Consider the following 57,671-nt stretch of genomic DNA (forward strand, 5'->3'; position numbering starts at 1 on the left):
ATATCGACGGCAAGAATCCTCGCCAAGAGAGCCGCATGAGTGCTAGCTTGAAAGGGCTCGGCTCACGCCCCAGGCTACATGCTGCCGTGCCTCCGGCACTTCGAAATGGCGCAACTTTGAAATTAATGCGTCGGGTTACGATTGAAATTGCGACGCCGCCGTCCCACTGCTAGATAAAACCTATCCGAAAGCATGAACCGAGCTCTCTCGATCGTCGCGATATTGATGTTGTTGCTGCTGGGCGGTTGTTCCGCTGGTTTGCGCAAAATCGATACCGCACGTGACGCGTTCGCTCGCGGCGACTTGGTCGAATCTCACGACACACTTGCCAAACTCGCTAAGCCACGTCGCCGCTTTGGCGACGCTGCGGCACTGGATTTGGCGATGATCGAATTGGCTCGCGGCGATGCCGCCGCCGCGGAAGCTCGACTTCGCAAATTACGCGACCGTTTTGACGCCATGCCCAAGCTGGCACCGCTTCAAGAAACCGCATCGATCATCACCGACGATACCGCTCGCCCGTTCCGCCCCGCCGGCTACGAACAGGTCATGATCCGGGCAATGTTAGCAGTTTGCTCGTTGGCGACCGACGGTCAGGACGCCGAAAGCTACGCGATGCAAGCGGCGATGCGTCAGTCGGAATTGGCTGCCGAGGCGAATGAGCGAGGCCTGGAATCGGCTTCGGAAACCTATCAACCGATCGCGCTGGCACCTTATCTGCGTGGCGTGTTACGCGAAGCGACGCATCACGATTACGACGATGCCGCTCGCGCGTACCAGCTTGTTACCTCGGTCGAACCCAATTTCGCTCCAGCCCACGCCGACGTTGTTCGCGCAACCGGTGGTGCCCACAGCACTGCGGGTAACGGGGTGCTGTATGTGATCGCCTGTGTTGGTCGCGGACCGGTGCTGGAACAAGTCGACGCGCCCACGACCACCGCGGCGATGCAGATTGCGTCGACGGTGATGAATGTGCAAAACAATCGTGGTGGCGATTCGAAACCGTTTGTGCTGCCGAATATTGCATCGGTAAAAGTCCCCAAGGTCAAAATTCCTCCGTCCAATGTTGTCGCGCTCGGCGCGCGTGCGAATGGCGTCGCGATCGGTGTGACTCAGACGTTGACGGATGTAGGCGAATTGGCAAGGCGACAAGTCGAAGCCGAGATGCCGTGGACGATAGCCCGAGCGGTGATGCGGCGGGCGACCAAAGAGATCACTGTGGCGGTGACGGGAAACCAGCTTGGGTTGGACGGTGCCGCAGGATCCCTCTTCCAATTCGCCGTCGCTTCGGCGTGGGGCAGTGTCGAGCATGCCGATACACGATGTTGGGGCCTGCTGCCTCGCGAGATCCAGGTGTTGCGGGTGGAACTGCCCGCCGGCGAACATGAGATTTCGCTTCATTCGCTGGGGATCAACGGGAACCCAATGGGGGTGGGCGTAAGAACGCCGGTAACGATGGTGGATGGTCAAAACGAGTATTTGATCGTGATCGCGCCCGATCAAACGATCTATCCCGTCAACGCGAAATGATTTACCGCGGTATCACGGTACGGTAAAGTAGCACCGTTCCTCGTTCGTCTGGAGCACGCCAATCGGCTGCGGTCCAGGCGGGGGAACTGCGTCTATCGTTTCCTGATGTTGCCGCCGTTGTCAAAGTTGTCCGCATGAAAGCCATCGAGCTTAACCATATCGCCATCCATGTCCTCGATATCCAGAAGAGTGTCGCTTTTTATCGTGACACGATGAATTTGCCCCAATTGGAGCGGCCCGCATTCGATTTTCCGGGAGCGTGGTTTCAGCTAGGGGAACGACAGGAATTGCATTTGATTGGCGATCGTACACTGCCGGTCCATTCGCATCACCGCGGCGGCCATTTTGCGTTGGAAGTCGACTCGCTTGACGAGTGGGAAGCCCATTTGGACAAGCATCATGCGACGCGGTTATCCCGCAAAATACGGCCTGACGGCGCCCTGCAAACGTTCGTGCAGGATCCCGACGGCCATTGGATCGAACTCTGCATGCCTCCGAAATAAAACTCGGAGATCGCGATCACCGGGGCTAAAGCCGCTTGCGGTTTTGAGGTAATCTACGGGGACCGTCGCGCTTCGCGGCTCGTTATCCTTTCCCCCTATCTCCCCCCTCAGCTTCCCGTGACATCAAAAACGATTGATCATTCGATTGGTCCCAAAAGTCTTGCTGCCTTCGATCGTGCTCGTGCGTTGATCCCGGGTGGGGTGAACAGCCCCGCGCGTGCATTTGGCGCCGTTGGCGGATCGCCGTTGTTCATCGATCATGCCGAAGGAGCGTACATCTTTGATATCGATGGACGCCGGTTTCTCGATTACATCGGATCATGGGGGCCCATGATTCTGGGGCACGCGTGCCCCGAAGTTGTCGATGCGGTGGTCCGCGCGGTGGGACGCGGAAGCAGTTATGGAGCACCGACCGAAGCGGAATCCGAATTGGCCGAACAGATCATCGATGCGGTGCCATCGATCGAACGAGTTCGCTTGGTCAACAGTGGAACCGAAGCGACGATGAGTGCGATTCGCGTGGCTCGCGGTGCGACCGGGCGTGACAAAGTGATCAAGTTTGCGGGCAACTATCACGGTCATGTCGACAGCTTGTTGGTGGCGGCCGGCAGTGCCGCAGCGACGCTGGGGGTTCCCGATTCGCCAGGCGTCACCGCAGGGGCCGGCGGTGACACCATTGTGCTGCCCTATAACGATGTCGCCGCCTTGACCCAAGCGTTCAGCGAACACGGATCGAAAATTGCCGCGGTCATTCTCGAGCCGGTGGTGGGCAATATGGGATTAGTGATCCCCACGTCCGACTTTCTAAACTCACTTCGTTCGATCACCGAGAAAGCGGGCACGATCCTGATCTTTGACGAAGTCATGACCGGATTTCGGCTTGCTTATGGCGGGGCACAAGAGCGATTCGGGATCACTCCGGACATGACCACGTTGGGCAAGATCGTCGGCGGTGGCATGCCGTTGGCCGCCTACGGAGGACGCGCGGATATCATGGATCAAGTGCTGCCAGCGGGCAAAGTTTTCCAAGCAGGCACGTTGAGCGGAAATCCCGTTGCGGTGGCCGCGGGCAGTACAACGCTGCGGATTTTGAAAGAAGAATCGCCGTATGAGTCATTGGACAAAATGGGCGACCGGCTCGCCGAAGGACTTGCCGCTGCGGCGACCGAAGCCGGAGTGCCTCATCAAGTTCAGCATGTTGGCAGCATGGTAACGTTGTTCTTCAACCCCGATCCCGTGATGAACTGGGACGACGCCGACCGCAGTGATCGCGACGCCTATGCACGCTATTTCTGGGGCATGATTGGCGAAGGTATCTATATGCCATGTAGCCAATTCGAGTCGCTGTTCTTCAGTCGTCTGCACACCGAAGCGATGATCGATCAAACAATCGATGCAGCCAAGAAAGTATTGGCTTCATTTTAAGATCGCCTGTCGGCCGGAGCGAAAATCCGGCGTTGGCGGTAGCAACGAATTGGCGATCACACACGATGCACGCTAACGGCTTGGAAAGCCGTGCGACAATGGTAGTCCGGAACGGTAGCGGAGCGAAAATCCGGCGTTGGCGGTAGCAACGAATTGACGATCACACGCGATGCACGCTAACGGCTTGGAAAGCCGTGCGACAATGGTAAGCCGGAACGGTAGCGGAGCGAAGTTCCGGCATGGCGACACTCACCCAATACATCACGATTGACCCTAAATGGAATGGCTCTGGTACCTGCTGCTGATGGTGGCGGGCTTTTTGGCAGGCATCATTAACACGATCGCCGGTGGCGGTTCGTTTTTGACGCTGCCCGCGCTGATGTTGTTTGGACTGGACCCAAAACTGGCCAATGGAACCAACCGGGTCGCCATTCTGTTGTCCAGTGCGGCGGCCGTCGCGACGTTCCGCCGCCATGGGCAATTCAACCAGCGGCTCGCCTTTCGCTTGGCCGTTCCCACGTTGATGGGAGTGCCGGTCGGCGCGATGATGGCGATCTATCTGCCTACCGACACCTTCAAGTCGCTGTTTGGCGTGATGTTTTTGGCGATGGCGGTGCTGTTGTGTTTGAACCCCAAGCGATTGACCCAGGTCAACGCCCAGCCCGAAAATGTGAGCTGGAAGATGTTGCCGATCTTCTTCGCGATCGGGATCTACGTCGGCTTCATCCAAGCAGGACTGGGGATTTTGTTGATGCTGGCGATGAGTCTGCTGAACACGGGCGACTTGGTGGCATCGAGTGCGATCAAAAACTGGATCGCCTTTATCGTCACGCTGACGGCCACGATCGTGTTCGTCAGCTACGGGTTAGTCCAATGGGCACCAGGATTGGTGATGGCGATTGGCAATGTGGCCGGTGGGGTGACGGGGGCAAAGTTGGCGATCCGCAAAGGAAACCGATTCGTCTTTGTCTTCCTGGTCATCGTGATGGTGGCCACCGGGGTGAAGTTGACCTTCTTTTGATGCGAGCTCGGATTGCGATCGCTACGCCGAAGCTATGAGGCGCAGCATTAAAGGCAACCAATTGCTCAGCGATCATCACTCCGCCTTTGGGGGGACGTCACCCGCGTTGGCTTTTGCGTCGCGGTCGCGGGCTTGTTGACGGATCACTTGCTTGGCATGGGTCAGCCGTGCGGGCCACTTGAACGTCGGCGCCTGTTCGGGGTCATAGCCCTCGAGATGTCCCTCTAATCGCGTTGCCGGTTTGGAATAGCTGAATTTCGAATCGCCGAAAACTTCACGGCACATCGCTGCCAATCCCGGATCGTACTCAATCAGTTCCACGCGTGTATTGACGTGATTGTGATCGTGGTCGTTGACGCGATTGTCGTCGAACCAAGATTGGGCGCCTTCGGCAAAATACTCGAAACGATTGACGCTGGCGTATTTTCCTTTCCAAAGCCCACGCTTCATCGCATCTTTATAGGTTTGTTCGAGGCGGTCATCAAAAGTCGGGTCGACATTAAGCATTCCTCGTAGATGGATGCAATGGGCAAGCTCGTGGATCAAAATACTTTCCGCAGCATACGGGTCGCCCGGGTAGGCCAACAAATTCTCTTCGCCGACCGAACAAAAGGGATCGGTTTCGCTTCCACCGGTGCCCCGTGCGCGAGCGTCCCAGTAGTCCTTGCCATTAAGTTGCGAAAAATCGGCGGGAGCCTTGCGAGCAAAATGAGCGAACTCAGGTAGATCGGTGGTGAATTCATTATGAGCCATGATGCATAACCGAGCACCGCTGCGGGCCATCGCCTGCAACACCTCCTCACGCTCGCCAAGCATTTTTTCAATCAGATACTTGGCTTCCTGTAACGCAAGCGGATTCACGGTTGCGGAGGCCACGATCGGGAACCCGTTCACCGATACTGATTGTGAGTAAAACGCCGGCATCCCCTGTTGGCCATTCGGATCGAAACGAATCCCTTGCACCCGAGTTTGGCTGGTGACCGTTTGCTCGCTGCGATCCTTGCGACCGACGATCGCAAACCGGTGACCGAGCGTGGTGGTGATCACGGTGTCTTCACCCGGTTCCAAAGATCCATTGGGAACGCGTTTGCCTTCGGGTTCAAGCCAAAAGATATCGACCGTTTGTTCGCTGGCGTTAATGATTTGAAGCTTCGGTCGCTGGCGTTCCGTAGCGGCTTGATTCTTCGCTTCCGCCGAGAGGGGTGTCAGAGTGGCCAGCATCGAGATGACCAGTAGAGATGGCAAGCGTAGGCAATGACCAATGTTGTGATACATGGATTCCGATCCGAGAGGGGGCCGCAAGCAGCCAAGGGCAATGGTTTTTCGACTGCATGATTATAGTCAGCAGATCGTGATCCATTGCAGACCATGCGAACGAATCAATGCCTATCGGTCATTCGAAGCGCATTCAATCGGGATAGCGTTATTTACTTTGCCCACTTCATTCTTCCTGCGGCAATTTTTCAAGGAATCCGCGACTGCGATCGGCAGAGGTTGCTGTCAGGTGAATTCAATTTCACGACGGATTACGCCGCCGGATAAATGTCTGCGAAATGCAGGGATACATCGATGGCGGGAATTGGGATCGATGAATTAAATTGCACGTACAGCGATTCGTTGAACTCGCTATCCCCCACCGCAAGTGTAAACGCGTGTCGCTCGCCTACTCGGGTTCTTCTTCGGGCGGGATGCGTTTGGATTCGAGGATCGATTCGATGCGGACCGCTTTTTTGCCTTTGAATGCACCGGCGCGGGCGTTGAATTTAGGAACGTCCTGGATCGACAGTTCCAGCGGCGAGTTGACTTCCTTCTCGGTCGTGATCACGTCGCCGACTGACAGTTCCAATAGATCACCGGTGCGGATTTTGGACCTTGCCAAGGTGACGACAACGTCGACCGGTGCCGTTTCGATGCTGGTGCAGATCCGTTCGCGTGATTTTTCTGTTGGTTTCCCTTTGCCGTAACCGACCCAGCCGTTTCGCGACAGCTGGGAATTAAAACCTTCGATCGTGTTGAACGGAATACATAGATTCATCATGCCGCGGTTCTTGCCGAGCATGACTTCGAACCCGACCAAGATGATGACTTCATTCGGTGGAACGATTTGCACCAGCTGCGGATTGCTCTCCATCCGATCGACCTCGAATTCGAGCTCGACGATGTTTTCCCAGGTGACTTTCAGTTGCGTCAGAAACAGATCAACAATTCGGCGAATCAGTCGAGTTTCGATTTCGGTCAGTGGTCGACGAATGGCTTCGCCGGGTTTGGGGTCGCCGCCCAGCATGCGGTCGATCACGGCGTACGAAAGCGTCGGCGCGACGTCAAGAATCCAGTGGCCTTCGAGCGGGCTTGGTTTCAATACGCTGAAGCAACTGGGGTTATCCAGACTGAATACGAACTCGCTGTAGGTCAATTGATCGACGCTGAGCAATTTGACTTCGGTCATTGTTCGCAACAAACCGGACATCGACGCACCGTAATTACGTGCTAACGTCTCGTGCAGCGAATGCATCGCCCGCATCTGGTCTTTGCCAACGCGTTCGGGGCGTTTGAAGTCGTATGAAGTGACTCGTGTACCCTCAGGCAATAGCCCCGACACTTTTTGATGGGACGTTTTGCCACGCGGCGGTGCGGCCGAAGCTTCGCTCGGTTTTGCTGCGGCGGCTTCCGAATCGGTCGCGTCCCGCGCCGGTCCATCGACCGTTTCCATCGCCTTAAGCAAGCTTTCGACTTGGTTCTGGCTGAGCGATTCGTCTGACATATCCCTTGTCCTTGTAGTTTGCGAACTTGTTGATGGCGAGCTTCGCTTCGATTGCGAGCTCGATTCGTCGCACTAAGTTCGCACGTGGCCGTCGCCACGGACGATGTATTTGTAAGTGGTCAATTCGCGAAGACCGCAGGGGCCACGTGCGTGAAATTTGTCGGTCGAGATGCCAATCTCGGCTCCCAGCCCAAACACGCTGCCGTCGTTGAATCGGGTGCTGGCGTTGACCATCACCGCTGCACTGTCGACCAGCGTCGTAAAGGTTTCAGCGGCACGCAGATCGCCGGTCACGATCGCGTCGGTATGATGCGACCCATAGCGATTGATATGCGCGGCGGCGTCTTCGATCGATCCGACCACGGCGACACTAATCGTGGGGCCTAAGTATTCGGTCGACCAATCTTCGTCGGTTGCCGGCAATGCGTTATCAATCCAAGTGATCGCGCGTTCGTCGGCGCGAATTTCGACGCCTCGCTCGGTCAATCGTTTGGCGATTTCGGGAATCGCGTCGGCCGCGATTTTCTCATGTACCAACAACGATTCGCATGCGTTGCAGACGCCCATTCGCTGGCATTTCGCATTCTCGATGATGTTGACTGCCATCGCGATGTCGGCATGTTGGTCGACATAGACGTGACAATTGCCGTCAAAGTGTTTGATCACCGGCATCGTCGCTTCCGCGGCAACCCGACGGATCAGCCCTTCGCCACCACGAGGAATCGTCACATCAATCAGTTCGCCGAGCGACAGAAATTCGCCGACGGCTTGTCGATCGGTGGTCGAAACCAATTGGACCGCGTCTTTGGGAACACCACACTCTTGAGCTGATTCCCCCAACACCTCGACGATTGCTTTGCTGCTGTGGATCGCTTCTTTGCCGCCACGCAGGATGACTGCATTGCCGCTCTTGACGCAAATGCCTGCCGCGTCGGCGGTCACATTAGGGCGACTTTCGTAGATAAAGAAGACGACGCCGAGGGGGACGCGGCGTTTCAGGATTTGCAGCCCCCCAGGCCGCGTGTGTCCCTCGATCACTTCGCCGACGGGATCGGGAAGCATCGCGATTTCTTCGAGCCCGGTAGCAATCGATTGGATACGAGTCTCGTCCAAACGCAATCGATCGATCGCCGCTTCGCTCAATCCATAATCAGGAGCAGCGGCGAGATCTTTTTGATTTTCTTCGATAATCCTGCTGCTGGCGGCTACCAACGCGGCAGCGGCATGACGCAGCCAGCGGTTTTTGACTTCCGCGTCCAGCGCGGCGAGTTGGTAGGAGGCCGCACGCGCCGCTTTGGCGGTTTGCAGGCAATATTGAGCGATTTCAGGGTTAGCAGCAGTCGTCGACATGTTGACCGGAAGGGTTTCAAGCGGCATCAAATTAGGCAATTTCGAGGCTTTAGCAGCCTTCGAGAGATTGTCGACGATGCAGTGCGAGGGGTCAACGGCGAATTGATCGCTAAGCCAACGCGGCTCGCGATTTCCAGAGGTAATAAATCGCACGAAAGGTCGCATAGGCGGCAATCGCAGTCAGTATGCCAGCGGTGTCCGCCACAAAATCCATCGGATCGGGCGATCGACCGCGGACGAAGCCTTGTGTGTACTCGTCGATCGCGGCGTAGCTCATACCAATGATCGCAATCATGCTAAAACGTCGAACCAGTCGATCCGAAGTGGTTACATAACACATCAGCATCCCGAGCCCCCCGAAGGCGGTGAAGTGCATCAGCTTGTCGCTGATCTTGGGCGGCTTGATCATCGCGCTCGGGATGTGAGTGAGCACGAAGATGAGCAACCAATAGCCCGCCAACGCAAAGATGGCTAGCCGGAAGCCAAGGATCGTTTTTTTCGTGATAGACTGCATCGATGTCCCCATGTTGGGATAAGCTGGAGCAGATGACATTAGAAACTCCGTTTTGTTCATGACAAGGTGTTTCGACAAGGACCGGCGTCGGGCTGAGCGGCTAATGCCGAACTTGCCCCTCTGCCGGGTGCGTTGGTGGTGTCTGATCCTCCATCTGCTTCCCCTCTCCATTTTTTCGATAAGGAATCGACGGTGCTAAACCAGCTGCTTTGCAAGCGTTTTGCGATCACAACCCCTGCCAATTTCCACGTTTTCACGCTGGCGATCGTCGCATCGACGGTTTTTGTGCTTGCTTCATCGAAGCTGGCTCAGGCCCAATCTGCTGAATCCAACCAGACCCCTGCAGCGGTTCCATCGGAATCCGCGAGGAAGGTTGATGAGGAAACTGGCAGCGAAAAGGCAAACGCAGCGAAGAACTGGAAACCGCTGGAAGGTTCCTGGGTTGCTTGTCAATTTGGGGGTGATGGAGAAGTCGAGATCAAAGGCAATTCGGCCAAAATCGCTTACGGCGACCCGCTGTCGGGGATCCGCTGGGAAGGTGACGTGCTGCGAGAAAACTATGAAATCGCGTTGGAGGCACGTCGGACCGAAGGCTATGACTTCTTTTGCGGTTTGACGTTTCCGGTCGGTGAGTCGAAGGTCAGTTTGATCATGGGCGGGTGGGGCGGCGGTATCCTCGGGATCAGCAACGTCGACGATAATGACGCCAGCCAGAATGCAACGACTCAATTTCGCAATTTTGACAATGACAAGTGGTACAAGGTGCGTGCTCGTGTGACCGACAAGGCCATCGAGTGCTGGATTGATGGCAAAAAACTGATCGATCAACCGCGTGAGGGACACGTCTTTGATATTCGTGCCGAGATGGAGCAATGCGAGCCGTTGGGGGTTGCCGCGTTTCAATGTGATTCGGAGATTCGCAACATGCGGGTTCGCCAATTGACGGCAGACGATTTGAAGCCGCAGAATCAGGCCAAATCAGACAAGGCAGTTTCCGAAACGGACGCCGCCACCAAAAACGAAACGAAGCAAACCGAAACGAAGCAAACCGAAACGAAGCAAAAGGAATCGAAGTGAGTGATCGAGAAACGGATTTGAGTGCGTTTGACCCACAGGACGTGGAATTGCAAGCCAAGTTGATGTTCGAGTCCGACTCGTATTGGATGGGCCGTGCGCTCGAATTGGCTTTTCAGGCCGTCGACGCGGACGAAGTTCCGGTCGGCGCGATCATCGTTCGCGATCACTCCATTATCGGGGCGGCATCGAATCAACGTGAAAGCCTGAAAGATCCGACGGCTCACGCCGAAATGATTGCGATCACGCAAGCGGCGGCGGCGGTAGAGGATTGGCGTCTTGAGCAGACCACGCTCTATGTCACCCTGGAACCTTGCATTATGTGTGCGGGAGCCATTCTGCAGTCTCGGATTCCTCGCGTCGTTTTTGGCGCGACCGACCCGAAGGCAGGTGCTGTGGCCAGCATGTACCACTTGCTCGAAGACACCCGCTTGAATCATCGCTGTTTAGTCACGTCCGGTGTGATGGCGGATCGCTGTGGCAAAGTATTGACCGATTTCTTTGCCAGCAAACGTGCCATGGGCAAGAAGTGATAAGGTAGCCAGGAGCCGTTCGGCATCTTAGCCGTTTTGGCGCTAGTCACGGTTCCCAGCGCTCACCGGCGCTAACGCCCAACCGCACGCTGTGAAGCATTTTTTCCTATAGGATTCGCGCATTTTTTAGCGTAGCGGAAGTCGTCAAGACTTTCGATCCACGGCCAGTGCTCCCCGAAACTCACGCACGAGTTCCGCTACGAAATGCTTCACAGCGTTGCCGAAACCGCGAACGTTCGTTCACGCAATGATTCCTTTCTGCCAGATTGTTCCTTTCTGCCAGTTTTGCTGCGGGCCATCGACAGAGACGAAAATCGAGTCGCGGCAGCGTGAATGGGACGATTCTTAGGTCAAGAAAGGGGGCGCGGAGCCGTCGGGAGTCCTTTTTTTGGCGTCATCACATTGGCAAAACGCCCCGAAATAGCGGGAAAGCAATGGCAAAGTGTTCCGGTTTTGCAGATTCTCGGACTTTTGCTGTTTCTAATGCCAAACAAACTAAGCCTTTGCGATCGAGCCAGCCGATACTACCGGTACAACCCGAATTGCTCTCTCGCAAACCGCTGCCACCCTGCTTGTTCATCTTGCTTGGGGAGCTTGGCGAGGAGTGAGAGAAGATTTCGGTGCGAACCCGCCAAAGCTTTGCGTTGACGTTGTCAATCAGAGAGGGCGGTCAATAGGCATAGAGTGACGGATGTGTCACTTGACAAACCAAACTTCATGAAGACGGTGGAACACGCGATGTCGGTACGGAAGCTGACGGCAAGCCTGCTCACAACATTAGCGATGCTAGGCGCCATTGCCACAGGAAATGCACAAGACCATGTGCCACCAGCGGACCCGCTTGCGTTCGATCCTGACTTTCAATGGTTCCGGCCTGTCTATGATATGGACTTGGCCGATATGAAGCCAAAGAAGCGGGCCAACACAGGTTGGTTTGCGACGTATGATCGACTGGCTCTGTACGCATCGCGGCCTGAGTTAGAGATTGCTCAAGACGCTGAAACGAAACTCGACCAGGGTTGGGGACATCGCTACGAGATCGGGTACATGTTGCCGGATGTCGAACACGGTTGGATGTTCACCTTCACTCAACTGAACGGTCCTGGCAAACGAGATGTCGTGGCGACCGAACGTTTGATTCGCTTTGGGGTTGTCCCCGACGATGATGGCGAAAATGGACCGATCATTCAGGGCGATGGCAACACACTGGGCTACGACCAACGGTTGTATTTCGTTGGCGATTCGGTCAACGTCATGGACTTTAACAGCTACGAGCTGAACAAGACTTGGCGGATGGAGCCTTATCACTACGGCGGCATCCTCGAACCGTTCCTCGGTTTTCGTTGGGCACGGTTGAACGATTACAACAGCCAGCAGAACTACATTACGACGGCGAATGGTTCGGCACTTCCGGATCCCAATTTCGGCGACGACTACGAACAATTGACCACCAACTCGGTGATCACCGAAAACGAGATCCTGGCGGGGCAGTTTGGTTTCCGCTATGTCAAGTTCCGTGAACGCTTCACCTACTCCGCTGACTTCCGCGGTATGGTCGGTGGCAGTCTGCAAACGGCAAGGTCGCAACGCAACGTTGATACGACCACAGGCATCGGCGATACCCCCGACAACAACTTTTCATCGCAAACACGTGCTCTGTATGACCGCAACGAAGAATTTGTGATCGGGTTTGATATTCGCGGCGAGTTGGCTTACCAATTGACCAAAGCAATCAAGATTCGTACCGGTGTCCAAGTGATTGACTTGGCAACCGGAATTTGGCGAGGCGGTCCCGTGGACCCAACCGGCACCAATCAAGAGCAAGGCGGTTCGCAAGACCAAGATGTTGTGATGGTCGGAGCGACGTTCGGTATCGAACTGAATCGCTAAACCTAAGAAGCACACCACGCTATTTATTTAACCGGGACATGTTTATTGCATGTCTCGGTTTTTTTATGCGCCGAATGCAACACTTCGTACGAGAGCGTCCGGCTCGTAAAAATCACAACCCGACGCGTAAGTTTTGAAATTGCGCTTTTGGGATTTAGGGGCAAAGCCCCGGACGTTTACCTAGCCCAGCCCAACGGGCTGGGACCAAGAAGACCAATGAATTGTAGGGCCAACCGCCCGGCCGTTTGCTGGGACTTAATGAGGGCGGCTAGCAAATGGCCGGGCCTTTGGTCCGAAGAACGTCTAATTGCGCAACTTCAAAACTGACGCTTCGGGTTGTGATGGTGATTGCTCAGCGACCCAGGACTATCGAAGTTTCCTAACCCGGCCGGTGTGACGGTCGGAAACAAAGAATTGACGGACTCTCGGTAGCGAGCTAATATTGCTTCTATGTCCCACCGAGCCCTTCCTGCCGCTGGTCCCCTCCACCGCGCTGCTGTGAAATCAGTTGCCGCCCGTGGTTTGCGGCTCGCCGTGTTGGTCTGGCTGGTGCTTTCGCAATTCCCGATGCCAGTGGTGCATTCGCACGAAACCTTGCGCGACAGTTCGCTCACTTCACATCTGGCTCGGCATCACCAAATCTGTGCCCCGATGTCCTCCCCGGACTCTCCTTCGCTGATCAGTTGTGTCACCCAGGATTTGCATTGGCATCTGTTTTTACCATGTGATTTTTTGGCGCGTTGTGCAGACGAAATGAATGGTCCCCATTCAGCTTCGTTTTCTCCACTGGGGCTTTGGGGAGACGATGGCGATTCCGTGGTGGATCTCGATTCGGCAAGTGTGTGGAGTTCGCTGCATGCCGATGCAATGCGGTATTGGATAGCGGTTAGCAATCCTGAGGTTGCCGTACCGCCACCGAGTGAAACACTGCCATGTCATTCTTTTACGCAAACCTATCTTAACGTGCCTCTATGCACACTTGTTTGCGTCATGCGGACCTAGTTCGTTCCGCACTCTCTCGGTAAGCGTCTCCTAACTTGGGCACTGGCGTGCGCATGATTCGGGTTCGCGTGTCCATGGTTGACACCCAAGAGCAATCGGCCCCCGGCACCTCACTTTCTTTCCCGCACACCGTCTTTGGATCGTTTCAAGGACACTTTGGCGAATACGAACTATGCATAAGAAATTGCTTTACGCGCTCGGAATTAGCGCTCTCATTGTCTGTGTCGCATTTTTTCTCTGGCCGCGGCCCGAACATCCGAGTGTAGAGTCGGTCGATCTTGCTTCGGCCGAGGTGGATGCGGAGAACATTGCCGCTGCGGAAATTCGCACGGTCAAATTGTCACCTCCCAAAATCGCCTCAGCCGCGATCAAAGTCGAAGCGGTCAAACGCAGACCGTTGCAACCGACGTGCACGCTGCCCGGTCGGCTGGACTATGACCAAAATCGTCACGTCTCGATCCATTCCGCCTGTGAGGGAATTCTCACCGATATCCTGGTGCAACCCGGCAACGAAGTCACTCGGGGCCAAGTCGTTGCTCGCATCAGCAGCCCCGAAGTCGGCCAAGCCCGTAGCGAAGTTCAATCACGATTGGCGAGTTTGCAGCTAGCCGTGAACGAACAAAAACGCAATTCCGAAATTTGCAGTGGCGTCGAAGAGTTGGTGGCTTTGATTCGCGCCGGAGAATCCCCCGAGAGCCTCGTAACCGGATTGGCGACGGAGACGTTGGGAGATTATGGCCGCACGTTGATCGAAGCGTATGCGCGAAAACGTTCGGCGATCGCGATTGCCAACGGATCTCGCGAAGCCGCAGACGTCGGTGCGATTGCGGGACGGATCCAGACCGAACGTGAGCGAGAAAGGCAAACCGCCGATGCGGCCCTTACGTCGCTGATGGAGCAGGCGTTGTTTGATGTAGGGCAACAATGCAAACAGTCGACCGCCGCTGCGGAAGCCGCCCAACGAGAGGTCGATATTGCGCTGCAGCGGCTCAATGCCCTGCTTGGACCCGCGGCTCCTGTGGTGACGCAAGCGTCGTTTAGCAAAGTGAAAAAGGATACGCTTTCGAACGTTGATCTTGTCTCGCCGATCGACGGTACGGTCGAAGAACGGTTACTAACCGCGACCGAGCGTGTCTCGATCGGCGTGCCGATTTTTACGATCGCGGACACTTCTCACTTATGGGCCGAAGCCGACATTCGGCAAAGTGATTGGAATGCAATCACCGTCGGACTAGGGCAAATCGTGACGATCACGGCGCCCGCGATTGCGAACACTTCATTCGAAGGCAAAGTGATTGTGGTGGGGCGCCGTGTGAATTTGGCGACCGGGGCAGCGCCGCTGGTCGCTCAAATCACATCATCGGATACTCGGTTGCGTCCAGGGATGTTCATCCGTATGACGGTGCCGACGGCCGAGTCACGCGATGTGATCGCGGTGCCGACCAAGGCGGTGGTGGTGCACGAAAATCAAACGTTTGTGTTTGTCGCAGACAGTGATGCCGAATTTCGACGCGTGGATGTCGCGACGGGCGAACAGCAAAACGAGATGACCGAAATCACTTCGGGGTTACAAGTCGGCGATCAGGTCGTGGTCGAAGGCGTTTTCAAACTGAAGAGCGAAATTCTTCTCGCCGGTGAGGAGGAATAAGCTGATGTTACAAAAACTGATTGAATTTTGTCTCGAGAATCGTTTCATCGTGCTCGCCGTCACCTTTCTGATGGCTGCCGCGGGCGTGAAAAGTGCAATCGAATTGCCGATCGATGCGGTTCCCGACATGACCAATGTCCAAGTCGCGGTGATCACGGATGCCGGTTCGCTATCACCGGTCGAAGTGGAACAATACATCACCTATCCGGTTGAATCGACAATGGGCGGATTGCCCAACGTCGAAGAGGTCCGCAGCGTATCGAAGTTCGGCATCTCCGTCGTCACGATTGTTTTTGACGAGGGCACCGATATCTATTTCGCTCGCCAAGTCGTCACCGAGCGTCTGCCAACGGCCGCCGCGGCAATCCCTCCAGGCTACGGGACTCCCGAATTGGGGCCGCTGACGACGGCACTGGGCGAGATCTTGCAGTTCGAGGTGCGAGGTGATGACTACACGCCGATGCAACTGCGGACAATGTTAGAGTGGGAGATCGCGCCAAAACTACGTGAAGTGCGTGGTGTGACCGAGATTAATACGCACGGCGGTTTCTACAAAACATTCGAGATCCGCCCCAATCCGGATGCTCTTGTGAGTAACAATGTCACGCTCAGTGATCTGTTCAGCCGTGTCGAAGAGAACAATGGATCGACCGGCGGCGGTTATGTCGTTTATCACGACGAACAGCGGTTCATCCGAGGCGAGGCGTTGCTAAAAGATGTCGATGAAATTCGCAGCATTGTGGTTCGCCGCAATGAGGATGGGGTGCCGATCCTGTTGGCGGATATTGCGGAGGTCGAGATCGCTCCGATGACGCGGCAAGGTGCCGTCACACGTGATGGACGCGGCGAAGCGGTCACGGGATTGGTGATGATGTTGATCGGCGAAAATTCGCGTGAAGTCGTCGAGCGAGTCAAGACCCGAATCGATGAGATTATGCCAACGTTGGCCCCCGGCGTTAGGCTCGAAATCACCTACGATCGATCCGCGTTGATTGGCCGCACGTTGAAAACCGTGATGAAGAATCTGATCGAAGGCGGCTTGTTGGTCATTTTAGTGCTGCTAGTGATGTTGGGCAGCTTTCGAGCTGGGTTTATCGTCGCACTGGCGATTCCGTTGTCGATGTTGTTCGCGGCGAACTTGATGTACGCCACCGCAATCTCGGCAAGTTTGATGAGTTTGGGAGCCATCGACTTTGGGTTGATCGTCGATTCATCGGTGATCATGATCGAAAATTGTATGCACAAACTTTCGCACAACGTGGGGAATGCTCGTAAGCGTGTCGAAGTGATTCGTGATGCCTGTATCGAAGTGCGTAAACCGACAATGTTTGGTGAACTGATTATCGCGGTGGTGTACGTCCCGGTGCTGTTACTCGAGGGGACCGAAGGAAAATTGTTTCGGCCGATGGCGATGACGGTTTTGTTTGCGTTATTTGGATCGCTGATTCTATCGATGACGTTGATGCCAACGCTTGCAGCGATCGCGTTGCCTCGGAATCTGACCGACAAAGATGTCTTTTTTGTTCGCTGGGTTAAATGGATTTATCGGCCGTTGGTCCATCGTGCCATCGCGGCTCCGACATTGACTGCGCTGATCGCGTTGGGCGTGTTTGGCGTCAGCGTGCCGGTGGCGATGCGGCTGGGGGCCGAGTTCATGCCACGGCTCGAAGAAGGCGACTTGCTGGTCGAAGCAGTGCGTTTGCCCAGCGCGACGATCGAAGGTGCCACGGAAATGAGCACCGAGATCGAATTGATTTTGATGGAGTTTCCCGAAGTCAAAACGGTCTTTTGCAAAACCGGACGTCCGGAAATTGCAAACGATGTGATGGGAGTGCACCAGACCGATGTGTGGGTGATTTTGAAACCGCATGACCAATGGCGAGAAGGCATCACACGCGATGATTTGATTACCGAGATGGACGAACAGCTCAACGGCCGAGTCGCCGGAGTTGCATTTGGGTTTACTCAACCGATTGAAATGCGAGTCGACGAGTTGGTGGCGGGGGTCAAATCCGATGTCGCGGTGTTGCTGTACGGAAACGACTTGGATGTGTTGGCGAAGAAGTCCAAAGAAATCGAAAGCGTCTTGAAGATGATTCCAGGCTCCGCAGATGTGCGTGCCGATTATCAAGCCAATTTGCAAACGTGGTCGATTCGTCCCAACCGCGAGGCGCTGGCGCGTTATGGAATCAACGCCTCGAAAGTTTTAGGGGCGATCGAATCGTTGGGAGGACGTAATGTTGGCACGATCATCGACGGTCGAGCACGCTATCCAATCTTGGTACGGATCCCCGAAGCATGGCGAAAAGACGAAGCATTGCTGCGGCAATTGCCCGTCGATTCGGTTGGTGGACGAATTGTGCCACTGGGCGAATTGGCCGATTTGAAACTCGAGGAGACACCTCCGTCGGTCGAACATGACAACGTGCGACGACGAACCTTTGTCGCCGCCAACGTTCGCGGCCGAGACGTCGCCAGTTTTGTGGGGGATGCAAAACGGGCCGTGGCCGAGCAAATCGAATTGCCCGTGGGGTATGAGATCCGTTGGGGAGGTGACTTTGAAAACCTGCAATCCGCCAGTCGTCGCTTGCTGGTGATCACTCCGATTGTGCTGCTGCTGATCTTCCTGCTGTTGCACACCTCGTTCCATAGTGTGTCGTTGGCAATGTTGATCTTTATGGCCGTGCCGATGGCGGCCAGCGGCGGGATCTTTGCACTGGCGCTGCGTGAGATGCCGTTTAGTATTTCAGCCGGTGTCGGGTTTATCGCACTGTTCGGAGTCGCTGTGCTGAACGGTTTGGTCTGGGTGAGTGCGGCGGAAAATGCCCGCTTGGCGGGTTTGCCGATGGATCAAGTCACCGAGCAAACCGCACTGAATCGTTTGCGGCCAGTGTTGATGACCGCGTTGGTTGCTAGTTTCGGGTTTATCCCGATGGCGTTTTCGACCAGCGACGGTGCCGAGATGCAGCGACCGCTGGCCACCGTGGTGATCGGCGGTTTGATCACCAGCACATTACTAACCGGTTTCGTGATCCCCGCGATTTACCCCTGGTTCGCCAAGGGAGTTAAGGCTGGCGAGGTCGAGCGTACGGACGAAACCAACGTTCCTGCATAGAATGCAATTTAACACGTGGATTGTCGCAGCGCTACGCCCGGGAGGTGGGCGCTAACGTCGCTGGTGTACAACCATTGGACGGCTCTTTTCGTGGGGTGACCTAGCCGGCTAAAGCCGGTACACCAGCGCTGGTGTATAGCCTTTAGGCGATTCTTTTTTCGAAGCCCAAAGACGGCGGCTAAAGCCTGGACACCAGCGCTGGTGTATAGCCGTTGGGGGACTCTTTTTATGGGGTGACCTAGCCGGCTAAAGCCGGTACACCAGCGCTGGTGTATAGCCTTTAGGCGATTCTTTTTCGAAGTCCAAAGACGGCGGCTAAAGCCTGGACACCAGCGCTGGTGTATAGCCGTTGGGGGACTCTTTTTATGGGGTGACCTAGCCGGCTAAAGCCGGGACACCAGCGCTGGTGTATAGCCTTTAGGCGATTCTTTTTCGAGGTCCAAAGACGGCGGCTAAAGCCTGGGTATTAGCCCTGGCTTACAAAGTCGCGGGATCCCAGTCTTTTCCGTAATCGTGAAGCGGATAGGATTGCCAAAATCGAAATGCTTGCTCACGTCCAACGCTCTCTAAATATTCAGTCGCGTTGCTAAACGGCCAATCGGTCCTTTTTGCACAGTACCCATGATGCACGGGGTTGTTGAGAACATAGTTTCGTGACGCATAAAAATGCCCTTCCGATTTCATGGCGGTCTCGGCTGCTTTGCACCAAGTTTGTCGTCCTCGCATGCCGTCCTCGCCATTCCATTGAAATGATGTGCGGCCGTGCAATTTTCCAAGCTGCTCAAACATGAAGTGGAGCTCAACTACATCGCACAATACATGATAGTGATTGGGAAGCACGACCCAGGCGAAAAGGGTTCGGGAATGTGTTTGCATAAATTCATAGAGTTGCAACGAGAAATCGGCGAGTCGTTTGTCAGACCTTCCTATGATCGGAGCGTGTTCGAAGCAGGCTGCGGTGATGAGATAGATGGAAGTGTGGTCGCTTTGAATGTGGGCCGGCGAGTGAGCAGGGTGATTGCGTTGACGGCGTTCGGTGAGGATTTTGGATCGCTGCTCTGGCGTCCATTGCCGCCACCGATACATGGCATTGGGATCTTTGGGCATTGGGATGCCTATTGAATGCAAGTAGGGCGACGTGAGTTCTATTACAAGTATTCTATCAGAAGACCGCGAATGGCTGTTTACCAGCGCTGGTGTATAGCCTTTAGGCGATTCATTTATTGGGTCCGAAGAGATGGCCACAGCTTGGCCACCAATACATCGGCGGACAGACGCACGTCCTTCGATAAATTGCTGCTTGCTCTTGCTTCGCTCATTCATTGGCAGTGGCAGTCGTTGAGGTCTATCGTCAATAACTTTGGTAGCAACCGCGAATGCGACAAATTTTTAACGGTCGACTCCGTTACTCTTCGGCACACATTTCTACCGGCATCTCGCGCTCGAGTTTGGCGATCTTGCGACGTATCACTTTCGCTTCCTTCTCAAGCTCATCGAGCTGGGCGTTTAACTTCACGAGTGAACGTTCGGGCGACGGCCGCAGGATCCGTTCGAGCATGTCCAACAGCACCAATGCTCGAACTGCTTTTAGCGCCGTTCCCCTCAAACGATACATCCGTGCGACCTGGTTGATCTGAGACAACCGCACCATCTTGGTGATTCCGGTAGCTCGTAAAAACTGCAGCGAACGCAGGAACGAAACCAACGGCAATAAAATGATCGCGAGATCCAACCAGTGTGTTTTGCAGTACGCGATTTTCTTTTCTGCTACCGAAACCATCAAGATAAACTCGGCGGCAAAACAAAACCAAATCGCGCCGGTGCTGAAGTGCAACGCAAACCGCAGCCAACCGTATTGGGCGACTTGGTTTTTTAGCAATAATTCGATCAGCAGCACTGGCATGATCAGCAAAGCGATCCAGATCATCGGCAAACTGAAGTACCGCTCCAATCGCCGACGCAGCCGCGCATCCGCCTTGCGCCAGCCCATGGTGGGTAGCCAAATACGGTTACCCATCTCGACACTGCGTGCACACATTCGCAGTGAAGGGCAAATGCAAAACACGAAGGAGTAGAAATGCGTCCAGCGGGTCTCGGCGTTCCAAGGGCGGGTGTACCAGTGGTAGATCGATTCGGCGATCACAATAGGCCAGATCAGCAGCATTAGAGCAATGGCCGCGATTTCGGTCCGGCTGATCGGCGGCAATGTATACGCGATCACCGTCTCGTCGGTAACCGGATCGTGAATCAGAGTTTCCTCTAAATTAGGCACGTCGACCCACAGCACCACCAAAACCGATTGGCAGACCAAAAAAGCAAGCGAAATCCAAAACATCGCAGGCGCAGAATGAGCTGCGATCCGGTGAGCGAGGTTGTGGTGTCGGTTGGGCATGATGCGATTAACGTGAATTGAGTGTTTTTTGCTCCACCATAGTAAGGCATCAGCGAACGGATTTCAGGGCGCTAAGGAAATTGGATGTCAGCGGTACGCTTGGTCTTCTGTTGCGTCGGCAATTCTGTCACCTCTCCCAGACGCAGTTTGGGAGAGGTCGAGCAGAGCCTCTAGCGATGCTCGGGTGAGGGCCGACCGAGCAAGCTAAGGCCACTGGACGCTAAGTTGCGCGGTCGGCCCTCACCCGAACGAGGCCTGAACGGCCCGTCCGGCCTCTCCCCGCTTCGCCGGGAGAGGTGACAGAAAATTTGCATGACCAATATCCACCCGCCTAATAGCAAACCGGATGACATTCGCCTTGCGCCACACCGTTAAGGAATATCACTCCACTGGATTCCGAATTTTGCAAGATATTTTCGCAGCCGATCGGCATCATTCGCTTTATGTTTGGATTGCCGCGAGACTTGAAATAGCTCGCGACCGGCTGCGGAGAGCGAAGGCGATTGCGAGCAAACCTTGATCACTTCGGCAAGTGCGGCTTGATCAAATCGATCAAGCTGAGCAATTTGGTTCTCGTTCAGCACGGTTCGCAATGTCGCAGCATGGCTATCGGGTTTTTCCGAGCCTCGCCAACTAGCCCTTAGCCGCGAGATTTCTTCGTCGACCATGTCGGTCGTAATGCGTCCGCCCGGCGACAGCGTTGCCATTCGTGTAATCGCCGCATTTAGATCGCGAAAATTGGCCTTCCAAAGCGTCGATGGATTATGAGCAAACTCGATGAACTTTTTGCGAGCTTCCTTGTTAAAGGTCACCTTGCGTCCATGAGTCGTGGTGAACTTCTGTAATTCAAATTCGATGTTGGGGTCGATGTCGTCACGACGCTGCGTCAGTCCTGGCAACGCGAACGACCACAGATTGATCCGGGCAAGAAGGTCTTCGCGAAAGTTGCCTTTGCCAACTTCTTGATGCAAATCACGGTTGGTGCCTGCGATCAATTGAAAATCACTCGACGTCGCCTCATCCGATCCCACTGCGAGAAAAGTCTTCTCTTCAATCGCGCGCAGCAACATCGCCTGCTCGTCGGCCCCCAGTTCGCCAATCTCATCCAAAAATAACATTCCTTGGTCAGCTGATTTCAGCAATCCGGCACGAGCAGCGGCCGCTCCCGTGAACGCACCTTTCACATGACCAAACAAAGTCGACATCGCTTGTTCGCCGCGAATCGTGGCACAGTTCACCTCGACCAACGGTCCGGCAACTTGTTGACGATGTCGTTTGAGTGCAAAGATGCGTTGCGCGAGTTGCGACTTGCCCGCTCCCGTCGGCCCGCTCAACAAGATCGGCGCACGCGTCGCCAGCGACACTTGTTCGATCCGTTCGATTAATTGATTGAAGGCCTTGTTCCTTGTCTCGATCCCCGACTTCAGAAACGACAATCCTTCCTGGTGTTCGGCCTGAAACCGGCTGGCCAATTGGTCATACCGTGATAAATCCAAATCGATCACGCTGTAGACCCCGCGTGGATCTTTGCCGCTACGGTTTGGTGGCGATGTTTGCAGCAGTGCGGCGGGCAGGTGACGCGATTCGGTCAACAAGAACAAACAAATCTGTGCGACGTGCGTGCCGGTGGTGATGTGGGCGAGGTATTCCTCGTTATCGCTGTTGAACGAATAGTCACGAGTGAACTGGTGCAGCAACGCATAGACCTCTTCGAAATCCCAAGGATCACGAAGCTGGTTCCAATGCAGACGCACCTCCGTTTCGGGCGAGATCGAGCGGATGTCGGCGACCACACTCTCGGCCAACTTCTCGTGCCGTCGATCGCACAGCAACTCAAACCGATCGATGATCAAGTCGGGCTGCTGACAGACGGCAACACTGGGCCGCCAACCTGACCAGCGGTCACCCCGCTTGGCAGGTTGGTCTAATTGGGTACCGAGAAAACCGATAACGACGCGTGACTTATTCATAGACAGAATTATAAGTCACGCGATGAGTGGAGAGATATGGCGGATCTGTTTTTGTGTGCTAAAACGCTCGCAGTTTTGTTAAGTCGTTACGTGTAAACGGGTTAGGGGTTTGCCTGCGTGGGTTGGCACACCTTGTGCAAAGTAAATCGATTCAAGCAAAGGCTGGGAGCGTGCTTCCGACTTTGTCCCGAATTTTTTCAGCCAGTCACATTACCGATGAACTGGCTCGCCCGTTCACTCGAATCAAAGGCATCGCAATGCATACGACGCTTCACAAGCCTGCACCAACTAGAATGATCGCGACCGGCGAAGCGACCGCGATTTTGCCGACCGAAACAACCGCTCCGATCAAAGTGATTGGGACCGAAGCAATTCGCGATACGTTTGATGACGTTTGTTTGCAGCAAGCGGTCAATTCGCGGCTCGCTCCCGGCGTGACCGATGTTGTGCTTAATCCCGATGCCCATCTCGGTTACGGAGCTCCGGTGGGATGTGTGATGGTCTCGCCCACGCACATTTACCCAGGACCCGTGGGAGTGGACATCAAATGTTCGATGAGTTTGTTGCAATTGGATATCCCTGCGGACGTCATCGAAGACCGACAAACACGACGTGCACTGATCTCGGCCATTTGTCAACGCACTCCGACCGGAGCAGGCAAAGGACAGCGAAGTGCCAAGAAGTCGCGTCTTGTGAACCGAACGTTAGGGAAGCAACTTGTTGTCGAAGGAGCCAGTGAAAGTGTTTGTCAGCAACTTGGAATTCCGGTTGAGTGGGCCGATCGATGCGAAGATTCGTTCCACCTTGGACATGACGAAACACGCGATGCGCTAGAGAGTCGTTTAGAGGTTCTGCTTGCTCAGCGGCACATGAGTAATTTTTCGGACAAGATGAGCCAATTGGGTTCGTATGGCGGAGGGAACCATTTCGGTGAATGCGAAGTGGTTCACGTCGGGGACGATGACCGTTCACGTTCGGTGGCCGAAACGTTTGGGCTGCGTGACGGCAAGGTCGCCTTTTTGTCGCATTGTGGATCGCGAGGTTTCGGACACAACTTGGCATCGGGCCAGTTCAAGACGTTGCAAAACAAGTTCAGCAAGTGGGATATTCCATTGCCGGCCGGAGATCGCCAATTGGTTTACGCACCGCTGGGAACAAGCGAAGCCGACGACTATTTGGACGACATGGCGCTGGGAGCCAATTTTGCAACCGCGAACCACTTGTTGATCAATGCTCTCGTACTAGAGGCGTTCCAAGAAGTATTGCCGGGAACGACAGGATCGTTGGTTTATTTCATCAGTCACAATATTGCACGCAAGGAGATCATGGATAATCGGCCGACATGGGTACATCGCAAAGGAGCGACACGTGCGTTTCCGGCCGGTCATTACGCTTTGCGTGAGACCCCGTTTGCCGATACTGGGCACCCGATTCTATTGCCGGGGAACCCGCGTGATGGATCGGCGGTGATGGTAGCGGATCCCGGTGCCGAGCAGGCGTGCTTTAGTGTCAATCACGGTGCCGGACGCACGCTCGGGCGACGTCATGCCAGTCGCGTGTTGGATCAAACAACGATTGACGATGAATTCGAGCAGCACGATATCCTCAGCAATTGCCGGTTTTATCCCAAGGATGAAGCTCCAGCGGCGTACAAGGATTTCGAGGAAGTGCTGCGATCGGTAAAGACCGCTGGATTGGCGAGTGAAGTCGCTCGCTTGAAGGCACGTTTCGTGATTAAGGATGCGAGTAAAGCGGATGATTGAAATTGATGGATCTCAGGGCGAGGGCGGCGGACAAATCCTCCGCTCCTCGCTCGCGCTTGCCGCGGTGACCAAGCAGCCGATTCGGATCGTCAATATTCGAGCCGGCCGCCGTAAACCAGGGCTGATGCGACAGCACCTCACGTCGGTACGAGCGGTAGCCGCGGTTTGTAATGCGGTGATCGAAGGTGATGCGATTGGATCGCAATCGATTACGTTCGAGCCAAGTGAATCCCGTGGTGGCGAGTTCGACTTCAAAGTCGGCACGGCAGGCAGCGCGGTCTTGGTCGCGCAAACCGTTTTGCCGTCTCTGATGCTCGCGGATCATCCGTCGTGTGTGACTTTCGAAGGGGGGACCCATAATCCAGCGGCACCCCCGTTGGACTTTTTCCGAGATTCGTTTTTGCCGCAATTGGCCAAGATGGGAGTCGCCAACGATGTTGAAATCGAAGCTTACGGGTTTTATCCCGCTGGCGGCGGAAAGTTTCAGTTGACGATCACTCCTTGTCGCACTTTAAAGGGGCTTGCGCTGATCGAGTGTGACGAGAAGGCGTCGCCATGCGTGACCGCGATCGTTTCGGCGATTCCCAAATCGGTGGGGCATCGTGAATGTGATACGATCCGGCGAAAAACAAAATGGGATGCCGACTGCTTTCACGTTCATGAAGTGTCCCAGCCTTGTGGCCCTGGCAACGTGGTGATGATCCAGTGGTCAACACCGAGTGTGACCGAGACATTCACCGGGTTTGGCAAGGTGGGCGTCAAGGCAGAGCACATCGCGCGAGGCGTTCTGCGGCAAACGCGAGCTCATATCGCCAGAGCGGTCCCGGTCGGCGAACATTTGGCCGATCAACTGATGCTGCCAATGGGATTGGCGGCAATGCAGGGACGAACAAGCGAATTTCGCAGCGGTCCGTTGTCGATGCACAGCAAGACGCACCTCGATGTGCTAAAGATCTTTTTGGATATCAAAGTGGACATCCAAGAGGACGACGAAAGCGGATCGGTGACGGTCCGCTTTGGACCGCAAGATTGACGCTTCACCTCGTTCCAATGCAATCGCTGAAAGCTCTGCTCGATCTCTCCCAAGCTGCGTTTGGGAGACGTGACACGGTGCAAGCAACCTCTCCCGAGCGTTAGCTTGGGAGAGGTCGAACGAGCCCTTTAGGCTTCGTTCGGGTGAGGGTCGACCGCGCAACCGAGCTTGCAACAGACCGCTAAATTGCTCGGACAGCCCTCACCCGAGCAATCGCTGAAGGCTCTGCTCGACCTGTGCCAAACTGCGTTTGGGAGAGGTGGCACACGGCTTCCTTTGTGCTGGCGAAACCACGTGCTACATGCATCTGCCGCGAGTCGCAGCCCTAGTCGACGGGGAAGCCGCGTTTGCGTAGCAGAGCGCTGGTGTCGACATCACGGCCTCGAAATCGACGGAATCCTTCGGCTGGATCAATGGTGTCGCCAACACTCATCACGTTGTCGTGCAAGCTTTTCGCGGTCGGTTTGTCGTAGAAACTGCCCGCTTCCTCGAACACCTCGACCGCGTCGGCAGTCAATGCGTCTGACCACAGGTAGCTGTAGTAACCCGCTGAATACGAATCGCTACTGAAAATGTGAGCGAACTGGGGCGTGCGGTGACGCATCGGGATCTCATCCGGCATGCCGATCTCCTTCAGAGTTTGTTTTTCAAACGCGTCGGGATCAATCGAGGTCTGGTCTGTGGTGTGCAATTTCATGTCGACAATCGCGCTGGACAAATACTCAACCGTGTCAAAGCCTTGGTTGAACTTAGATGCGTTTTTAATCTTATCCAGCAACGACTGAGGCATCGGTTTGCCTGTTTCGTAGTGCACCGCGTATTGGCTGAGTACCTCGGGTGTATCGAGCCAATGCTCCATGATCTGAGACGGGAATTCAACGTAATCACGCGCGACGCTAGTGCCGGCCTGCGAAGGATAATTTACCTTCGAGTTCAAGCTGTGTAGTGCATGTCCGAATTCGTGAAACAGCGTCACGGCGTCGTCCCACGAGATCAATGACGGCTTGCCTGCGACCCCTTTGACGAAGTTCGAGTTGTTGGAAACGACCGGCGTGATCGGTTCGTCGATATTTTCTTGGCTGCGGTAATCCATCATCCACGCGCCACTTCGTTTGCCTTCGCGAGCGTAGGGGTCGAGGTACCACAAACCGACGCGGTTGCCGTCAGCATCCTCGACTTTCCAAACGCGAACGTCGGGGTGAAACACGGGGACGTCTTTGATCTCGGTAAACTGCATGCCATACAATTCGCCAGCGGCCCACATCATCGCCTCGCGTAGTTTCTCCAGCTGCAGATACGGTTTGACTTCGTTGAAATCGAGATCGTATTTGTCTTTGCGCACTTTTTCGGCGTAGTAGCGGTAATCCCACGGAGCGATTGTGATGTTGGCGTTCTCGGAATCTGCGATCGCCTGCATATCGGCCACTTCTTCGCGTACACGCGCGACTGCTTTGGGCCACACCTTCATCATCAAATCCATCGTCGCAGCGGGCGTTTTGGCCATGGTCGGTTCTAATCGCCACTCGGCATGGTTCTTGTAGCCAAGCAATTTGGCTCGCGCGGCACGCAAGCTGAGGATTTCGGAGATGATCGCGTTGTTATCATGGGCGTCTCCGTTGTCGCCGCGGTTGTAATAATTTCGCCAAACGGTTTCCCGCAAATCGCGGTTGTCCGCGTTCGTCAGAAACGGATCCATCGATGATCGCGTGTTAGTCACAGCCCATTGGTCGGGGTGGTTGCGTTCTTCGGCAGCCGATTTCATCGCCGCAATCACGCTGTCAGGCAATCCGGCCAGATCGGCTTCGTTATCGATCCAGGTGACATAACCTTTTTCGTCCTCGAGCACGTTTTGGCTGAAATCGGTGAACAGTCGAGCCAATCGCGTATTGATTTGCGACAGCTTGGCCTTATCGCTCGAGTTCAGTTTCGCGCCTTGGCGGACGAAGGTCTTGTAGAGATCGTCGACCAATCGTTTTTGAGCGACGGTAAACGATTTCATCGCATCGCTTTGGTAGATCGCTTCGATACGTTTAAACAGTTTCTCGTTTTGATAGATGCTGTCACGGTGCTCGGACAACTTGGGGGCAACCGCACGTTCAATATCGGGGATCGGACCCACGTTCAGGTTGCTGGTGTGGACATCGAACAGCGTTTCCACACGGTCAAGCGTCTTGCCCGCTTTCTCCATTGCAACGATCGTGTTTTCAAACGTTGGTGGTTCGCTTTGGTTAGCGATTGCGTTGAGCTCTTCGCTCGCGATTTGAATCGCGGTCTCGATCGCCGGCAAAAATTCTTCTTGACGGACCAAGTTCCAAGGGGGAACGCCACCGTAGGGCCCCGTCCATGGTTTGAGCATTACAGAATCCGAACTCATTTCTTTTTTCTCGACTTTCGTGTCATCGGAGGCGGCAGCGGGGTTTTCGGCCGCCGTCACCCATTGCGGAGCAAGTACAAAGACGCTCACGACCAACGCGAGCATCTTGGGGAGGTAGGGATGAGGGTGAATCACAGAGAATTCCTTTTTTCAGACATCATCTTCAAGCAGCAAGTGTGAATTATCTTCGCTGGTATTCTACAATGTCTCAGCCAGACGTCATCGTCCATCAAGGGATGCGATTCGTTCTTTATCTCGCTTGCGATGCTGTCTTGGTATCCGTTCCTACCCACTCTCCTTAAAAAAATCTGCTCAGGATCTCCTGCTATGACTCGCTTGCTCTCGAGGCCACGTTTGTCCGTTTTAGGGCGACTACGATTTCATCTGCTCGTCTTCTTCGTCGCCACCACCGCGGTTTCCCAATGCAGTGCGGCGGATACTGCGTCCGAACAATATGACATCGTGGTTTACGGCGGCACATCCGCCGGGGTGATCGCGGCGGTCCAGGCAAAGAAGATGGGGAAGTCGGTGGTGATCGTGGGGCCCGACAAACATCTAGGTGGTTTGACCAGCGGCGGTTTAGGGTGGACCGATACAGGCAACAAGTCGGTGATCGGCGGATTGTCGCGAGATTTTTATCATCGAATTTGGAAAGCCTACGAGCGTCCTGAATCTTGGGTCCAGCAAACTCGCCAGCAATACGGTAACAAAGGCCAAGGAACGCGCGCGATCGATGGCAAGAACCGCACAATGTGGATTTTTGAGCCGCACGTTGCCGAGCAAGTTTACGAAGATTATATCCGCGAGTTTGAAATCCCTGTTGTCCGCGACGAGTATCTCGATCGCGAGTCGGGTGTCACGATGAAAGAGGGGCGAATCGCCGCGATTCGCATGCTCAGCGGGAAAACCTACGCGGGCAAAATGTTTATCGATGCCACGTACGAAGGCGACTTGATGGCCGCTGCCGGGGTGAGCTATCACGTTGGGCGTGAATCCGGTTCGACCTATGGCGAATCGTGGAATGGCGTTCAAACCGGAGTGCTGCATCATTCGCACCATTTCGGCATCCTCAAGAAACCGGTCAGCCCCTATGTCGTTGCGGATGATCCCTCCAGCGGCGTATTGCCTCGCGTCAGTCCCGATCCACCAGGCGAAAAAGGGGCGGGCGATCATCGCATCCAAGCCTATTGTTTTCGTATGTGTTTGACTAACGATCCCTCAAACCGAATTCCATTCGCCAAACCCGAAGGATACGATCCGTCGCAATACGAATTATTGGTTCGTATCTATGAGGCAGGATTCAATCAGACCTTTGGCAAATTTGATCCGATTCCAAACCACAAAACGGATACCAATAATCATGGACCGATGAGCACCGATAATATTGGGTTTAATTACGAGTATCCCGAGGCGAGCTACGAGAAGCGTCGCGAGATTATCAAAGAGCACGAAACCTATCAAAAAGGCTGGCTGTATTTCATTGCCAACGATCCTCGTGTACCCGAGCAAACGCAGACAGAAATGCGAAAATGGGGGCTGCCCAAAGACGAGTTTGTCGACAATGGCAATTGGTCGCACCAGTTGTATATTCGTGAAGCGCGTCGGATGGTTGGCAAATTCGTAATGACCGAACATGAATTGCTAAAACGTCGCGATACACCTGAGTCAGTAGGAATGGGATCCTATACAATGGATTCTCATAATGTACAGCGTTATATCACGCCGGAAGGTCACGTTCAAAACGAAGGTGACATCGGCGTCAGCACCAACGGGCCTTACGAGATCGCCTACGGATCGTTGGTTCCGAAGAAGCAAGAATGTGAAAACTTGCTCGTTCCGGTATGTGTTTCCAGTTCGCACATCGCGTTCGGCTCGATTCGCATGGAGCCGGTATTCATGATTTTGGGGCAAAGTTCGGCGACTGCGGCGGTAATAGCGATTGATAAAAAGATCGCAGTGCAAGATGTCCCCTATGACCAGCTTCGTGACCGTTTGCAAGCGGATGGACAAGTGTTGCATTACGCGGGCTCGACTAGCCATTCGGCACGCGAGCGGGTCTATCTGAAAGATTTGAAAGGAACCGTGGTTGATGATTCCAAGGCTCAATTAACGGGATCGTGGCGGCCCAGCACGTCTTCATCCAAGTTTGTCGAACATGGTTACGTCCACGATGACAACGCCGCGGATGGCAAAGCGTCGATTGCATTTGTGACCACGTTGCCAAAAGCGGGCGAATACGAAGTGCGGCTTGCGTATCCCGCGAATTCCAATCGAGCCAGTAACGTCAAGGTGACCGTGGATCACGCCGATGGTTCGACCACGGTTAGCGTGAACCAGACAAAGAATCCGCCGATCGAGTCGCTGTTTCTATCGCTGGGCAAATTTCGATTTGATGCGACCCGCAATGCAAGCGTTCGGATCGATAACGATGGAACCAACGGTCACGTCGTCGCCGATGCCGTGCAGTGGTTACCGGTTCGCTAGTCGGTTTCAAAAAGCAAATTCAAAAAGCAAAGCCAAAGTCGTTAAGACTTTGGCTTTTTTTGTTTGCCTGCGTACGGCACTGCTGAGTGAGCAGCACTGTTTAGCGAGCAGGTGTTCAGCGAAGCTCGGGCGAGGTGACGGAAAAGTGTTCGCACCGGTAGCATGGGCAGATGCCTCGCGGCTTCTGCGTCTCAAGTTTAGCGGCTGCCTTTGGCGCGAAGCGGCACGCCTACGGTCTGGGCCATCAGCGTCACGTCTTTCCAAAGGTTGGCGTTATCGACATAGGCAAGATCCATTCGCATCCATTCGTCGAACGTGTCCGCTTTTTCTTTGGCGACTTGCCAATTGCATGTGATACCGGGGCGAACGTCCAAGCGGCGCCGATGCCACGGTTGGCACGCTCGGCTCTCGCTAACAGGAAGAGGGCGGGGGCCAACGATCGACATGTCGCCTCGTAGCACGTTCCACAGTTGAGGCAATTCGTCAACGCAGGTGGATCGTAACATCTGACCAAACCGAGTGACACGAGGATCGTTGCGCATCTTGAATGCGGGGCCGTCACGTTCGCTCTTGTCTCGCAAGTCGGCTTGCTGTGATTCCGCGTTGACGACCATCGTCCGCAATTTGTAAATCGTAAACGGCACCCCGTCACGACCTTCGCGTGATTGCAGAAAGAACGCAGGTCCACCGTCACGTTTGATAACGGCTGCTGCTAATGCGATCACGGGGGCCGCGAATAATAATCCTGCGCTGGCGACGGCAACGTCGAATGTACGCTTGATGAGCGAATCGACTTGAAAGCTGACGTTGCTGACACGAGTCGACATCAGATCGAACGCGTCGCTGGAATGCGGCGTAGCCATCCGCGTCCCGCTGCCGATCAACTCGTCGTCATGAAATCGTCGGCGGTCTCGTCCAACGGGGTGCTTGTCGTGCAGTCGCACTTTGGTTCCGCCCGACTCTTGGTCGCCGCCGTTTGCGGATGAGTCGTCTGAATCGTCGTTGTTGAACGACTGCGGGTCATAGACGCTAAGCGAGATTTCCGCCTTCAGATGTGCGGTGCTTAGCAGTCCGTTTAAGCGGTCCATGACAATCCGGCCGCCCATCTCGGGTGTGTCGACTAGGAGCACACCGATGGTGAAGCGATTGACGTGCCCTTTTTCGTCGCTCATCCGCACGTTGCGGCGAACCAGCTTGGCAAGGCTGCGGGTGTTTTTTGCCGTTCGGTGAGCGCCACAAAGTTCAATTTGCAGAACGCAAAATGGAATGTTGCGTCGCACGGTTCGGGCACGCTCTCGGGCGATCTCACGATCAAATTCGCGACCCGTCAAGATCCATGTGTTGATGCGGCGTCGAGTTGTGTAGTTGGTCGCATAACGTGAAATCAGTTTTAGCACGGTGCACGTCCAATGGCAGAGGTAGAGATCAAGTTGGTGTGGTTCAGCATAGGTTCATCGTGAATGGTTACGGAGATCGCAACGCCCTGACCCCTCTCGAGTCGGGCTCATCCACTTCGGGTTTAAAGATACAAGTCCAACTGATTTTGAACAGTGTAACGAGTGAATGAATTAGGGGAATGCAAATTTTTGCTCCGCAAATTTCTCGCAATTTATTAGAACCGAGTCTAATTGCAACTCCTGTGATGCCTATCATCATTTTGGACTGTCATACCAAAATCATAATGATTCCATGTGCAATGGAGCGCAGTAAGGATGCGATCAGATCGATAACTCGCTTGCGGTTAGTGGTTAAATGATGCACGCAGCTTGCGGTTTATGGTGCTGATTGTGGCAATGGTTTTCCGCCTAGATTGAGGCCACGTTGGGCGGTAGGCCCCGTTCCTTTTTACTCGCTGTCAAAGGCCGGCGATCGATGGGAATGCCGAGATAGGGTGCCACGACCACGGCGTGCATCCAATCCTCGTTGGAACGCGAATGTTTTTTTTCCCTTTTTAACGGGGTTTGTGGCTCAGCAGAGCACGTCGATCCAGATCACAGTGCCGCTTGGATTGGTCAGTTGCCGCAGCGATGTGACCGAAAAAGCAGATCGAAGAAGATTCAAAGAATAAATGTAGAAGGATTTTTACCAATCATCTCAATCGCGATTCTTGTGCTACTTGGAATTGATAAAGACAGTTAGTAGGTCCACTAGTAGGGACGCGACGAGACGGGACGATATCACTGGGGTTGGATTGTGGCGGTATTGCTGAATTTAGTAATTCTAGGTTCTATACCCAACTGAATTCTGATAGGGGTTTTCCCCAATGTGATCTCCTTTTTCCAGCGATAAAGGTGCGGCGATTTAGCGCAGAATCCGCGTAGTTATGATAATCGGTGCCGCGGGTTGGATGTCGCGAATTGACTTTGAATTTGAGGTTGTCGCAATTGATTCACCAAGCATACTAATTGCAGTCGCCTGATCCCTTCGAGAACGAGCGGAAAATACCTATTGAATCTCCGTTTGACGCCGTTTTGTTCGGAACGGTTTGCGTGGCGGAGTGTTTATAACGGAGGCTTGGCCGGGGGTAGAGTCGGCCGGTCCGTGTCCAGTGCCCGAGGAACCATCGGCCGAAGTCCCATCGGCCGAACGACTCGTAATGTGGTGTTTGCGTGATTTCGAGGTCGATGTGCAGGTGCCCTAAACGACCGCCACCGGCAGCAATCGTGCCTAGCGAATTGTTTTTGAGTTCTTGCGATTGATCGAACTATCCGAAGGCTCCGCATTGCAAGAGCCGCATCTGTGAAGAATAACGTTGTCAAATTCTTTTTATTCGCGTCTCGCTGCACTCCAACGTGAATGGAAACAGAGTGTCATTGTTCGCACTCCATTGGCACTGGCGATTGCGGCGGGCGGTCGGACTCGTGTTTCCGATGCGTTTGGGATTTTGATGTACCACCGTGTTACCGACGCGGTTCGCGGTTATCCTTTTCCGACTCTGAACGTTACGCCGGAGCGTTTTCGCCGTCAACTAAGTGGATTATTAAATCGAGGCCATCAGGCGTGGCCTCTGCGCCGAGCGCTCGCGGCACATGCTGCAGGCGAAGTGATTCCACGCAACGTCTTCGTCGTGACCTTTGACGATGGCTATGCGAACAACTTCACGCAAGCTTTTCCGATTCTTCAAGAGCTTGGGATTCCTGCAACGATCTTCGTTGCCACCGCGTATTTGGATACCAACGAGCGATTTCCCTTCGAAGATTGGGCGCCGGCTGGATCCGACGCGGTTCCTGCCGATTCGTGGCGTCCGTTAACAACCGACGAATGCCATGCGATGATCGACAGTGGCATTATCGAACTTGGTGCTCACACGCACACTCATACCGCATACCGCCATCAACCCGAGCCGTTTCGCGAGGATTTGTTAACGTCGATGCAGATTCTACGTGAGCGATTTGGATATGAGGATTTGACATTCGCGTTTCCGTTTGGCAAGCGGCATCATGGATTAGCCGGACCGACGATGTCGCCCGCCGCACGGCAAGCTGGCGTGTTGTGTTCGCTGACCACCGAAAATGAATTGGTCAGCCCCGACAGCGACCCTTATGATTGGGGGCGATTCACGGTTTGCCAGGGCGATACGGGGGCTACGATCTCGGCCAAACTGAATGGATGGTATAGTTTCATCCGTGATGGATGGCGTGGGATCCGTCGACGTACCCGAGTAGGCGGCACCGTAACGACGTGAGATTACCTGCACTTTTACGGCGGAACCTATCACCTGCGTCCCCGGACGTGATTGGCGATGTTCGTATGCCTGTTTCGGATCGATTGCGAAGCGTACTGCAGAGTCCCAATTTGCGAGGAGGATCGCTATCGGTGCTGGATCAAGGGATCGTCAGTGCCACTAATTTTTTGACCACCGTGATGATTGGCAGGTGGTGTGGTCAAGATGGGCTGGGGATCTACTTTCTCGCGTTCAATATCGTGTTGCTATCGCGGAACATTCAATATCAATTAGTCGCTGGCCCTTATACGGTTTTCGCGCATCATCGGTCGCCGAACCAGCGGGCATCGTATGATGGCAGCACGCTGGTCCATCAATCGCTGTTAGCCATGTTTGCGGCAGTGATGACGTGGTTGTCGATTCGGTTTCTGATGCCCGATAGTGACTTGGCTTCCGGCGGGATACTGTTGGTCGTGCTGACGCTAACGCTGCCATTTATTCTGTTTCGTGAGTTCATTCGCCAAGTGGAATTGGCGCATCTGAATCTGATCAGCGTGGTTTCGATTGATGCCGTGGTCGCGGTGGTACAGCTTGTCGGTTTGGTGTCACTCGGTTGGCTCGGGGTGGTCAGTGTCGGACGTGCGTTTGCGTTGATTGGTGCCGGATCGTTATTGGCAGGAATGGGTTGGTTTGTCACGCGACGACCGAAATTTGAATTTCACGTGCCTGAGATTTTGGCCGATTGGCGAAAAAATTGGTCCTTTGGCAAATGGGCATTGGCAAGTCATTTGACTGGCAGTTCGATGCCATATTTAATGCCTTGGATCACGGTGGTGGTGCGTGGCGAAGAGGAAACGGGGCTATTTGCGGCATGCACGACTTTGATCGGATTGTCGAACGTGGTGGTGCTGGGGATCGATAGCTTTTTGACCGCACGCTGTGCCGCCAGTTTTGCCAGCGGAGGAACGCAGGCATTGAAGGGGATCTTGTGGCGTTTCATGGTGATCTTTTTGGTCCTGGTTGGCTTATTCTGCTTAGCCGTGATCGCGATCGGCGGACCAGTGGTTCAGTGGTTATACGGGGCGAAGTATGTCGGTGCTGGGCCGATCATGGTGTTGTTGGCGTTTGGTGTTTTAGCGCGTTCGATGGGGATTGTTGCCGGTGCGGGAATCTGGGCGATGCATCTGCCGAAGGCCAATTTGATCTCAGACGTATTGACGCTGGTTGTTGCCATGGCGGTGACTTATTTTGTGGTCGAGTCACATGGGGTGCTGGGGATCGCAATGGCAACGTTGGCGGGTTCGCTGGTCGGTGCGATTTCGCGAGGCACGACCGTCATCTACTTGTTACGACGTGTCACGCTCGCAGAGTCGGATGACGCTATCGCGTTATCAGTAAACCAATGAGGGGCTCGCAAGTGATACAACCGCGACTCGGCTATTTATTCGTCTTAAGCGTTCCAATGTGTGCGGCCGTCGCAACGCCGCGTGGTCTGGAGTTTGGCGGACTCAATTACACCGGTTGGTTGTGGTTGGGGATGCTGGTGTTGGGCGTGCTGTTGATCATGATCGAAAAGGCCATCTTTCGTGATCAGCGCTGCGTGCGTTTTCCCGTGATCCCATGGGCAGCGTACTTTGGTTTTAACTGGATTTCGTTAATTTGGGCCGATGATTTTGGGGCTCGCAATGTGCAAGATGCGATGCAAGTCAGCATGCCATTGGTGATTGGTGCTGCCGCCTCGATGTTCATTGAAACCAGCGGTCAATTACGCACGCTACAGCGGGTTTTTGTGATCTCGATGCTGCCTCTGTTCGTGTCGCTGATCATCTGGAAACTGGACCTGATGCCATCACTTGACTTTGACACCGGGATGCGGCCGTTGGGATTGACGGTCGGATTGGTGGGATGCGTTTTCCTGGCCATGGCGCCCCCGAAATATTTACTGGCGGTCGCAGGTTGGGCAGTCAGTTTGGCGATCTGTTTCGCCTCGGGTGGCCGAACGGTCACATTGTCGATACTGGCGTTGCCGATGCTACATCCTCGCATCGGAACGAAACTCGGCCGTGTCGTGTTGTGTGTGCTAATGTTGGTATTAGCCGTGGTTGTGTTTCATTCGGATAGCTTCCAGCAACGGTTCTTTTATTCGGGCCATGGAACGCTCGAAGATTTGATGGCAGGGGATGTCCGCGGTTCAGGCCGTTTCGACGCCTGGCCCAAAATCTTGGACCATGCGATGTTAAATCCTTGGCTCGGTCATGGAATCGGATCCGCTTATGACTATGTCGCCATCGTTTGGCCCGGGATGAATCATGTCCAAAACGATTACCTACGAGTGTTTTACGAAACTGGAGTCGTTGGATTTGTCATTTTTATTTTGGTTGCCATCTGGCAGACAATCAGTCTGTTCGGTCACGTGCGATCGAGCACGGGATTGGTCCAGCAGACATTTTTGGCCGCCTGGTTGGGGTGGTTGCTGTTCCTGATCAATGCGACGACCGGCAATCCGATCTCCTACAACCTGTGGTTCATGAACCCGCTCTTCGCATTGATGGGCGCGGCTTATGGCGTCCACGCCTTACAGTCCGACGCGTCGTCGTCCGTTTCGCCTGATCCTCAAGATAACCTTCATTTCTATGACCAAGCCTGATATTTCGATCGTCATTTGTACGCACAAGCGTCCCGATATGCTCAAGGACGCATTGTCGAGTTTGATTCGCCAGGAGACTGATGGCGAATTCACCTACGAAGTGCTTGTCGTGTTTTCGTCGTGTCCGATCGAACAAGAATTGATCGACGAACTGCAGCAACAGACCGACGCACCACTGCGTGCGGTGATGCAAACGCGGCCTGGGCAAGTGGCCGCCCGAAACCTCGGGCTTGATGAAGCCCATGGTGAATGGATTGCAAATTTTGACGACGACCAAATTGCCGAACCGTACTGGCTGAAAGAGCTGTGGAAGACAGCGGTCGAGCATCAATGCGAATGTGTCGGCGGTGCTTTGCAGCTTCATTTCCCCGATGGCTGTGATCGCGAATTGACGCCGAAAATGCAGCGGATGCTCGGGGCAACGGTGCCATGGGATACCGTTCGTCCTTATACCGATCAACAAGGTCCCGGTTCGGGAAACCAGATGTTGCACCGGCGTGTGTTCGAAAAGCTCGGTAAATATGACGAGTCGTTCACGCTCCGTGGTTACGACACCGATATGTATCGGCGCATCCGCATGGCTGGTTTCAAGTCTTGGTTCAATCCGCGTGCGCTCGGTTACCACGTGACGCCGTCGTCGCGATTAGAAGACCAGTACTTTAAAGAAACATCGTTGCACAACGGTTGGAGTTTTTCACGACGCGATCAATTAGAACGTGGATCGTTGAAAACGTTGCTGATCGCGGCGGCGCGAGCGGCTCAGTCAGCACTGCTGATTTGGCCTGGTCTGCTCGTCTCGCGAATCAGCGGCGGATCGAGTGACAATATTGACCGGCCGATCCAACTGTGGCGTAACGAAGGTTACATTCGCTGTACCCTTCATGCGTTATCGCCAAAAATGTTCCCTCAACGTCGTTTCTTTGATCGATACGAATTTCGTCCCGAGGTTCGCATGGCGAAACTAGCGAAAGCATCGGTGGTCACCGAGCCCGTGACAACGCAAGCTTAACCCGGCTTGTTCTCTTCGAATTGGAAATGCGACGATGCGAATACTGTTGTGTCATAACTACTATCAACAAGCCGGCGGCGAGGATCAATCGTTTGCCGAAGAGGCGGATCTTGTCACCCGACATGGTCACTCGGTCGTTCGCTACACGCTGCACAATGATGCAATCAAGACGATGGGGAAATTGGAGGTTGCGTCACGGACGATTTTTAATCGGAACTCCTATCGCGATCTGCGTCGATTGATCCAGCGTGAGAAACCCGATGTAATGCACTGCACCAATACGTTTCCGCTAATCTCGCCTGCGGCCTACTACGCGGCGAATCGGGAACGGGTGCCAGTGGTGCAGTCGCTGCGGAATTATCGCTTGATGTGCCCCGATGCCTACTTGTATCGCGACAACAAGCCATGCGAGCTGTGCGTGGGCAAATTGTTTCCGTGGCCTGCGATCAAGCATCGGTGTTATCGTGGCAACCGGGCTGCCACCGCCACGGTCGCCTCGATGTTAACGGTCCATCGGTTGTTGGGAACCTATCAACGACGCGTCGGCATGTTTTACGCTTTGACCGAATTTGGTCGGCAAAAGTACATTCAAGGTGGTTTGCCGGAGCAGAAGTTGGCGGTGATGGCCAATTTCCTCGATTGTGATCCTGGCGTCGGAACCGGGACGGGCGGCTACGCGTTATTTGCTGGCCGCTTGTCGCCTGAAAAAGGCTTGGACACGCTGCTGGCGGCGTGGCGACAAATGTCCCCGGCGATCCCCCTGAAAATCGTGGGCGATGGTCCGATGGCCGACGCGGTGCAGCAAGCCGCAGCGGAGAATCCGGCGATCACTTGGCTTGGCCGCCGACCGAATCAAGAGATATTGAGCTTGGTCGGCGAAGCATCCTGTTTGGTCTTTCCCTCGCTCTGGTACGAGGGGTTGCCACGTACGATTGTCGAAGCGTTTGCCAAGGGAACGCCCGTGGTCGCGTCGAATCTAGGCGCGATGGCGGAATTGATCGAGCACGATCGCTCGGGGATTTTGTTCGAACCCGCCAATCCCGATGCGTTGGCGAATTGTGTCAGCGCAGAGTCACAGCGACCCGATGGATGGCAGCGAATGCGGTCCGCAGCACGCCAACGCTACTTGGACAAACACACCGCCGAAATCTGCTACGACCGATTGATGGAGATCTATCGTCAGGCCCGCGAGAACAGCAGGACTTAAGTAGCTAGGCAGGAGTCCGACCGTTTGTTAGCCGTTTTGGCTAACGGCGTGAAGTATTTCGTAGCGGAACTCGTCAAGAGTTTCGGGCTCGGCTTGCGCCGCAGCATTGTAGATGTTCGGTTCTATCAGCCTTTTTGGCGACTCAAGAATTCGGGCTTCGGGACAGGAGAAAACGGTTCACGTCGCCATTCGGCGGCCGGCGATGGATCATGCTGGATCACGGGTTCGCGGAAGTATTCGATCAGCAGTGCCAATCCACAGCTGGCCATCAACGCCAACATGAATCCTGCGACCATGGCGAGCTTCTTTTTCGGTGCCACGGGAATGGCGACAAACGTCGGCGCTTGCATGACGCTGACGTTCGAGATCTTTTCGAGCTGCATGGCTTCATCAATTCTTGCTTGTTCACGCCGCTGCAGATTTGCCAAGTATTCGGATTCGAGTTGATTGACTCGCCGTTCTCCTTGTGCCAACACGATCTCTTGGTCGTTCAGAGCGAGCAGGTCGTCGTGTAGTTCGGTCTGGTACTGGACCAGCGAATCAAGGCGAGCACGCAAGGCTTTGACCTCAGCCTCTTCGACAGCAATGATTGCCGACTGCATGCTGGAATGAGTCGGTGTTTCGTCGTCAAACACGCTACGCAGCGTTTCCAATTGGTGATGTACCGCTGCGACTTCGGGATGATCGTTGGTTTTGCGAGCGAGCAGGTCTTTTTCTTTCGATTCGAGCTGGAAGAGCTGCTCACGCATCGCCGCCAATCCATCATTGGGTTGGCCGCCGACCATTTGGCGAACCAAAGATTGGGGCAGTTGTGACAGCTTGTCACGCAACGCTAACATTTTCGCTTCCGAGGAGGCGAGGTTGGTACGCGACTCGGCAACGTCGCGATCGACGCGGGCAAGTTCTTCTTCGAGTCCGCGGCGTCGTCCTTCGTACGATGCCAGTTTGTAGCTACTTTTGAGGTCGCGTAGTTCGAGGTTCGCTTTTTCGAGTTGCTGTTGAAGCGATTGCGTTTGTACATCAAAGAAATCAAACGATCCGCTACTCCGCGTCACTCGCATGTGTTCATCGCGAAACGTAGCCAAGATTGCATCGAGGGTCTGTTGCGCCAGTTCGGGGGTTTCCCCTGTGCAGGAAACGCGGATCACGTACGAGGTTCGTGGCGACGAAATGGTCACCTTTTTTGCCAGGCTCGAGATCGCAATTTCACGTTCCCGGGGCGTTGCAAATGTCTCGTCGTGCGAGAGCTTCTCGAACGCTTTTTCGATGATCGATCGGCTTTCCAGATGCTCGATCAGCGAATTGATGTCGGCTTCTCGGCTTGCATTCAAACTGACGGTTTGCCCGGTCGACGCGGTTGAGTCCAGGCCGACGTTTTCGCGACCCAACCGTACAAACAACTTGGCTTCGGATTCATAGGTATCCGGGTAATGAAACAGGACGGCAGCAAGTCCGATCATCGACAACACGACCAAGATGCTGATCATTTTCCAATGGTTGCAAAACACATCGGTGATTTCGCGTAAAGTCCAGTTGCGTGAGGACATGGCTGGCATAATTCCGCTCCGGTTGTGCGGGTTGGATGAGTTGTAGCGACAGCGGAATCAGCGGCCGTTATCAATCGGCAAGGTGTGGGGGCGATTTGGGAAGTCTCGCGGTGGTTCACGGTCCCCAATTGATTCCTAAAATACGGCTTTTTTGAGTCATTCGGCAGCAAGTCGATTGACTTTCCGAATACACAAAAACCGTGGTTTCAGTCTACTTCCTCGACGTTGATCGTCTAGGCGTCGTTTGCTGGAATTCGGACATATCGCCGCTGTCCAAGCTTGGTCGGTGTTTGGCGATCGGTATTCCGACTGCGGTTAGAGAATGGATCGCAATAGGGTTTCGCGGGGCTGAGCGGCCCATTAAGTTGCCTCGCTCGAGGCATCGACGCTGCAGATCATTGCCTGCAACCTTTGCGGGGCGACTAGCTGCGGTCACTCGACTCTTGGTTTTTCGAGTGCTTTTTGATCAGCTCGTCGACTCGTTCCCGGGCCTGTTCACGCGACACGTCGTCGGCGGCCGCTTTGTCGGGAAAACCCAAGTCGTCAAGCAGAAAACTGAACGTAGGATGGCGTTCTGCACGCGTGAATCCAACGTCCGCAAGCGAGACGTCGTGAAGCAATGCGATCGTTGCCATCGCGACATCGCCTAATTGAGTGGTCAGTTTTTCACCGCGAGCATAACCTCGCTCGCTGACGACCCGAGTATCGTCGAGCAAATTGACCACTAACGCCGTGTCGGCTTTGTCGCCAAAACGTGAGATCGTTTGCAGTGCCATTGCAATCGTTTCGACCGAGGTTGCTTCGGCCAACGTTCGTCGTGCCAGCGGAAGTGCGCGTTGCAAATCCCAGCTCATGGCAAAGAACAGGATCTCGGCCCGGTTGTTCAAACTGCTGCGATTGACCCATCCGCTGACTAACGCGTCGGTGGGCCCGCCGAGTTGGATGTCGCGATGAAGACGATTGGCTGCCTCTTTTCGCAACAGTGAAATCATCAAGCTTTCAAAGTCTTGATTGAAGGGCACGTTGGGGTCGTTTGCCGGCAGCAGCAACGCGATCACATCAGCACGACTGGGGACTTCGAGTTGAACGAACATTTTGTTTTGGACGCGACCCATCGCTGCGGTCATCGCCATAAAGCGTTCACGCGGCGAACCCGCCAGCGACTTAGTGATATCGGGATGTTCGAGCATCAGTTCGACAAACATTTCGCGAACACTCGGTGAATCTCCCATAAAGTCTTGGGTTTCTCGCCATCCATCAAACTCGACGTCATCACCAGCCAAGAAGGCATCGATGCGAATTTGCAAATCGCCCTCGGTTAACTGACGAACCAATTGTTCGGTGCGCAGTCGGACTTCGGGGTCGGTGGCATTGGTGGCTGCAAGACGCAATGCAGGCAGGATTTCGATTCCACGCTGCATCAAATGGCTCGCTGCCCGCTCACGCATCGCGAAGGAATCGGCGCCGAGATCCTCGATCCACTTTTGGATTTGCGGATCTTCGCTCCCCGCAGAATCTTTGCGACCAGAGTCGTCAGATGTCTCCGATTCCACGGCAGCCTGCGGGGCCCCCGCCGTTTCCTGAGCGATGGCCGCAGCATGCCAGTCGGTGATCGCCGAGATGACCAGGACGATGGTCAAAATCACAGGGAGCTTGGAAGCGTAAAAATGCATTTCTTTCTCGAGGCGGAGATGAACCAGGCAGTGAATCAATGCAATCAGTGGGGCAAGGTCACCGCCATCGTAGCGAGCAGCCTTATTGTAGCGAAACAAGGCAGTGCTGGCCGCCCCGCAAAAACACGAGGTTTTAATGCAATTGGGCTTGAAATTGGCCTGGAATCGGCCCGGAATCGGCCCGGAAACATCGATCCACTGCCGCCTGTTCCCCCCCATGATTGTTTGATCACAAATCGTGAGGTTTCAATTGACACCTCGTCAGCTCGCGATAGGTTAGTGGTTGGAGATCCTCTATGGCAAAAAAGAAAGCAGTATCGACGTCCGCGAAAGCGGTTGACCGTGCATCGGCAAAGCCGGAGGTGCGGCCGACGGCCAGCGGCGCCACGGCGTTTACAGAGGCGGCCGAGTGTTTGAAGACGATTGCCCATCCGGTGCGATTGCGGATGATCCAATTGTTGTTGACGGGACGCTACACCGTTGGCGAACTTGCCGCCGATTGCCAGATCCCTGACAACGTTGCATCGGAGCATCTACGGCTAATGCAGCGGTGTGGGTTTTTCACCAGCGAACGCGAGGGCCGCCGCGTCTACTATCAAGTCGCCGAACCCCACCTAAAGCAACTAATGGCCTGTATCGAAAGCCGATTCCTGCCTCAGTAGCCGCATCAAGTGTGGGATAGGCTTCCAGCCTGTCATCATGCGCAACTCCACCTCCTCAAAAAGTCTTTCGCCTTTTAAAAGTGATCCGCGGGCATCGCTTTTGAAGGAATGTGACCGGCGACCAGCAATTGAGCCCTCAAGTATGAACGGGGTGTAGGCAGCGACGCGTGCTTTCGGACAGACGAATGAATCCATAGGGACTATTCGATGCCTCTACTTTGGTGGCGGCACGGCGCAAGCCGTCCGATTGCAGCGAGTAAAACGTTCGAATTAGACCGGGCGGATTGCGCCGCACCGCTACAAACACCATCCGTTTAGTGCCAAAGTAGATGACATTGATCTAACGCTGGAATGCTAAAACTTTGGCATTGACGTCGGATATTGAGGTGAGTTTTTCTTCCAGCCTATAACGCAGTTACCTCTCCACCGACGAAGGTGACTGCTGAAGTCGTAGCAAACGCACAGGCCGGAGGCCGACAGATAGACTGCCGTTGGCGTGAGCCAACGGTTTAGGGGCGATTTGTCACCGTAAGGCCGGAGGCCGACACACTGGCAGCAGATGTGTCGCCCTCCGGGCTATGTTTTTCCGCCTCTCCTGACCGGTAGCTTACGCTACCGGCAGAGGGTGTATCGGCCTCCGGCCTGCAATCAATGCTACTAAATCAGCAGTCACCGACGAAGGTGGAGAGGTGGCAGAAAGCCAGCGCAACCAAAAGTTAATTGCTGCTGCGGGGGGTGATCGAGTCCATGACATTTCGCGGCTCGGTGATTAGAAACTGCCGAGTCAGTATGATCAGTGACTCACTGCTTCACGGCGTCGGCGGCGATCGTGCCGATCTCTCCCGCGAGTGCGTTGACGCTGCCTTTGCCGTTGGGGTGAACTCGATTGCTTAAGAAGATCACAAAGAGTTTCAGTTCAGGGTCGATCCACATCGCGGTACCGGTGAATCCGCCGTGCCCAAACGCGGTGGCTGTCATCGTTTTGCCCCGGTTGGATGAGTACCCGGATTGCTTGTCCCAGCCGAGACCGCGCAAGGCATCGCCGGGAACGGCGTAAGCAGCGGTCATCAAATCAAAGGTTTTTTTCGATACGATCGTGGTGTCACCAAGGCTTCCACGGTTGCACATCGCGGTTGCATAAACGGCCAGATCCGCAGCGGTGCTGAACAGCCCCGCATGTCCGGCGACACCACCGAGCGCATAGGCTCGTGGGTCGTGCACTTCGCCTTGCATCCAGTGTCCGTTTCGTTGCTGCGTCGTGGCGGCACGCTGCTGTAGTGGCGTCGCCGGTTTGTAGCTTGTTTCTTTCATCTCCAGCGGCGCAAAGATGGCTTGTTGCGAATAGGCATTCAGATCCATTCCGGTTTTGCGACGAACGATTTCTCCGAGCACAATGAAGCCCACGTCGGAATAGCGAAACTTTGAACCCGTCGGGTAGTTCAGTCCCAGATTCATCACATTCTGTATCGCGGACTCGGGCGATTCGGTGTAATCAGAGATCGCATTATCAGGTGTCAGCCCGCTGGTATGCAGCAACAACTGCTTGATCGTGATCCCTTCTTTGCCATGATTGCCAAACTCGGGCAAGTGCTGCGACACCGTGTCCTCCAGATCGATTCGGCCCTGATCGATAAGCGTCATCACGCTGGTGGCAGTCGCGATCGGTTTTGTCAACGAGGCAAGATCAAACACCGTGTCCACTGTCATCGGAATCGGCGTTGGTTCGATTTGGCGATGTCCATAGGCCCGCTGGAACACGAGATCGCCTTGATAGCCGATAACGACCACGGCACCCGGAAGCTTATTTTCCGCGATCGCTTTGTTGACCAAGTCGTCAATCGATTCAAAGGCGTCCGATTTCAGTGCGGACGGCTTCGCAGGTCCCGGTTCCGACGCAAACGACGGTACGGCAATCAACGATATGGCAAGCAACGATATGGCAAGCAAGGTGATGGCCAAAACAACGTATCGGCAGGCGATTGTTTGCATCGTAAAACCAAAGGAGGGCAAGTGTTGACGTGGCGATGCCGCGGGGCATCGCCGCGTCAACAGGCGGGGGAATCACAGGTGGGCTCTATAGCGTTGTGCTGCTCTTCAATACGGGGACCAGCAGCGCCATGACGACGGCAAGCACCAACACGGCCATGATCAGCAACATCAGCGGTTCGAGCAAGCGGACGAACAAATCGAGTCGACGAAACGTTCGCTTTTCGAGTGAATCGGCGATCTCGGGCAGCACGCGGTCCAATGAGTTGCTTTCTTCGCCGACGCTGATCATTTCGGTCACGCTAACGGGCATGTAGCCGGATGCCCGCAGCGGCGACGCCAAACTTTCCCCACTACGGATGTTCTCGGTTGCATTGGCAATCGATTTACTGAGCAAACGGTTGCCGGTTGCACTGCGGCTGATTTCGAGTGACCTCAGGATCGGAACCCCGTTACCAAGCAGCGTACCGAGTACCCGGCAGAAACGAGCGACGGCGAGATTCATTAGGATATCGCCGAGCACCGGGATTTTTAATTTGATACGGTCAGCCCACTCCTGGCCCGATTCGCTGTCGAGTTTGATTTTGATCAAGATCAACACAACCACCATCACAACCAAGAATAGCCAACCCCATTGCTGCAGAAATTGGCTGAAGCTTAACAGCGCTTCGGTGGCCCACGGCATTTCGCCTTTGCGACGCAGCCGATCAAACAGCATGTCAAACTTGGGGACGAAGAACACCAGCAATGCGACAATCACCACGCTGCCCACTGAAAACAGAAAGACGGGATAGGCCATCGCGCTGACCGTGCGGCCTTTGAGGTCTTCTTGTAGTTCGGTGAACGTGCCGACGCGATCGAGTGCGTCTTCGAGGAATCCACCCTCGGCACCGGCCCGCACCATGTTGGTTCCCATGTCACTAAAGACACCTGGATAACGAGCCATCGTTTGGCCCAGCGTTTCGCCTTCCTCGACCCGTTCGCGAACGTCGTGCAAGACCTCTTTCAGAACTGCGTTGGAGGTTTGCGAGCCGAGAACGTTCAGCGAACGAATCATCGGCACGCCACTGCGCAGCAGCGAGGCAAGTTGACTGTAGAAGACCGCCATCGTTTGTCCGTTCACCTTTTGGCGGCGATTGAACAAACTGCCCAGCGAAGGTGATTTGCTTTTGGCAACGTCGCTGACTTTGACCGGAAACAAAGACCGCTCGGACAGCATCGAGGTGACTTCACGCTCCGTGCCCGCTTCGATGGTTCCGTTGACCTGTTTGCCGGTCGAGTCGCGGGCGGTGTAAGCAAAGGTTGGCATTGGGGCGGGCGTTCTAGAAGTTTGAAGATGGGCGTGTGAAATTGGATGTTGTTGCTAGGAACCGGGCCGACTGGAACCGGGCGGACTGGAATCGGGCGGACTGGGAATCGGGCCTACACGATGCTAAGTGTCTCTTTTCCCATGCATGCTTAGGCGATCGCTTCGCCCTTGGTAACACGCAGCACTTCATCGACACTGGTTTGTCCCGCGATGACTTTGTCCCAAGCGTCCATTCGCAGCGTCCGCATGCCGTTTTTCACCGCTTCTTTGCGGATATCCCAACTGCTGGCGCGGTCTTGCGCGAGTTGACGAATGGTATCGGAGGTCACTAGTAATTCGTAAATACCCATCCGTCCCGAATAGCCAACGTGGCGACATTCGCGGCAACCGACGCTGCGATACAGCACCGCGTCGCCGGCGCGATCCCAGGGGAAGTCACTTGGCACTTCGGACTTCGCATCGGTCATCGGTTGTTTGCAATGTTTGCACAAACGACGCACCAGTCGCTGAGCCATCACGGCTTCGACAGTCCCTGCGACCAAGAACGGCTCGACGCCCATGTCGCCCATTCGGGTGAACGCTCCCGCGGCATCATTGGTGTGGAGCGTACTGAATACCAAGTGACCCGTTAGCGATGCTTGGATCGCATTTTCAGCGGTCTCGAGGTCACGAATTTCCCCCACCAGCACGACGTCGGGGTCATGACGCAGGATACTGCGAAGTGATGCGGCAAACGTCAGTCCGATTTTGGGATGGACTTGAATCTGGTTGATGCCATCAAGCTGATACTCGACCGGGTCTTCGGTCGTAATGATCTTGGTTTCGGGGCTGCGGATCTGCAGCAAACTGCTGTACAGCGTCGTCGTTTTACCCGAGCCGGTGGGGCCGGTGACCAGCACGATGCCGTGAGGATATTCGATGATCTTGCTAAACGTTTCGTAGATTTGCGGGTTCATCCCTAAGCCTTCGAGGTTGAACACCATCGATGACTTGTCCAACACACGCATGACCAGACCTTCGCCATGGATCATCGGGATCACGCTGAGCCGGATATCGACTTCGCGGCCGTGCACTCGCAGTTTGATCCGTCCGTCCTGCGGCAACCGTTTCTCGGCAATGTTCATCCGAGCCATGATTTTTAGTCGGCTAATGATCGCCGCTTGGAATCGATTGATCTCCGGTGGAGCGGGTTGCGGGTGCAGGATGCCGTCGATGCGATAACGGATTTGGATCCCATCCGATTGGCTTTCGATGTGAATATCGCTCGCACGCGTTTCGATCGCTTCGAGCAGAATTTCGTTGACCAATCGAACGACCGACGCCTCTTGCGCCATTTCGCTCAATTCGCTGCCGTCGGATTCAAACGCATCGAGCAATTCGACGTCGTCGTCATCGACCGCCGCCATCAGGCCTTCGACCGTTTCGCTACCGACGCCAAGATGCTGTTTGACCAAGCGTGCGATTTCAGCCCGTTCGGCGACAACCGGAATGATATTTTTGCCCGTCGCCGCACTCGCTTCGTCAAGCGGATACAGATCGAGCGGATCGGACGTCGCCACGACGATCGAACCATCCTCGAAACCAATCGGGAACAGTGATTGGCGATAGATCAGTTTTTGCGGAAACCCTTCGAGCGCTTTCAGGTCGACGTCGGTTTCGCGGAGATCGACGTAATCGAGACCGACTTCTTCGGCCAATGCACCGAGCGCGTCACGCTCGGCAATGTATCCCAACTCGATCGCGGCTTGAACGACGCTTGGTGAGTCGCTTTGCCGGCTTTGTTCGAGTTGTTCGGGGGTGAGTAATCCGCGTCGTTTCAGGATTTCACCAGCATGCATGATCATCTTTTCGATCTTTCTAGCAATGTATTGGGTCAAGCGGCGTGAGGGGATGCCGCGATGCAGTCGTCGCTCAGCGGGGGGCGGTCAGCGACTCTTTCAAGTGTAACGCAATTCGCGGAAGAATTCATTTCACAATCCGCAATCGGTTTGGTGAGGTTGGGGAAGCGATTAGCGACCGCGACCACCACCGCCACCGCCGCCTGAAGGACGCCCACCGCCGCCTGTGCGGCCGCCACCGCCAGTCCCGCCACCAAATCCTCCGGTACGACCGCCTCCGGTGTCGCCGCCGCCCCGCATCGCGCGGAACATTTCAATTCGACGTTGGATGTCGTCCGAGCTGGGGGTGGTCGCACTGCCGTTGGTCGAGGAGGTCGATGATGTGCTGCTGGTTTTCGAATCGGCGGTCGAGCTCGCTGTTTTCACGCTGGCTCCGAGTATCGATTCGAGCGCTTGTTTGACGATATCGGCCTTGATATCACCTTTGAGTGTCACCACTTCGACGCGTTCTTCGGTCTGCATGCCACCCTCGTCCAACGCGAGCACCAATTCACGCACTTGGTTGAAATCTTGGGGCGTTGCGGTCACGATCAGCGAATTGCTGCGTTCATCGACCGAAACGGTGATTTTGGCAGGTTCGCTCTGGGATGCTGCGCCGCTACTGCCCCCACGTCCTCCGCGGCCTCCGCCACGAAGTGCTGCAATAATGTCTTGCGGATTGGGTTGTCCGCCACCACCACCGCGGCTCGAGTCGGTCGCCGATTTCATCTTGTCCGCAAACACGCTCTTGACCACTTCGGAGACACTCTTGGCATCTTGGTAGATGACAGGGATCAAGGCAGGCTTGGCGACGACTTCGACGTCTTCGGGACTCTCTTGGATATCGAGCTTACGCAGAATGATTTCGATGGTTTCGAGATCAATCGCGTTAGCTTGAACGATCAGCGCGTTCAAACGCGCGTCGGGAACGATGCTGACCGACCCGGTGCTCGTCAGGATCGATTTGGCGGACGATTCATCACCGCCGCCTCCGCCGCCGCCCATACCGAGCAGCCCCATCATTCCGCCCCCCAAACCACCAAGGGGATCCGCTATTGCCGACATGCCGCTATCGCCGCCGCCCAAAATGCTGGCGATCAATTCCGCCGTGGTATCGGCTTTGGCGTACTTGAGCCAAAAAATGGTTGGCAAATCGGACTGGGCACTGGTCGACGAAGAAAACGATTGCATCAAGGCTTCGAAGGCATCGAGAGCTTCGGTGTCCTCGGATGCAACGATCATTCCCGCAGGCGAGAACTGGATCACGATATCGGACCCTTGGTATTGGAAGCGAACTTCGGGGGATGAGCCATCAGCCGCAGACGAGCGGCTGTCGCTCGTCGCTGTACTGGACGTGACTGCACTGGAGGCTGGGATTTGGCTTTTTTGCGAGTCGGCCTCGTCGTCAGCGATTGGAGCAGTGACGAGTTGGTAATCCGACGCGTGGCGGGATCGGACTCCGGTGCGACTGTCGATCGGCAATCGTGGCACGCGTTCGTCCGAAGGGGCCGATTCAAAGCGAGGCTGATTGTTGTTGGCAGGTTTTTCCGGGTGCACCCGTCGTTCCGGCATCTCGTTGCCCGAGGAAGACGCACCCGAAGTGCGAATGGTGCGAATGTCGTTTTTGCGGCCTAACGTGGACCAAATGCTTTGGACTTGGCGAAGTGCATCTTCGGCCGCTTGGCCGGTATAGGGCAAAACACGCACTTTTTCGCTCATCGACCCGAGCACGTCTTCGCCTTCGAGTTCGCCGATCAGTCGTTCGATCATGGCGATTTCATCGCTTGTTCCGCGAATCCACAAACGCCCTGTTATCGGGTCACCATCGACGATCGGTCCGCTGCCCCCTTCGGCCGTGATGCCGAAAAATTTGTTGATCGTCAACAACGCTTGGGCGGGATCGAGACGTCGCAGATTGATGACTTTGAAGTCTTGTCCGTTGCCTTCGAGCTTCGCAATCGTGGCCGCAATCATCGCTTGCGTTTCTGGGCGTGCAAACGCAACAATCGCATTGGTCTTGGGGTCGATCGCAATACGCGCGTCCGGGGTTCCCGCCAACAGAGTTTGCAATACATCAAACACGGTTGCCGAATCGGCGGTCTTGACCGAGTGAGTTTCGAAAACCGGCAACGCGACTTCGGCTTGAGCGTTTGGATCGGCTGCGGCGAGTGGTTTGTCTGCCTTGCTGATAATGCTTTCCAGCAGCGCGACTTTGCCTGGCAATCCGGTTGCGTAAATACGTTCGCCGTACAGACCCAATGAAATGCGAATTTCATCGTTGGCGTTTTGGCCAGGATCGAGTCCGATCAAGGGGCGAGCAATCTCGAGCATCTCGTCGCTGCCGCGATGCTGGAGCACAATTTCGACGATATTCGAATCGGCTTGGCGTGCATGTTCAAGCAATTGGCGGATGGCGAGCAATTTGCCTACCGTCTCCGTGACTTTGACTTGCCGTGCGCTGTCCAACACGATCGTGCGACCCCATGGGCCGACGAGTTGTGCGATCTCTTGTCTCGCCGCATCGGGCGTCAAACTGCCAAGCGGAAAGACACAGCTGACGATGTCGCTACGGCTGCGGTCATCCAGTTCGTCCAGCGTGACCAGTTCGGCTACTTCGCTGATCAAGTTAGCGGCATTTTCGACTTCCAGATCGATCAGCAATAACATCCGTCCGCGACGGACCAACGCGTAACCGCGATCGAGCAACAAGCGATTCAAAATATCCAAGCTCTCGGCAGCATTGTACGAACGACTGGGGTCGACGTAGTTGACCGAACCGGTGGGGAAACGATCGATTTGAAGCGACAGGTCGGCTTGCTCGGAAAACCACTCCAAGACATCCTTCCAGCTTGCGCCAGAGAAATTGAAGACGAATTTTTCCTGATCCATCGCAGGCTCACTTTTACCGCTGCCCTTGATTTCCGCATCGCTGGGTTGGCCCGTCGGGGCCGACGCGGCCGACGCGGTAGGGGCCGACGCGGTAGGGGGCGTCGCGGTAGGGGGCGTCGCGGCATCAGGTTTCGGCGACACGTCGGTTTCCGAATCGGATGGCGAATCGGTTTCCGAATCGCGGACGTCGGCGGTCTCGGATTGCGTTTGCACCCGTGCCGGTTGCACATCGACGGTGGAGCCAGGCGGATTGTTCTGCTGAGCCCAAACGTGGGGAGTGACCGAGACAGCAAACGCGACGGTGAGGAAAAGGAGCGAGTATTTCATGCTCGAAAAAACGATTCCGTGGAAGAGGAAGCCACTGTGATGCAAGCGGGCGATATCGGCTACGGGCGACACTCTGCCGAAGTGCCACCCGGTTATCTTAATCACGATCTGCTGAATTCCTCGCACGAAGCCTTGGGTGAATCGCCCAGAATGGAGGTTTTGTGGCGGGCACACCGGTTATGCAGGCAACCGTGTCGAACTCAGCTGATGCTTTTAACCCCTCCGCGAAACAGAAGTTTCTAGCGGAAACGATGAATTTGCCGACTTCCGGCACCCGCTTCCCGCTGCAACGAGCCGTTCGGTTCGCCCCGCGGATCCGGTTTTTCTGCGATTTGCACCCTCAGGGACGCAAAAAAAGCCAGCCTCGGGGGGAGGCTGGCTTTTCACGGTTCACGTATTCGTAGCGAAAATCGCGTCGAGTTTCGGTCGGCGCGGTGGAATATTCTGGCAAGGCAGCGACGGGGGCAAGGCGGCGATGGGGGCGAGGCGGCCCCCGGTCTAATTCGACGTTTTTAATCGCAGCCAGCGGACGGCACGCACCCTATTGGTTGCCGAGCCTGATTAGTTATCGATACAGGTTTCCAAGAAACGTGCCAGACGATGGAAATCGCTATTTTGCTCAATAAATCGCACTTTGGTGACCAGCGTTTCTGGGTCGACCAATTTGCTGAACGGGACGAAGTGCAAATCGAATTGGCCTGAAACCGAGACCATCACGCCATTGAGCTTTTCTTCGACAAGCGCCCGGTAGGCACCGACACCCAATTGCGAGCCGAGCATGACGTCATAGGCTTGCGGCGGGGCGCAACGGGCTTCGTAACCGAGTTGCAATCCGTTGACCTTGCGGGTTTTTCCCGTCCTTTCGTTGTAACGTTCGCTGACCAATTTGGACATCATCGTCGATAGATTGAGCGACGAGATATTGATGTGTCCATGATCGTCGCGGCTGACGCCTTCGAGGTATTTGGTCGGTAGGTATTCAGCCATCCCTTCGGCGACAACGATTGTGCCGTATTGGCGTCCTTCGCGTTCACGAGCCAGCATCATGTCGACCATGCGATCGACCACACGGTCCAGTGCCATTACTTTCCGAGTCTCGCCGGTCTCGTGGTTGACGATTTCTTCATCGGCCAACGCGCCACAAATGTCTTCGACGCTGAGCACCATACTGGCTTCGCCTGCGATCGCGGCACCGTAGGCGAGCCACCCCGCGCTGCGTCCCATTGCTTCGCAAAGGAAGTAGGATCGGCCGGCGGCGGCGTCAAAGTTCAAGTTGCGAATTTCTTCGGCCAACGTTTCCACGGCGGTGAAGAACCCAAATGTAAAATCGATTCCCGAGTAATCGTTGTCGATCGTTTTGGGCAAATGCACGATTGGGAAACGACGAGCGTCCGCAGGCAGATTGTCCTGGAACATCTTCAGTTTGTTCGCGGTCTTGAGCGTGTCATCGCCGCCGATCGAAATCAATGCGTCGACTTCCAACGAGCACAGGCCTTCGTAAACTCGTCGCAGCGGAGCAACCAGTTCAGGATCCTTCAAATGGGCTGGCGAGTTGACGTGTTTGCCGGGGTTAGTTCGGGCGGTACCGATCATGATCCCACGGCTGCTGCGTGCATTGGTCAGCGAATCGTGCGAGAAACGGATGTAATCCGAACCCTCTTGCAGCGGCCCCGCAGCGGTATATTCCGCCAATCGACTGTAACCATGCTTGATTCCGAATACCTGAGCGCCTTCTTCGAGAAACGAAAAGGCGGCGGTCGAAATCACTGCATTGGCAGCCGGAGCGGGACCCCCCGCAAACAAGATGGCAACGCGTTTGATATCCAATGAATGTTTGCTGGGCATGGAGTGATTTCGTCAGGTTCAAGGGGAGGTTGGGGAGCTGAGAAGGACCGCTTCCTTCACATCGTGCACCGACGATTTTAGGGATCCCTGAGCGTTCGCCAAGATGGGAGGCTGGTGGCGGGACCACGTCGACGCCCTCAAACGCCGGTGCGGGCAGCGAAATCGCCGTTCCGCTGTCGGTAACGCCATCGCATCCTACATAACGCGATCGCGCCCTACATTGGGCACCGGTTGACGATTCTGGCCCCCCGATCCGGCGTGTGCGAACCGCCCTGAGTCAGGCCTGCCACTGCAGGGCTTCTTCGATCGCCGCCTCGTATTCCATGTCGGTTAGCTCGAGGATCTCGCGCATGTCCGACAGAATCTCAATTTGTTGGGGTTGCAGCGTCCCTTCGGCGGACGCAGCGAGAAACATCGCCTGCAACGCTCGCATCCGTTGGTCCTGGTTCCAGCCTCGCGAAATCGTCAAAACGTAGTTCTTTGCCAGCACCTTGTTTTCCATCGCGATGCTGCACAAACGCCCCAGTTCTTCGCGGTCCATCGGCCGCTCTAGTAAATCATTGGCGATCGTTTGCAGGGCGTCGATCTCGTTTTCGCTGATTTCGCCATCGGCAAGCACCACCAAAACCGCCGAGCGGATCGCTTGATCACGAAACTGAGATTCGATCGTCGCTTCGTGCGTTTCCCGGTCCATGCTCAATACGCTGGTATCCCACGTGCTGCGGCAACTATCGCACTGAACAAATTCCTCCGCAGCCCCGATCGGCACGGTCGGAACGAAGTAAAGCGTTAAAAACGGTCGCCTTGCTCGCAATCGAAACGGCTGCGGTGTGCGGCAGGTGGGGCAGTAAAAATTGCCGCGATCACGTGTCCGCGTCAGGTTCATGGTGCCGATCAGAATCATTTTTTTTTCAAACGCAGAAAAAGAAGTAACAGCAGAACGGACGGTGTCACACCGAGAAGACCGCGTCACATTGGGGGGAATAGCGTGAATTTAACAATTAGTGGGCATTGTGACGGTAACGATTGGACGGATTACACGGATCGCAACGGATTGAGTGGCGACAATTTAGAAGGAGTTCCGAATAAGGACGATAACGAGTGAAGATACTGATTTCATTTTACGCGGAAGCGGCGAGCGATCGACGCGGCAATTTAGCACATCATGGCCATTCTTCCCGTCTCGGCGAATCGAACGAGCACTCCGCTGATGAACCAGCGGTTGATGTTCCAGCTAAACGCGGATCAGTTGGCGTTGCAGCGTCAGTATGACCAATTGTCGTCGGGACGCAGTGTCTTAAAAATTTCGGACAATCCGGCGGCGGCCAACCGGGCACTCGGGCTGAACCGTACGATCGACCGTGGCAATCAGTTGGTGCGTAACGCAAATTCCACCATTGGCTACTACGATTCGGCCGATTCCGCGTTGTCGCAAATTGACAACGCATTGATTACCGCCCGAGCGACGGCGGTCCAAGGGGTCGAAACGATCAATTCCGATGATGAACGCGAAGCGTTGGCGCTAACGATTCGTGAAACGATCAACAGTGTCTTCACCGCGGGCAACGCGATGTTTCGCGACCAGCAACTGTTGGGTGGGATTTTGAACGGCGGGAACGCCTATAGCTATGTCGAGAACGAAATCGTCTATTCCGGCCGCGACGCGGTTGGCAAGACGATGCTGGGCGGCGGCGACCTCTCCGAGATCAATGCCACTGCGTCCGATTCGCTCGGCACCAACGGCGTTTTCCTCACAGGGGAACCGCTCGGTGCGGCGCTCGATTACGACACACGCTTGGTCGATATGCGTGGCGGTGCCGGGGTTGCCCCAGGAGCGATTCAGTTGTCCGGTGGCGACAGCACGGTGGATGTGGACCTCAGCAGCGCGTCGACGATCGGCGATGTCGTGGACGTTTTGTCCAAGGTCGAACTCGAAGGCCGTCCGCTGAGCGTGACGATCAGCAACGATTCGATCCAGATCAAATACGCGGACGATTTGCCTGGCACGTTAGCGATCCAAGACACCAAGGGCAGCACGTTGGCCAGCGATCTAGCGATCTCCAACCCAGGTGGGCTGAAGGCGCCGCCGATTATCGGAGACCGTTTGACGCCTCGTTTGACCGCCGAAACACTCATCGAGGATTTGGCGTTCGGCGCCGGAGTGGATTTGAGTGGCGGTATCACGATTAAACAGGGAGCCAAGAGTTTTTCGATCGATCTGAGCGACGCCGAGACGGTGGGCGATGTCTTGATTGCGATCAACCGTAGCGGTGCCGATGTGCATGCCGAGTTGAACCAAGCCGAGGGCAGTATTCAATTGCGTGCGCTGCGAAGTGGCGTCGATTATTCGGTGGGCGAAAACGGCAGCAATGCCGCCCGAGCCTTGGGAATTCGCTCGGCCACCGAAATCACGACGCTCGACGAACTCGGTCGTGGCCGTGGCGTCGTGCTTAATGCACAAAGCGAAGATTTGGTGATCACGCGTCCCGATGGTGTCCAGCTGAGTTTGGATCTTGAGGGAGCCGAGACCATTGATGATGTCATTAAGCTGATTCGCAATCATCCCAACAATCAAGATACCGCCCGCGTCCTGGTCGGTCTCAATACGATCGGAAATGGAATCGAGTTGCAGGCTCCGCCCGGAGCCAATCCGATGTCGATCCGGCAACCGCAATTAAGTAACGCAGGAACGCGGCTGGGGTTGATCCCCGAAGGCGAAATCGAAGCGTTTGGGGAAACGGTAGGCAGCGTCAACCAAATAGCGGGAGTCGATTACATGCCGCGGGATGCGGGCGGAGCTCTCGACACGCTGTTGCGACTCGAAACCGCCATCCGTGACAACGATGTCGCTGAAATCGAACGGTTGCAGGTCCGCTTGGACGAGGATTTAGACCGCGCGAGTCGGACGCGAGGCAAAATCGGCGTTTGGACACGGAATCTGCAGGATATGAAGGCGTCGGCCGAAACCAATGTGATCCAGCTAACCGAGCAACTCTCGAACGAAGTGGACGCCGATTTGGCGACCGTGATCAGCGATTTGAGCCAGCGGCAATTGTCATTAGAAGCATCGATGCGAATCATCGGACAGACTTCACAATTGACCGTTTTGAACTACTTGTAACGATTTTTCCGAATTGTTTCATTTTACCGAGGGGCCAGCCGATAAAGAGATTGGCAGGTCTTCGACCGACCTTTCTGTCAATAAGACCATCTGGAAATCGGGAAAGAAACGACATGAGAATCGATACGAATCGTTTTGGCACGTTGCAGATCAACGCGGACGAGTTGTTTCTTTTCCCTCAAGGTTTGATTGGAATGGAAACGCTTCGCCAATGGGCGCTGCTACCTGACCCGGAAAGTGCTTCGGTGGCATGGCTGCAGAGTGCTTCCCGAGGCGATCGGGCTATTCCGTTGGTCAGCCCGCGAGCATTTTTTCCAGAGTACCGGGTGCACATCAGCCGCCGTGAACTTGGCAGTTTGCATCTTCGCAGCGGATCGGAAATCTATGTGATGACGACCGTCTCGGGACGTGAAGGCAAAGTCACCACGAACCTGCGGGCTCCGATCTTGTTGAATTTGGATCACCGACTCGGTTGCCAAGTGATTGCCGACAACGATCTGCCGATCCAGCAAACGCTTCAAATCGCCTCCGCAGCGAAGCAGTCTGCCGAGACCCAAGCGGCGGAAATCAAAGCCGCTCTGTCGCCACTGCGTCGAGCCGCCTAAAGTCCGGCTGTGCGGCCTGATCTTCCTGAAGCGCCCCGCGTCCTTTAAGCTGTGCCTGTCACGTCAACCTTTCGTTGTTTGACGCATGAACCTTTGAGCACCGCAAGCACGGACACCGCAGGGGAAAAAGAAGCATGGCTCATACGATCGTAATCTTTGGCGCTTCAGGCGACTTGACCAGCCGAAAATTGATTCCGGCGCTGTACCTGATGTTCAAGAAGGATCGCCTGCCCGAGGGGTCCCGGATCGTTGGGGTTTCGCGAAGTCATTTCGAGCACGAAGAGTGGCGAGATTCTCTTTGTGCGACGACGGAAAAATTCGCCGGCAAATCGTTTGATGCTGAGACCTGGAATCGGTTCAGCGAAAACGTCTTCTATCAAGCCGGCGATATCAAAGAGTCCGACGACTTCAAAAAGCTCGGTCAGTTTCTCAGTTCGATCGAAACCGAAGCTCACACCGGCCGCGTCTATTATCTATCGACAATGCCTCAGTTGTATGAGGAAGCGATCAAACAACTCGGTGCAGCGGGGTTGGTGGATGACAGCGAGGGGTTCCGCCGCGTGATCATCGAAAAGCCGTTCGGGACCGATTTGAAAACGGCACAAAAATTGAATCGTTCGATTCACACCGTTTTTCGCGAAGATCAAATCTATCGCATTGATCATTACCTGGGCAAAGAAACCGTTCAAAACATCTTTGCTTTGCGATTTGCCAATAGCATTTTTGAACCGATTTGGAATCGCAACTTTGTTGACAATATTCAAATCACGGTTGCCGAAGAAGTCGTGATCGGGCGTCGCGCGGGGTACTATGACACCTCGGGCATTCTGCGTGACATGTTCCAAAATCACATCTTGCAATTGATGATGATCACCGCGATGGAACCGCCCGCGCGATACGATGCCGCACTTGTGCGTGATG

General features: G+C 55.0%; 39 protein-coding genes (1 of these 39 running past the window's edge). 22 read left to right on the top strand and 17 right to left on the bottom strand.

Annotation, left to right across the window (positions count from 1 at the left end; translation table 11 throughout):
- Positions 1-192 precede the first annotated feature (192 nt).
- The 4 genes from ABD971_RS17005 to ABD971_RS17020 all read left to right on the top strand — a co-directional run bounded on the left by ABD971_RS17005 (position 193) and on the right by ABD971_RS17020 (position 4,479).
- Positions 193-1,530, top strand: a complete 1,338-nt coding sequence (locus ABD971_RS17005; protein WP_345324004.1) for a COG3014 family protein — start codon at positions 193-195, stop codon at positions 1,528-1,530.
- A 134-nt stretch (positions 1,531-1,664) separates the two neighbouring features.
- Complete coding sequence (locus ABD971_RS17010) at positions 1,665-2,033, top strand: VOC family protein (RefSeq protein ID WP_345324006.1); 369 nt, start codon at positions 1,665-1,667, stop codon at positions 2,031-2,033.
- 117 nt (positions 2,034-2,150) lie between these two features.
- On the top strand, positions 2,151-3,458 hold the full coding sequence (gene hemL / locus ABD971_RS17015; protein WP_345324008.1) for a glutamate-1-semialdehyde 2,1-aminomutase: 1,308 nt from the start codon (positions 2,151-2,153) through the stop codon (positions 3,456-3,458).
- 277 nt (positions 3,459-3,735) lie between these two features.
- Entirely contained in the window at positions 3,736-4,479 is a 744-nt protein-coding gene (locus ABD971_RS17020) for a sulfite exporter TauE/SafE family protein (RefSeq protein WP_345324010.1), read from the top strand.
- 75 nt (positions 4,480-4,554) lie between these two features.
- Here ABD971_RS17020 and ABD971_RS17025 read toward each other — a convergent pair whose 3' ends face one another.
- The 4 genes from ABD971_RS17025 to ABD971_RS17040 form a co-directional block, all read right to left on the bottom strand.
- The gene (locus ABD971_RS17025; protein ID WP_345324012.1) at positions 4,555-5,754 is read right to left on the bottom strand and encodes a hypothetical protein; all 1,200 of its coding nucleotides are present in this window, start codon (positions 5,752-5,754) and stop codon (positions 4,555-4,557) included.
- Positions 5,755-6,142: 388 nt separating this feature from the next.
- Positions 6,143-7,240, bottom strand: coding sequence for a flagellar motor switch protein FliM (gene fliM / locus ABD971_RS17030; RefSeq protein ID WP_345324014.1), 1,098 nt, complete (start codon positions 7,238-7,240; stop codon positions 6,143-6,145).
- A gap of 72 nt (positions 7,241-7,312) precedes the next feature.
- A complete protein-coding gene (locus tag ABD971_RS17035) occupies positions 7,313-8,617 on the bottom strand; it encodes a glutamate-5-semialdehyde dehydrogenase (RefSeq protein WP_345324016.1) in 1,305 nt (434 codons plus the stop codon).
- A gap of 82 nt (positions 8,618-8,699) precedes the next feature.
- A complete protein-coding gene (locus ABD971_RS17040; protein WP_345324018.1) occupies positions 8,700-9,143 on the bottom strand; it encodes a VanZ family protein in 444 nt (147 codons plus the stop codon).
- Positions 9,144-9,296: 153 nt separating this feature from the next.
- On the opposite strand from ABD971_RS17040, the gene ABD971_RS17045 reads away from it, so the two are divergent.
- The 6 genes from ABD971_RS17045 to ABD971_RS17070 all read left to right on the top strand — a co-directional run bounded on the left by ABD971_RS17045 (position 9,297) and on the right by ABD971_RS17070 (position 18,366).
- Positions 9,297-10,181, top strand: a complete 885-nt coding sequence (locus ABD971_RS17045) for a 3-keto-alpha-glucoside-1,2-lyase-like domain-containing protein (protein ID WP_345324020.1) — start codon at positions 9,297-9,299, stop codon at positions 10,179-10,181.
- A gap of 62 nt (positions 10,182-10,243) precedes the next feature.
- Positions 10,244-10,711, top strand: a complete 468-nt coding sequence (tadA, locus tag ABD971_RS17050; protein WP_339946649.1) for a tRNA adenosine(34) deaminase TadA — start codon at positions 10,244-10,246, stop codon at positions 10,709-10,711.
- A gap of 717 nt (positions 10,712-11,428) precedes the next feature.
- Positions 11,429-12,601, top strand: a complete 1,173-nt coding sequence (locus tag ABD971_RS17055; RefSeq protein ID WP_339946645.1) for a hypothetical protein — start codon at positions 11,429-11,431, stop codon at positions 12,599-12,601.
- A gap of 753 nt (positions 12,602-13,354) precedes the next feature.
- The gene (locus ABD971_RS17060; RefSeq protein WP_345324023.1) at positions 13,355-13,603 is read left to right on the top strand and encodes a hypothetical protein; all 249 of its coding nucleotides are present in this window, start codon (positions 13,355-13,357) and stop codon (positions 13,601-13,603) included.
- Between the two features lie 172 nt (positions 13,604-13,775).
- Positions 13,776-15,251 carry an efflux RND transporter periplasmic adaptor subunit gene (locus tag ABD971_RS17065; protein WP_345324025.1) on the top strand — a complete coding sequence of 492 codons (1,476 nt, stop codon included), beginning with the start codon at positions 13,776-13,778 and terminating at the stop codon, positions 15,249-15,251.
- A gap of 4 nt (positions 15,252-15,255) precedes the next feature.
- Positions 15,256-18,366: an efflux RND transporter permease subunit gene (locus ABD971_RS17070; protein ID WP_345324027.1), complete on the top strand. Its 3,111-nt coding sequence runs from the start codon at positions 15,256-15,258 to the stop codon at positions 18,364-18,366.
- A 477-nt stretch (positions 18,367-18,843) separates the two neighbouring features.
- Here ABD971_RS17070 and ABD971_RS17075 read toward each other — a convergent pair whose 3' ends face one another.
- The 3 genes from ABD971_RS17075 to rtcR form a co-directional block, all read right to left on the bottom strand.
- On the bottom strand, positions 18,844-19,689 hold the full coding sequence (locus tag ABD971_RS17075) for a hypothetical protein (protein WP_345324029.1): 846 nt from the start codon (positions 19,687-19,689) through the stop codon (positions 18,844-18,846).
- 82 nt (positions 19,690-19,771) lie between these two features.
- A complete protein-coding gene (locus ABD971_RS17080; RefSeq protein ID WP_339943309.1) occupies positions 19,772-20,758 on the bottom strand; it encodes a potassium channel protein in 987 nt (328 codons plus the stop codon).
- Positions 20,759-21,129: 371 nt separating this feature from the next.
- The gene (gene rtcR, locus ABD971_RS17085; protein ID WP_345324032.1) at positions 21,130-22,728 is read right to left on the bottom strand and encodes an RNA repair transcriptional activator RtcR; all 1,599 of its coding nucleotides are present in this window, start codon (positions 22,726-22,728) and stop codon (positions 21,130-21,132) included.
- A gap of 257 nt (positions 22,729-22,985) precedes the next feature.
- Here rtcR and ABD971_RS17090 point away from each other — a divergent pair, with 257 nt between their 5' ends.
- Together ABD971_RS17090 and rtcA are read left to right on the top strand one after the other, a co-directional pair.
- Positions 22,986-24,491, top strand: coding sequence for an RtcB family protein (locus ABD971_RS17090; RefSeq protein WP_345324034.1), 1,506 nt, complete (start codon positions 22,986-22,988; stop codon positions 24,489-24,491).
- A complete protein-coding gene (rtcA, locus tag ABD971_RS17095) occupies positions 24,484-25,524 on the top strand; it encodes an RNA 3'-terminal phosphate cyclase (RefSeq protein ID WP_345324037.1) in 1,041 nt (346 codons plus the stop codon). Before ABD971_RS17090 ends, rtcA begins: the two co-directional genes overlap by 8 nt.
- Positions 25,525-25,849: 325 nt before the next feature.
- Here the strand turns inward: rtcA and ABD971_RS17100 are convergent, their stop codons facing one another.
- Complete coding sequence (locus ABD971_RS17100; protein WP_425571324.1) at positions 25,850-28,003, bottom strand: M3 family metallopeptidase; 2,154 nt, start codon at positions 28,001-28,003, stop codon at positions 25,850-25,852.
- A gap of 222 nt (positions 28,004-28,225) precedes the next feature.
- Here ABD971_RS17100 and ABD971_RS17105 point away from each other — a divergent pair, with 222 nt between their 5' ends.
- Positions 28,226-30,382, top strand: a complete 2,157-nt coding sequence (locus tag ABD971_RS17105) for an FAD-dependent oxidoreductase (protein WP_345324039.1) — start codon at positions 28,226-28,228, stop codon at positions 30,380-30,382.
- Positions 30,383-30,579: 197 nt separating this feature from the next.
- Here the strand turns inward: ABD971_RS17105 and ABD971_RS17110 are convergent, their stop codons facing one another.
- Positions 30,580-31,779: a sugar transferase gene (locus ABD971_RS17110; RefSeq protein WP_339943319.1), complete on the bottom strand. Its 1,200-nt coding sequence runs from the start codon at positions 31,777-31,779 to the stop codon at positions 30,580-30,582.
- A gap of 1,355 nt (positions 31,780-33,134) precedes the next feature.
- On the opposite strand from ABD971_RS17110, the gene ABD971_RS17115 reads away from it, so the two are divergent.
- The 5 genes from ABD971_RS17115 to ABD971_RS17135 all read left to right on the top strand — a co-directional run bounded on the left by ABD971_RS17115 (position 33,135) and on the right by ABD971_RS17135 (position 38,909).
- Positions 33,135-34,067 (top strand): polysaccharide deacetylase family protein, encoded by a 933-nt coding sequence (locus tag ABD971_RS17115; RefSeq protein WP_345324042.1) that lies wholly within the window; start codon positions 33,135-33,137, stop codon positions 34,065-34,067.
- A gap of 65 nt (positions 34,068-34,132) precedes the next feature.
- The gene (locus ABD971_RS17120; protein WP_345324044.1) at positions 34,133-35,452 is read left to right on the top strand and encodes a lipopolysaccharide biosynthesis protein; all 1,320 of its coding nucleotides are present in this window, start codon (positions 34,133-34,135) and stop codon (positions 35,450-35,452) included.
- 11 nt (positions 35,453-35,463) lie between these two features.
- Positions 35,464-36,693 (top strand): O-antigen ligase family protein, encoded by a 1,230-nt coding sequence (locus ABD971_RS17125; RefSeq protein WP_345324046.1) that lies wholly within the window; start codon positions 35,464-35,466, stop codon positions 36,691-36,693.
- Positions 36,680-37,702: a glycosyltransferase family 2 protein gene (locus tag ABD971_RS17130; protein WP_345324048.1), complete on the top strand. Its 1,023-nt coding sequence runs from the start codon at positions 36,680-36,682 to the stop codon at positions 37,700-37,702. Before ABD971_RS17125 ends, ABD971_RS17130 begins: the two co-directional genes overlap by 14 nt.
- A 34-nt stretch (positions 37,703-37,736) precedes the next feature.
- Positions 37,737-38,909, top strand: a complete 1,173-nt coding sequence (locus ABD971_RS17135) for a glycosyltransferase (RefSeq protein ID WP_345324050.1) — start codon at positions 37,737-37,739, stop codon at positions 38,907-38,909.
- A gap of 125 nt (positions 38,910-39,034) precedes the next feature.
- Here the strand turns inward: ABD971_RS17135 and ABD971_RS17140 are convergent, their stop codons facing one another.
- Complete coding sequence (locus ABD971_RS17140; protein WP_345324052.1) at positions 39,035-40,465, bottom strand: GumC family protein; 1,431 nt, start codon at positions 40,463-40,465, stop codon at positions 39,035-39,037.
- Between the two features lie 413 nt (positions 40,466-40,878).
- Positions 40,879-42,228 carry a hypothetical protein gene (locus ABD971_RS17145; protein ID WP_345324054.1) on the bottom strand — a complete coding sequence of 450 codons (1,350 nt, stop codon included), beginning with the start codon at positions 42,226-42,228 and terminating at the stop codon, positions 40,879-40,881.
- Positions 42,229-42,425: 197 nt separating this feature from the next.
- On the opposite strand from ABD971_RS17145, the gene ABD971_RS17150 reads away from it, so the two are divergent.
- Positions 42,426-42,791 carry an ArsR/SmtB family transcription factor gene (locus ABD971_RS17150; protein WP_345324056.1) on the top strand — a complete coding sequence of 122 codons (366 nt, stop codon included), beginning with the start codon at positions 42,426-42,428 and terminating at the stop codon, positions 42,789-42,791.
- An 801-nt stretch (positions 42,792-43,592) separates the two neighbouring features.
- Here ABD971_RS17150 and ABD971_RS17155 read toward each other — a convergent pair.
- From ABD971_RS17155 to ABD971_RS17180, 6 genes are all read right to left on the bottom strand, one after another.
- On the bottom strand, positions 43,593-44,780 hold the full coding sequence (locus ABD971_RS17155; protein ID WP_345324058.1) for a serine hydrolase domain-containing protein: 1,188 nt from the start codon (positions 44,778-44,780) through the stop codon (positions 43,593-43,595).
- A gap of 85 nt (positions 44,781-44,865) precedes the next feature.
- Positions 44,866-46,086 (bottom strand): type II secretion system F family protein, encoded by a 1,221-nt coding sequence (locus ABD971_RS17160; RefSeq protein ID WP_345324060.1) that lies wholly within the window; start codon positions 46,084-46,086, stop codon positions 44,866-44,868.
- A 149-nt stretch (positions 46,087-46,235) separates the two neighbouring features.
- Entirely contained in the window at positions 46,236-47,930 is a 1,695-nt protein-coding gene (locus tag ABD971_RS17165) for a GspE/PulE family protein (RefSeq protein WP_339943342.1), read from the bottom strand.
- A gap of 165 nt (positions 47,931-48,095) precedes the next feature.
- Positions 48,096-51,179, bottom strand: coding sequence for a secretin N-terminal domain-containing protein (locus ABD971_RS17170; RefSeq protein ID WP_345324063.1), 3,084 nt, complete (start codon positions 51,177-51,179; stop codon positions 48,096-48,098).
- A 561-nt stretch (positions 51,180-51,740) separates the two neighbouring features.
- Complete coding sequence (locus ABD971_RS17175; protein ID WP_339943346.1) at positions 51,741-53,024, bottom strand: 6-phosphofructokinase; 1,284 nt, start codon at positions 53,022-53,024, stop codon at positions 51,741-51,743.
- 277 nt (positions 53,025-53,301) lie between these two features.
- Complete coding sequence (locus ABD971_RS17180) at positions 53,302-53,928, bottom strand: tellurite resistance TerB family protein (RefSeq protein ID WP_339943348.1); 627 nt, start codon at positions 53,926-53,928, stop codon at positions 53,302-53,304.
- A gap of 261 nt (positions 53,929-54,189) precedes the next feature.
- Between ABD971_RS17180 and ABD971_RS17185 the strand changes: the two genes are divergently transcribed.
- The 3 genes from ABD971_RS17185 to zwf all read left to right on the top strand — a co-directional run.
- Entirely contained in the window at positions 54,190-56,145 is a 1,956-nt protein-coding gene (locus tag ABD971_RS17185) for a flagellin N-terminal helical domain-containing protein (RefSeq protein ID WP_345324066.1), read from the top strand.
- A 113-nt stretch (positions 56,146-56,258) separates the two neighbouring features.
- The gene (fliW, locus tag ABD971_RS17190; RefSeq protein WP_339943352.1) at positions 56,259-56,750 is read left to right on the top strand and encodes a flagellar assembly protein FliW; all 492 of its coding nucleotides are present in this window, start codon (positions 56,259-56,261) and stop codon (positions 56,748-56,750) included.
- Positions 56,751-56,884: 134 nt separating this feature from the next.
- Positions 56,885-57,671 carry the 5' portion of a glucose-6-phosphate dehydrogenase gene (gene zwf, locus ABD971_RS17195; RefSeq protein WP_345324069.1) on the top strand. The gene runs 668 nt beyond the window's last position, so 787 of the gene's 1,455 nt are visible here — the first part of the coding sequence; the start codon lies at positions 56,885-56,887; its stop codon lies off the right edge, out of view.

It is taken from the genome of Novipirellula rosea, assembly GCF_039541335.1.
In the GTDB taxonomy this organism is placed as follows: domain Bacteria; phylum Planctomycetota; class Planctomycetia; order Pirellulales; family Pirellulaceae; genus Novipirellula; species Novipirellula rosea.

Bases quoted from the DNA above. Each gene is read 5' to 3' on its own strand.
- ABD971_RS17005 (WP_345324004.1), top strand. From the start codon at position 193: ATGAACCGAGCTCTCTCGATCGTCGCGATATTGATGTTGTTGCTGCTG.
- ABD971_RS17010 (WP_345324006.1), top strand. From the start codon at position 1,665: ATGAAAGCCATCGAGCTTAACCATATCGCCATCCATGTCCTCGATATC.
- ABD971_RS17020 (WP_345324010.1), top strand. From the start codon at position 3,736: ATGGAATGGCTCTGGTACCTGCTGCTGATGGTGGCGGGCTTTTTGGCA.
- ABD971_RS17025 (WP_345324012.1), bottom strand. From the start codon at position 5,754: ATGTATCACAACATTGGTCATTGCCTACGCTTGCCATCTCTACTGGTC.
- fliM (WP_345324014.1), bottom strand. From the start codon at position 7,240: ATGTCAGACGAATCGCTCAGCCAGAACCAAGTCGAAAGCTTGCTTAAG.
- ABD971_RS17035 (WP_345324016.1), bottom strand. From the start codon at position 8,617: ATGCCGCTTGAAACCCTTCCGGTCAACATGTCGACGACTGCTGCTAAC.
- ABD971_RS17040 (WP_345324018.1), bottom strand. From the start codon at position 9,143: ATGTCATCTGCTCCAGCTTATCCCAACATGGGGACATCGATGCAGTCT.
- tadA (WP_339946649.1), top strand. From the start codon at position 10,244: ATGTTCGAGTCCGACTCGTATTGGATGGGCCGTGCGCTCGAATTGGCT.
- ABD971_RS17055 (WP_339946645.1), top strand. From the start codon at position 11,429: ATGAAGACGGTGGAACACGCGATGTCGGTACGGAAGCTGACGGCAAGC.
- ABD971_RS17060 (WP_345324023.1), top strand. From the start codon at position 13,355: ATGAATGGTCCCCATTCAGCTTCGTTTTCTCCACTGGGGCTTTGGGGA.
- ABD971_RS17065 (WP_345324025.1), top strand. From the start codon at position 13,776: ATGCATAAGAAATTGCTTTACGCGCTCGGAATTAGCGCTCTCATTGTC.
- ABD971_RS17070 (WP_345324027.1), top strand. From the start codon at position 15,256: ATGTTACAAAAACTGATTGAATTTTGTCTCGAGAATCGTTTCATCGTG.
- ABD971_RS17075 (WP_345324029.1), bottom strand. From the start codon at position 19,689: ATGAATGAGCGAAGCAAGAGCAAGCAGCAATTTATCGAAGGACGTGCG.
- ABD971_RS17080 (WP_339943309.1), bottom strand. From the start codon at position 20,758: ATGCCCAACCGACACCACAACCTCGCTCACCGGATCGCAGCTCATTCT.
- rtcR (WP_345324032.1), bottom strand. From the start codon at position 22,728: ATGAATAAGTCACGCGTCGTTATCGGTTTTCTCGGTACCCAATTAGAC.
- ABD971_RS17090 (WP_345324034.1), top strand. From the start codon at position 22,986: ATGCATACGACGCTTCACAAGCCTGCACCAACTAGAATGATCGCGACC.
- rtcA (WP_345324037.1), top strand. From the start codon at position 24,484: ATGATTGAAATTGATGGATCTCAGGGCGAGGGCGGCGGACAAATCCTC.
- ABD971_RS17100 (WP_425571324.1), bottom strand. From the start codon at position 28,003: ATGCTCGCGTTGGTCGTGAGCGTCTTTGTACTTGCTCCGCAATGGGTG.
- ABD971_RS17105 (WP_345324039.1), top strand. From the start codon at position 28,226: ATGACTCGCTTGCTCTCGAGGCCACGTTTGTCCGTTTTAGGGCGACTA.
- ABD971_RS17120 (WP_345324044.1), top strand. From the start codon at position 34,133: ATGCCTGTTTCGGATCGATTGCGAAGCGTACTGCAGAGTCCCAATTTG.
- ABD971_RS17130 (WP_345324048.1), top strand. From the start codon at position 36,680: ATGACCAAGCCTGATATTTCGATCGTCATTTGTACGCACAAGCGTCCC.
- ABD971_RS17135 (WP_345324050.1), top strand. From the start codon at position 37,737: ATGCGAATACTGTTGTGTCATAACTACTATCAACAAGCCGGCGGCGAG.
- ABD971_RS17140 (WP_345324052.1), bottom strand. From the start codon at position 40,465: ATGCCAGCCATGTCCTCACGCAACTGGACTTTACGCGAAATCACCGAT.
- ABD971_RS17150 (WP_345324056.1), top strand. From the start codon at position 42,426: ATGGCAAAAAAGAAAGCAGTATCGACGTCCGCGAAAGCGGTTGACCGT.
- ABD971_RS17155 (WP_345324058.1), bottom strand. From the start codon at position 44,780: ATGCAAACAATCGCCTGCCGATACGTTGTTTTGGCCATCACCTTGCTT.
- ABD971_RS17160 (WP_345324060.1), bottom strand. From the start codon at position 46,086: ATGCCAACCTTTGCTTACACCGCCCGCGACTCGACCGGCAAACAGGTC.
- ABD971_RS17165 (WP_339943342.1), bottom strand. From the start codon at position 47,930: ATGATCATGCATGCTGGTGAAATCCTGAAACGACGCGGATTACTCACC.
- ABD971_RS17170 (WP_345324063.1), bottom strand. From the start codon at position 51,179: ATGAAATACTCGCTCCTTTTCCTCACCGTCGCGTTTGCTGTCTCGGTC.
- ABD971_RS17175 (WP_339943346.1), bottom strand. From the start codon at position 53,024: ATGCCCAGCAAACATTCATTGGATATCAAACGCGTTGCCATCTTGTTT.
- ABD971_RS17180 (WP_339943348.1), bottom strand. From the start codon at position 53,928: ATGATTCTGATCGGCACCATGAACCTGACGCGGACACGTGATCGCGGC.
- ABD971_RS17185 (WP_345324066.1), top strand. From the start codon at position 54,190: ATGGCCATTCTTCCCGTCTCGGCGAATCGAACGAGCACTCCGCTGATG.
- fliW (WP_339943352.1), top strand. From the start codon at position 56,259: ATGAGAATCGATACGAATCGTTTTGGCACGTTGCAGATCAACGCGGAC.